General features: G+C 71.9%; 58 protein-coding genes and 1 tRNA gene (2 of these 59 only partly in view). 34 read left to right on the top strand and 25 right to left on the bottom strand.

Annotated features, from left to right (window positions below; translation table 11 throughout):
• Positions 1–666, bottom strand: partial view of a cell wall-binding repeat-containing protein gene (locus ARTHRO9V_RS02430; protein WP_159825294.1) — the start only. Its footprint begins 1,395 nt before the window's first position; the window shows 666 of its 2,061 coding nt (coding positions 1–666); the start codon lies at positions 664–666; its stop codon lies beyond the left edge, outside the window.
• Positions 667–918: 252 nt separating this feature from the next.
• Between ARTHRO9V_RS02430 and ARTHRO9V_RS02425 the strand changes: the two genes are divergently transcribed.
• Positions 919–2,169 carry an MFS transporter gene (locus ARTHRO9V_RS02425; RefSeq protein ID WP_236556851.1) on the top strand — a complete coding sequence of 417 codons (1,251 nt, stop codon included), beginning with the start codon at positions 919–921 and terminating at the stop codon, positions 2,167–2,169.
• A gap of 153 nt (positions 2,170–2,322) precedes the next feature.
• On the opposite strand, the gene ARTHRO9V_RS02420 is transcribed toward ARTHRO9V_RS02425, so the two are convergent.
• From ARTHRO9V_RS02420 to ARTHRO9V_RS02400, 5 genes are all read right to left on the bottom strand, one after another.
• Positions 2,323–3,000, bottom strand: coding sequence for a response regulator transcription factor (locus ARTHRO9V_RS02420; protein WP_043593728.1), 678 nt, complete (start codon positions 2,998–3,000; stop codon positions 2,323–2,325).
• 86 nt (positions 3,001–3,086) lie between these two features.
• The gene (locus ARTHRO9V_RS02415; protein ID WP_159825290.1) at positions 3,087–4,337 is read right to left on the bottom strand and encodes a hypothetical protein; all 1,251 of its coding nucleotides are present in this window, start codon (positions 4,335–4,337) and stop codon (positions 3,087–3,089) included.
• The gene (locus tag ARTHRO9V_RS02410) at positions 4,334–5,491 is read right to left on the bottom strand and encodes a sensor histidine kinase (RefSeq protein WP_056046025.1); all 1,158 of its coding nucleotides are present in this window, start codon (positions 5,489–5,491) and stop codon (positions 4,334–4,336) included. Before ARTHRO9V_RS02410 ends, ARTHRO9V_RS02415 begins: the two co-directional genes overlap by 4 nt.
• Positions 5,492–5,666: 175 nt before the next feature.
• Positions 5,667–6,866: a homoserine O-acetyltransferase gene (locus ARTHRO9V_RS02405; protein WP_159825288.1), complete on the bottom strand. Its 1,200-nt coding sequence runs from the start codon at positions 6,864–6,866 to the stop codon at positions 5,667–5,669.
• A 102-nt stretch (positions 6,867–6,968) separates the two neighbouring features.
• Complete coding sequence (locus ARTHRO9V_RS02400) at positions 6,969–8,300, bottom strand: bifunctional o-acetylhomoserine/o-acetylserine sulfhydrylase (protein ID WP_159825286.1); 1,332 nt, start codon at positions 8,298–8,300, stop codon at positions 6,969–6,971.
• A 184-nt stretch (positions 8,301–8,484) separates the two neighbouring features.
• Here ARTHRO9V_RS02400 and ARTHRO9V_RS02395 point away from each other — a divergent pair, with 184 nt between their 5' ends.
• Positions 8,485–9,261: an SDR family oxidoreductase gene (locus ARTHRO9V_RS02395; RefSeq protein ID WP_233568346.1), complete on the top strand. Its 777-nt coding sequence runs from the start codon at positions 8,485–8,487 to the stop codon at positions 9,259–9,261.
• Here the strand turns inward: ARTHRO9V_RS02395 and ARTHRO9V_RS02390 are convergent.
• On the bottom strand, positions 9,248–9,838 hold the full coding sequence (locus tag ARTHRO9V_RS02390) for a hypothetical protein (RefSeq protein WP_159825284.1): 591 nt from the start codon (positions 9,836–9,838) through the stop codon (positions 9,248–9,250). The two genes, ARTHRO9V_RS02395 and ARTHRO9V_RS02390, sit on opposite strands and share 14 nt — an antisense overlap.
• Positions 9,839–10,395: 557 nt before the next feature.
• On the opposite strand from ARTHRO9V_RS02390, the gene ARTHRO9V_RS02385 reads away from it, so the two are divergent.
• The 7 genes from ARTHRO9V_RS02385 to ARTHRO9V_RS02355 all read left to right on the top strand — a co-directional run bounded on the left by ARTHRO9V_RS02385 (position 10,396) and on the right by ARTHRO9V_RS02355 (position 16,141).
• The gene (locus ARTHRO9V_RS02385; RefSeq protein WP_159825282.1) at positions 10,396–11,388 is read left to right on the top strand and encodes a glycosyltransferase family 2 protein; all 993 of its coding nucleotides are present in this window, start codon (positions 10,396–10,398) and stop codon (positions 11,386–11,388) included.
• Between the two features lie 62 nt (positions 11,389–11,450).
• The gene (locus ARTHRO9V_RS02380; protein WP_159825280.1) at positions 11,451–12,647 is read left to right on the top strand and encodes an FAD-binding domain-containing protein; all 1,197 of its coding nucleotides are present in this window, start codon (positions 11,451–11,453) and stop codon (positions 12,645–12,647) included.
• Between the two features lie 79 nt (positions 12,648–12,726).
• Positions 12,727–13,491 carry a YqjF family protein gene (locus ARTHRO9V_RS02375; protein WP_236556849.1) on the top strand — a complete coding sequence of 255 codons (765 nt, stop codon included), beginning with the start codon at positions 12,727–12,729 and terminating at the stop codon, positions 13,489–13,491.
• A gap of 34 nt (positions 13,492–13,525) precedes the next feature.
• Entirely contained in the window at positions 13,526–14,074 is a 549-nt protein-coding gene (locus ARTHRO9V_RS02370) for a phosphoribosyltransferase (protein ID WP_056046006.1), read from the top strand.
• Positions 14,071–14,814: a Type 1 glutamine amidotransferase-like domain-containing protein gene (locus tag ARTHRO9V_RS02365; RefSeq protein ID WP_233568344.1), complete on the top strand. Its 744-nt coding sequence runs from the start codon at positions 14,071–14,073 to the stop codon at positions 14,812–14,814. Before ARTHRO9V_RS02370 ends, ARTHRO9V_RS02365 begins: the two co-directional genes overlap by 4 nt.
• Positions 14,811–15,515 carry a uracil-DNA glycosylase gene (locus ARTHRO9V_RS02360; RefSeq protein WP_159825278.1) on the top strand — a complete coding sequence of 235 codons (705 nt, stop codon included), beginning with the start codon at positions 14,811–14,813 and terminating at the stop codon, positions 15,513–15,515. The genes ARTHRO9V_RS02365 and ARTHRO9V_RS02360 overlap by 4 nt, the downstream gene beginning before the upstream one ends.
• Positions 15,516–15,547: 32 nt before the next feature.
• Positions 15,548–16,141 carry a GNAT family N-acetyltransferase gene (locus tag ARTHRO9V_RS02355; RefSeq protein WP_056045998.1) on the top strand — a complete coding sequence of 198 codons (594 nt, stop codon included), beginning with the start codon at positions 15,548–15,550 and terminating at the stop codon, positions 16,139–16,141.
• Positions 16,142–16,144: 3 nt separating this feature from the next.
• On the opposite strand, the gene ARTHRO9V_RS02350 is transcribed toward ARTHRO9V_RS02355, so the two are convergent.
• Together ARTHRO9V_RS02350 and ARTHRO9V_RS02345 are read right to left on the bottom strand one after the other, a co-directional pair.
• Positions 16,145–16,741, bottom strand: coding sequence for a TetR/AcrR family transcriptional regulator (locus ARTHRO9V_RS02350; RefSeq protein WP_159825276.1), 597 nt, complete (start codon positions 16,739–16,741; stop codon positions 16,145–16,147).
• Between the two features lie 4 nt (positions 16,742–16,745).
• Complete coding sequence (locus tag ARTHRO9V_RS02345; protein ID WP_056045992.1) at positions 16,746–17,084, bottom strand: multidrug efflux SMR transporter; 339 nt, start codon at positions 17,082–17,084, stop codon at positions 16,746–16,748.
• 121 nt (positions 17,085–17,205) lie between these two features.
• On the opposite strand from ARTHRO9V_RS02345, the gene ARTHRO9V_RS02340 reads away from it, so the two are divergent.
• Positions 17,206–18,630, top strand: coding sequence for an amidase (locus ARTHRO9V_RS02340; RefSeq protein WP_159825274.1), 1,425 nt, complete (start codon positions 17,206–17,208; stop codon positions 18,628–18,630).
• Positions 18,631–18,660: 30 nt separating this feature from the next.
• Here the strand turns inward: ARTHRO9V_RS02340 and ARTHRO9V_RS02335 are convergent, their stop codons facing one another.
• Genes ARTHRO9V_RS02335 through ARTHRO9V_RS02315 form a run of 5 tightly spaced genes read right to left on the bottom strand, consistent with a single transcriptional unit; the run spans position 18,661 to position 23,639 of the window.
• Positions 18,661–19,467 carry an ABC transporter ATP-binding protein gene (locus tag ARTHRO9V_RS02335; RefSeq protein ID WP_201298902.1) on the bottom strand — a complete coding sequence of 269 codons (807 nt, stop codon included), beginning with the start codon at positions 19,465–19,467 and terminating at the stop codon, positions 18,661–18,663.
• On the bottom strand, positions 19,464–20,243 hold the full coding sequence (locus ARTHRO9V_RS02330; RefSeq protein WP_159825272.1) for an ABC transporter ATP-binding protein: 780 nt from the start codon (positions 20,241–20,243) through the stop codon (positions 19,464–19,466). The genes ARTHRO9V_RS02335 and ARTHRO9V_RS02330 overlap by 4 nt, the downstream gene beginning before the upstream one ends.
• Entirely contained in the window at positions 20,240–21,193 is a 954-nt protein-coding gene (locus tag ARTHRO9V_RS02325; RefSeq protein WP_159825270.1) for an ABC transporter permease, read from the bottom strand. Before ARTHRO9V_RS02325 ends, ARTHRO9V_RS02330 begins: the two co-directional genes overlap by 4 nt.
• Positions 21,190–22,143 carry an ABC transporter permease gene (locus tag ARTHRO9V_RS02320; RefSeq protein ID WP_159825268.1) on the bottom strand — a complete coding sequence of 318 codons (954 nt, stop codon included), beginning with the start codon at positions 22,141–22,143 and terminating at the stop codon, positions 21,190–21,192. Before ARTHRO9V_RS02320 ends, ARTHRO9V_RS02325 begins: the two co-directional genes overlap by 4 nt.
• Complete coding sequence (locus tag ARTHRO9V_RS02315; protein ID WP_236556848.1) at positions 22,140–23,639, bottom strand: ABC transporter substrate-binding protein; 1,500 nt, start codon at positions 23,637–23,639, stop codon at positions 22,140–22,142. The genes ARTHRO9V_RS02320 and ARTHRO9V_RS02315 overlap by 4 nt, the downstream gene beginning before the upstream one ends.
• A 285-nt stretch (positions 23,640–23,924) precedes the next feature.
• Here ARTHRO9V_RS02315 and ARTHRO9V_RS02310 point away from each other — a divergent pair, with 285 nt between their 5' ends.
• Entirely contained in the window at positions 23,925–24,353 is a 429-nt protein-coding gene (locus ARTHRO9V_RS02310; protein WP_123570261.1) for an SIP domain-containing protein, read from the top strand.
• A 12-nt stretch (positions 24,354–24,365) separates the two neighbouring features.
• Positions 24,366–25,322 (top strand): siderophore-interacting protein, encoded by a 957-nt coding sequence (locus ARTHRO9V_RS02305; protein ID WP_056045971.1) that lies wholly within the window; start codon positions 24,366–24,368, stop codon positions 25,320–25,322.
• A gap of 73 nt (positions 25,323–25,395) precedes the next feature.
• Here the strand turns inward: ARTHRO9V_RS02305 and ARTHRO9V_RS02300 are convergent, their stop codons facing one another.
• The 3 genes from ARTHRO9V_RS02300 to ARTHRO9V_RS02290 are packed head-to-tail and all read right to left on the bottom strand — an operon-like array spanning position 25,396 to position 27,967.
• Complete coding sequence (locus ARTHRO9V_RS02300; RefSeq protein ID WP_159825264.1) at positions 25,396–26,217, bottom strand: SDR family NAD(P)-dependent oxidoreductase; 822 nt, start codon at positions 26,215–26,217, stop codon at positions 25,396–25,398.
• Positions 26,214–26,570 carry a Fe-S oxidoreductase gene (locus tag ARTHRO9V_RS02295; protein ID WP_231567087.1) on the bottom strand — a complete coding sequence of 119 codons (357 nt, stop codon included), beginning with the start codon at positions 26,568–26,570 and terminating at the stop codon, positions 26,214–26,216. Before ARTHRO9V_RS02295 ends, ARTHRO9V_RS02300 begins: the two co-directional genes overlap by 4 nt.
• Positions 26,567–27,967, bottom strand: a complete 1,401-nt coding sequence (locus ARTHRO9V_RS02290; protein WP_159825262.1) for an NAD(P)/FAD-dependent oxidoreductase — start codon at positions 27,965–27,967, stop codon at positions 26,567–26,569. The genes ARTHRO9V_RS02295 and ARTHRO9V_RS02290 overlap by 4 nt, the downstream gene beginning before the upstream one ends.
• A 193-nt stretch (positions 27,968–28,160) precedes the next feature.
• On the opposite strand from ARTHRO9V_RS02290, the gene ARTHRO9V_RS02285 reads away from it, so the two are divergent.
• On the top strand, positions 28,161–28,331 hold the full coding sequence (locus ARTHRO9V_RS02285; RefSeq protein ID WP_043595102.1) for a CsbD family protein: 171 nt from the start codon (positions 28,161–28,163) through the stop codon (positions 28,329–28,331).
• Positions 28,332–28,412: 81 nt separating this feature from the next.
• Here ARTHRO9V_RS02285 and ARTHRO9V_RS02280 read toward each other — a convergent pair whose 3' ends face one another.
• The 6 genes from ARTHRO9V_RS02280 to ARTHRO9V_RS02255 all read right to left on the bottom strand — a co-directional run bounded on the left by ARTHRO9V_RS02280 (position 28,413) and on the right by ARTHRO9V_RS02255 (position 34,424).
• Positions 28,413–29,249 carry a crotonase/enoyl-CoA hydratase family protein gene (locus tag ARTHRO9V_RS02280; protein ID WP_159825260.1) on the bottom strand — a complete coding sequence of 279 codons (837 nt, stop codon included), beginning with the start codon at positions 29,247–29,249 and terminating at the stop codon, positions 28,413–28,415.
• The gene (locus ARTHRO9V_RS02275) at positions 29,246–30,073 is read right to left on the bottom strand and encodes an arginase family protein (protein WP_307785086.1); all 828 of its coding nucleotides are present in this window, start codon (positions 30,071–30,073) and stop codon (positions 29,246–29,248) included. The genes ARTHRO9V_RS02280 and ARTHRO9V_RS02275 overlap by 4 nt, the downstream gene beginning before the upstream one ends.
• A gap of 13 nt (positions 30,074–30,086) precedes the next feature.
• Positions 30,087–31,226, bottom strand: a complete 1,140-nt coding sequence (locus ARTHRO9V_RS02270; protein WP_159825258.1) for a DUF418 domain-containing protein — start codon at positions 31,224–31,226, stop codon at positions 30,087–30,089.
• The gene (locus ARTHRO9V_RS02265; RefSeq protein WP_056045949.1) at positions 31,223–31,945 is read right to left on the bottom strand and encodes a PspA/IM30 family protein; all 723 of its coding nucleotides are present in this window, start codon (positions 31,943–31,945) and stop codon (positions 31,223–31,225) included. Before ARTHRO9V_RS02265 ends, ARTHRO9V_RS02270 begins: the two co-directional genes overlap by 4 nt.
• 129 nt (positions 31,946–32,074) lie before the next feature.
• Positions 32,075–33,910 carry a TPM domain-containing protein gene (locus tag ARTHRO9V_RS02260; RefSeq protein WP_159825256.1) on the bottom strand — a complete coding sequence of 612 codons (1,836 nt, stop codon included), beginning with the start codon at positions 33,908–33,910 and terminating at the stop codon, positions 32,075–32,077.
• Positions 33,911–34,016: 106 nt separating this feature from the next.
• Positions 34,017–34,424, bottom strand: coding sequence for a hypothetical protein (locus ARTHRO9V_RS02255; protein ID WP_043596924.1), 408 nt, complete (start codon positions 34,422–34,424; stop codon positions 34,017–34,019).
• 50 nt (positions 34,425–34,474) lie between these two features.
• On the opposite strand from ARTHRO9V_RS02255, the gene ARTHRO9V_RS02250 reads away from it, so the two are divergent.
• From ARTHRO9V_RS02250 to ARTHRO9V_RS02240, 3 genes are all read left to right on the top strand, one after another.
• Positions 34,475–35,365 (top strand): DMT family transporter, encoded by an 891-nt coding sequence (locus tag ARTHRO9V_RS02250; RefSeq protein WP_159825254.1) that lies wholly within the window; start codon positions 34,475–34,477, stop codon positions 35,363–35,365.
• A gap of 141 nt (positions 35,366–35,506) precedes the next feature.
• Entirely contained in the window at positions 35,507–35,722 is a 216-nt protein-coding gene (locus ARTHRO9V_RS02245) for a hypothetical protein (RefSeq protein WP_148053617.1), read from the top strand.
• A gap of 105 nt (positions 35,723–35,827) precedes the next feature.
• Positions 35,828–36,412: a recombinase family protein gene (locus ARTHRO9V_RS02240; protein ID WP_159825252.1), complete on the top strand. Its 585-nt coding sequence runs from the start codon at positions 35,828–35,830 to the stop codon at positions 36,410–36,412.
• Between the two features lie 67 nt (positions 36,413–36,479).
• On the opposite strand, the gene ARTHRO9V_RS02235 is transcribed toward ARTHRO9V_RS02240, so the two are convergent.
• Positions 36,480–36,554, bottom strand: a tRNA-Arg gene (locus ARTHRO9V_RS02235).
• Between the two features lie 77 nt (positions 36,555–36,631).
• On the opposite strand from ARTHRO9V_RS02235, the gene ARTHRO9V_RS02230 reads away from it, so the two are divergent.
• Positions 36,632–37,351 (top strand): pyridoxal 5'-phosphate synthase, encoded by a 720-nt coding sequence (locus ARTHRO9V_RS02230; RefSeq protein WP_159825250.1) that lies wholly within the window; start codon positions 36,632–36,634, stop codon positions 37,349–37,351.
• 101 nt (positions 37,352–37,452) lie between these two features.
• Complete coding sequence (locus ARTHRO9V_RS02225; protein ID WP_236556842.1) at positions 37,453–38,280, top strand: gamma-glutamyl-gamma-aminobutyrate hydrolase family protein; 828 nt, start codon at positions 37,453–37,455, stop codon at positions 38,278–38,280.
• 39 nt (positions 38,281–38,319) lie between these two features.
• Here the strand turns inward: ARTHRO9V_RS02225 and ARTHRO9V_RS02220 are convergent, their stop codons facing one another.
• On the bottom strand, positions 38,320–38,946 hold the full coding sequence (locus ARTHRO9V_RS02220; RefSeq protein ID WP_159825248.1) for a hypothetical protein: 627 nt from the start codon (positions 38,944–38,946) through the stop codon (positions 38,320–38,322).
• Between the two features lie 64 nt (positions 38,947–39,010).
• Between ARTHRO9V_RS02220 and argS the strand changes: the two genes are divergently transcribed.
• The 16 genes from argS to ARTHRO9V_RS02140 all read left to right on the top strand — a co-directional run.
• A complete protein-coding gene (gene argS / locus ARTHRO9V_RS02215) occupies positions 39,011–40,672 on the top strand; it encodes an arginine--tRNA ligase (RefSeq protein WP_123570246.1) in 1,662 nt (553 codons plus the stop codon).
• Positions 40,673–40,755: 83 nt separating this feature from the next.
• Positions 40,756–41,535, top strand: a complete 780-nt coding sequence (locus ARTHRO9V_RS02210; RefSeq protein WP_123570245.1) for a DUF2993 domain-containing protein — start codon at positions 40,756–40,758, stop codon at positions 41,533–41,535.
• Positions 41,536–41,602: 67 nt separating this feature from the next.
• Positions 41,603–43,033, top strand: a complete 1,431-nt coding sequence (lysA, locus tag ARTHRO9V_RS02205; RefSeq protein WP_199859511.1) for a diaminopimelate decarboxylase — start codon at positions 41,603–41,605, stop codon at positions 43,031–43,033.
• Positions 43,034–43,102: 69 nt separating this feature from the next.
• Positions 43,103–44,434 carry a homoserine dehydrogenase gene (locus tag ARTHRO9V_RS02200; protein ID WP_159825246.1) on the top strand — a complete coding sequence of 444 codons (1,332 nt, stop codon included), beginning with the start codon at positions 43,103–43,105 and terminating at the stop codon, positions 44,432–44,434.
• Complete coding sequence (thrC, locus tag ARTHRO9V_RS02195) at positions 44,434–45,516, top strand: threonine synthase (protein WP_056045920.1); 1,083 nt, start codon at positions 44,434–44,436, stop codon at positions 45,514–45,516. The genes ARTHRO9V_RS02200 and thrC overlap by 1 nt, the downstream gene beginning before the upstream one ends.
• Positions 45,513–46,466, top strand: a complete 954-nt coding sequence (gene thrB / locus ARTHRO9V_RS02190; RefSeq protein ID WP_123570242.1) for a homoserine kinase — start codon at positions 45,513–45,515, stop codon at positions 46,464–46,466. The genes thrC and thrB overlap by 4 nt, the downstream gene beginning before the upstream one ends.
• Before the next feature lie 344 nt (positions 46,467–46,810).
• Positions 46,811–49,090: a transcription termination factor Rho gene (gene rho / locus ARTHRO9V_RS02185; RefSeq protein WP_236556880.1), complete on the top strand. Its 2,280-nt coding sequence runs from the start codon at positions 46,811–46,813 to the stop codon at positions 49,088–49,090.
• A 2-nt stretch (positions 49,091–49,092) separates the two neighbouring features.
• On the top strand, positions 49,093–50,175 hold the full coding sequence (prfA, locus tag ARTHRO9V_RS02180; protein ID WP_159825242.1) for a peptide chain release factor 1: 1,083 nt from the start codon (positions 49,093–49,095) through the stop codon (positions 50,173–50,175).
• Complete coding sequence (prmC, locus tag ARTHRO9V_RS02175) at positions 50,172–51,062, top strand: peptide chain release factor N(5)-glutamine methyltransferase (RefSeq protein WP_370516159.1); 891 nt, start codon at positions 50,172–50,174, stop codon at positions 51,060–51,062. Before prfA ends, prmC begins: the two co-directional genes overlap by 4 nt.
• A 39-nt stretch (positions 51,063–51,101) precedes the next feature.
• Entirely contained in the window at positions 51,102–51,779 is a 678-nt protein-coding gene (locus tag ARTHRO9V_RS02170) for an L-threonylcarbamoyladenylate synthase (protein ID WP_056045907.1), read from the top strand.
• Complete coding sequence (locus ARTHRO9V_RS02165; protein WP_123570237.1) at positions 51,776–53,056, top strand: MraY family glycosyltransferase; 1,281 nt, start codon at positions 51,776–51,778, stop codon at positions 53,054–53,056. The genes ARTHRO9V_RS02170 and ARTHRO9V_RS02165 overlap by 4 nt, the downstream gene beginning before the upstream one ends.
• Positions 53,053–53,478, top strand: a complete 426-nt coding sequence (locus ARTHRO9V_RS02160) for a hypothetical protein (protein WP_123570236.1) — start codon at positions 53,053–53,055, stop codon at positions 53,476–53,478. The genes ARTHRO9V_RS02165 and ARTHRO9V_RS02160 overlap by 4 nt, the downstream gene beginning before the upstream one ends.
• 182 nt (positions 53,479–53,660) lie before the next feature.
• Positions 53,661–54,467 carry a F0F1 ATP synthase subunit A gene (gene atpB / locus ARTHRO9V_RS02155; protein ID WP_043594504.1) on the top strand — a complete coding sequence of 269 codons (807 nt, stop codon included), beginning with the start codon at positions 53,661–53,663 and terminating at the stop codon, positions 54,465–54,467.
• 54 nt (positions 54,468–54,521) lie between these two features.
• Positions 54,522–54,755 carry an ATP synthase F0 subunit C gene (gene atpE / locus ARTHRO9V_RS02150; RefSeq protein WP_043594505.1) on the top strand — a complete coding sequence of 78 codons (234 nt, stop codon included), beginning with the start codon at positions 54,522–54,524 and terminating at the stop codon, positions 54,753–54,755.
• 20 nt (positions 54,756–54,775) lie between these two features.
• Complete coding sequence (locus ARTHRO9V_RS02145) at positions 54,776–55,336, top strand: F0F1 ATP synthase subunit B (RefSeq protein WP_056045898.1); 561 nt, start codon at positions 54,776–54,778, stop codon at positions 55,334–55,336.
• Positions 55,337–55,338: 2 nt separating this feature from the next.
• A protein-coding gene (locus ARTHRO9V_RS02140) for a F0F1 ATP synthase subunit delta (RefSeq protein ID WP_159825240.1) crosses the window boundary here: on the top strand, positions 55,339–55,828 show its 5' portion. Its footprint extends 305 nt past the window's final position; only the first 490 of its 795 coding nucleotides appear in the window; the start codon lies at positions 55,339–55,341; its stop codon lies off the right edge, out of view.

The following is a 55,828-nucleotide window of genomic DNA, read 5'->3' as shown; positions in this document are numbered from 1 at the left end:
GTCGGGTGAGGGCCTGACCGAGGCGCGGATGCGGTAGCGGCCGGGGTCGACCGCGACCGAGTAGGCGCCTCTCGAGTCGGTCAGGGCCGACGAATGGTCGCCGGTGTCGACGTTGACGACCGAGATGTCGGCGTTGCCGACGGCGGCGAAGTCGTCACGACCCCCGCCGAGCCACACACGCCCCGCCAGGGCCTCCTGGACGACCAGGCGGGCGTCGACGTCGGTGACGGTCTGGCCGTCGGCCACGTCGAACCAGCGGGCTCCGGTGAGATCGTGGGCTCCACCCCAGTACTGGCTCCGGCGCGTGTCGCCGTCCTCGAACAGCACCGTGTAGCGACCGGCGGTCACGACCTCGAGGGTGTAGGCGTCCGTGGTGCGGTCGACGAACTGGGTCGAGCCCACCTCGGCTCCGTCGGGGCGGATCAACCGTGCCTCGGCGATGAAGTCGCTGCGCGAGGGATCGGTCCCCGTCAGGTGCCCGGTCACGTACCCCGTCGTCGCTGCGTGCGCCGGAGGGGGAACCGCCAGGCCGACCAGCGTGGAGACCAACACGAGCGCGACGACCGTCAGGGCCCCGACGAGGGTCCGCGTGGGAGGCCGGATCGGGTCGCCGGAGCCCCCGAGCCCTCGGTGGGTGGCGGCGGGGGAGGAGCCGGGTGTGGACATGCGAGAACCCATCGGGAAGGAACGGAACGCTCGAATCTAGCGGCACGGAGCGGCTCGACGCCAGATCGCTGGATGCGGGTGTTTCGCCGGACGGGTCGGAGTCCCGGCGGACGGTTGGCAACCGCCGGTCGAATCGATACGATCAGGAGGGAGGCGCGACGTGTCGCTCCTCCGCAGATGCCCTGCTCGATGACGAGCGAAGGTCGTTCCTCCCTTCTCCTCTGGCTCTTCTCGATCCGCAAAGGCCCGCTCGTGACCCACCTCTCCCGCCGTCGTCGCACGGCCGCCTTGATCGCCCTCGCCCTCGGCGGGTTCGGAATCGGCTCGACCGAGTTCGTGGCCATGGGCCTCCTGCCGAACATGGCGGGCGACCTGCTGCCCGATCTCTACTCGCGGTCGGCCGACGCCGGCATCGCCCAGGCCGGCTGGTTGATCAGCGCCTACGCCCTCGGCGTCGTCGTCGGGGCCCCGACCATCGCCGCGATGTCGTCGCACTTCCCGAAGAAGAAGCTGCTCCTGGCGCTCCTCGCCGCCTTCACGGTCGGCACGATCGCGTCGGCCCTGCTGCCGTCGTTCGGCTGGGTGCTGGCCGCACGCTTCGCCGCGGGTCTGCCGCACGGCGCGTACTTCGGCATCGCCTCCATCGTCGCCGCGTCGATCATGGGGCCGGGCAACCGGGGCAAGGGCGTCGCGCTCGTCCTCAGCGGCCTGACGATCGCGAACGTCATCGGCGTGCCCTCGATCACCTGGCTCGGCCAGCAAGCCGGGTGGCGCGTCGCCTACCTCGCCGTGGCCCTCATCTTCGCCCTGACCTTCGCCGCCGTCGCCCTCGCCGTGCCCCACCAGGACGGCGACGCGTCCGCCTCGATGAAGCGCGAGCTGCGGGCGTTCAAGCAGCCCCAGGTGTGGCTCGTGATGGGCATCGGAGCCATCGGCTTCGGCGGGTTCTTCGCGGTCTACAGCTACATCGCCAACGCCGTCACCGAGGGCGCGGGCGTCTCCCAGGGCGTCGTGCCCTGGGTGCTCGTCACGGTCGGCGTCGGCATGACCATCGGGAACCTGCTCGGCGGTTGGCTGGCCGACCGGTCGCTCAAGCTCGCCATGTACCTCGGCTTCGTCGGCCTCATCGCCGCGCTCTCGGCCTACGCGCTCACGTCGAGCTCGATCGTCGGCATCTTCGTCAGCACGTTCTTCGTCGGCCTCGTCGGCTCGAGCGTCGGTCCCTCGGTGCAGTCCCGCCTGATGGAGGTCGCGGGCGAGAGCCAGGTCATCGGAGCCGCCCTGAACCACTCGGCCATGAACCTCGGCAACAGCTTCGGCGCGTACCTCGGCGGCGCGGTCATCGCGGCGGGCCTCGGCTTCTCGGCACCCGGGTGGGTCGGCGTCGTGCTCGCCCTGGCCGGGGTCGTCCTGACCATGATCAGCTTCGGCATGCAGCGAGTCGACGACCGGCGCGGAGCGGCACGCGTCACGGCCGCCGAACGCGAGTCGGTCTCGGCCTAGCCTCCCTCGCCCCGCCGATGCGGGACGACGGGTCCCGAGGAGGCGCGGGTCGGGCAGACGACGAACGGCCCGGTTCCGAGGAGGCGCGGGTCACGCAGACGACGAACGGCCCGGCCCCTGAGGGGGTCGGGCCGTTCTCCGCGTGGGGCCGGGTCAGAAGCTGGTCTGGGCCGGCGTGTCGGTCTGGAGGAGGATGCCGTCCTGGATGGCGCGCTTCCGGAGGGCGACCTTGGTGCCGACGTCGTAGCCGGCGACGCGGTACTTCTCGCGGATGCGCTTGAGGTAGCTCTTGGCCGTCTCTTCGCTGATGCCGAGCTGGTAGGCGACGGCCTTGACCGGCTCGCCACCGCCGTAGAGAGCCATGACCCGGCGTTCCTGCGCGCTGAGCTTCGGCACGCCACCCACCTCGGCGGCGTTGAGGGCCAGGTCGAGTTCGGCCGAGATGTACGACTCTCCCTTGGCGGCCGAGCGGATGGCCTCGACGATCATCTCGGCGTCCTCGCTCTTGACGAGGTACCCCAGGGCGCCGGCGGCGAGGGCCTCGCGCACCACGTTGGGCTCGGAGTAGGTGCTCATCAGCACGGTCTTGACGCCCGTCGTCTTGAGCGTGTTGATCTTGAGCGAGATCGGGATGTTGTCCTTCAGGTCGAGGTCGAGCAGGACGACGTCGACCGGGAACTCGGGGTGCGTGAGCAGCTCGGGCCAGGACGCGACGGCGGCGACCATCGAGATGTCGCTCGCGGCACCACGGATCCACTCGCTGAGGGCGCCCAGGAGCATCTTGTGGTCGTCTACGAGGGCGAGGCGGATGCGGTCGTCGTGGTCTGACACGTCGGGACCTTCTTTCAGGACGGAGTGGGGTTCATGCTACGGGCGGGGGTGGTGATGGGGCCGGGCCACGCGGGGTGCTCGGCGGGTCAGGCCTCGGCGGGGTTGTCGACGATGCAGTTGACCGAGATCTTGACGCTCGACTCGTGGGTCGAGACGACGTACTCACCGGCACGCTCGAGGGCGTTCCAGGTGGCGGGCGTGACGCGGTTGCGGCGGATGCCCGTGGTCGAGAGCACGACGGGCACGCAGACGCTGCGACCGGCGAAGGACTGCGACGCGGCGGTCACCGGGCCGAGGGTCAGCTGGATCGTCGTGCCCGGTGCGCGGCTCTTCGAGTCGCCGAGCAGCAACCAGACGCCCTGGAGCAGTCCGTCGCGCTGTGCCGGGGCGAGCAGGCCGGCGAGCGACGACGGGTCGACCAGCGCGACCGACCGGCCGAGGTACTCGGACTCGGTGACGGCGTGGTGCAGCCAGGTCTCGCGCCGGCCCTCGATGAGGTGCAGGCGCAGTTCGGTGGCGAGCGACGCGGCCTGCGACGCGACCTTGGGCGACAGGGGCAGGGGCACGTCGCCGTTCGCGACGCCGTCGAGCAGTTTCTCGGCCGCGAGGTCGAGTCGTGCCAGTTCGTCGCTGGCGAGCATGCCCACCGCGAATCGGGGCTGTGACACGTTGCTCTGCACGAGCACCCGGTCGAGTTCGACCTGCACCATGCGACGGAAGCGGTGCACGGCGAAGGTGGCGATGGCGCTCGGCAGGACGGCCAGGGCCACGACGGTGATCTGCTGCGGGCCCGAGTCGCTGGTCACGGGGGTCGAGAGGGCCACCATGACGACGAACGCCACGAAGAGCAGGGCGGTGGCCGTGACGACCTCTCGCACGGGCCTGAGGGTGACGATGGGCAGCAGGCCGAAGCCGACGGCGACGCTCGACGTGGCATAGGCGCCCACGTCGTGCAGCGGCCAAGTGGCGACGAAGTCCAGCGTGACGACGACGGCCAGGACCACCCCGATCACGGCGAACACGCCCGTGGTCAACCGCTCGCCCCGGACGGTCACGAGCACGGCCGTGCCGATGAAGGTCGCCACGTAGAGCAGCCATGAGATCAGGACGGGGGCGACGTCGGGATAGGCCGAGAGGTGGCTGAGGAAGAAGGCGAGACCGTACACGGCCTGGAGCGCGGCGACCACGGCCGCACCGACGCCCAGGTACCCGGTGCCGAGGGTGGCACCGGCCGCACGGGCCTGGCGCAGCGAACGCGCTCCGGTCGAACTGATCGGCAGGCCGCGAGCGGCTCGGCGGCCCCGGACGATCCCGAAGGTGTTCTCGTCGACGCTCATCGCGGTGCCTCCAGGACGACGGTGGTGCCCGACCCGGGCGACGAGAACAGACGGGCGCTGCCGCCGACCTCGTGCAGCCGGCCGACGACGGACTCCTTGAAGCCCAGGCGCTCTTCGCTGATGCCGGCGAGGTCGAACCCGACGCCCGCATCCGTGACCATGGCACGGACCATCGAGTCGTCGTGGATGATCGTGACGTGGGCCTCGGTCACGCCGGCGTGACGTCGCACGTTCTCGAGGCACTCCGCGAGGGCCAGCAGGAACGCGTCGAGCACGTGGGTGGGCAGCAGGACCTGGCCGGTGCCGTGCCAGCTCACCTCGAGGCCCATGCGGCCGAAGCGCTGCTTGACCGACTCGAGGGTCTGACCGAGCGGGGATTCCTCGACCGTCTCGAGGCTGTAGTCGCCCGACGCCTGCGGCTGCGGCGTGCCGCCGAGACGGAGGTGGCGCAGAAGGCGTGCGTCCTCGGCCGCCTGGTCCTGGAGCGCCTGGGGCGTGACGCCGAACCCCGAGTGGGCGAGCAGGGTCAGCGTGGCCAGCACGGTGTCGTGCAGCAGGCGGGCGCCCTGCCGCCGCTGGGCCTCGGTCTCGCTGGCCTGACGTTCGGCCCGGTGGGCGTTGCCGATGCTGTAGATGCGGCGTGCCGCCAGGGGCACGGCGCGTCCGAGCCAGAGGCCCGTGACGAAGCAGGACACCCAGCCGAGCAGCACGGCCGCGACCGGGAAGGTGAACGGCGAGCCGGTCGCCAGGGCCACCAGGGTCAGTTCGACGACGAAGGCCACGACCGCCGTGGTCAGCCGTGGGCGACTGGACGAGAGCATGAGGCTGAAGGCGGCGGTCGCGCCACCGGCCAGGGGGATGATCGCGGTGGCGAGCGGACCGTCGTCGGGGCCACCGGCGGGCAGCAGGGCCACCACGGTCGCCGCGATGCCCGAGGCCAGCCCGACCGGGACCCAGACGCGGGCGCGCGGCCCGGTGACGAAGAGCAGCGACACGACGAGCAGAGCGGCGAGCGGGGCGATCGCCGCGAGGTGCAGGGGGTCGGTCACGCCGGGGATCGCCAGGGCCACGACCGAGACCGCCGCGCAGGCGAGCCCCAGGGTGCGGGTCGTGCTGCTGAGCAGACGATCGCGCTCTTGGGCGAAGATGTCCATGATTCGTGAGTGGCTTCCGACGGTGGCGTCACGGCTGCCGGGTGGCTGGCGACTCCTCATGTTTTCACACCCAGCCCCCTCTCAGGGGGTCGTGCAGGGCCCGAAACGCCGATTGTCGGGGTAACGATCCGGTCGCGATGCGGAACTGTACCCCGTGGTGTCCACCGAACTGGGGTCAGTCGAGCAAGCGGCGCAGCTGGGCGCCCACCGCGTCGCCTTCGATGAGGAATCCGTCGTGCCCGTAGGGGCTCTCGACCACGGCCACGCCGTCGCCGTCCAGGCCGTGTCGCAGGTGTCGCGCGATGACCCGCTGGTCGGACACGGGGAAGAGTCGGTCGCTGTCGACGCCGAGCACCAGCGTCGGAGCCGTGATGCGGTTCAGCGCCGCCGCCACGCCGCCCCGGTCCCGCCCGACGTCGTGCGAGTTCATGGCACCGAGCAGGGTCACGTAGCTGCCCGCGTCGAAGCGGCGGGTGAACTTGTTGCCGTGGAAGTCGAGGTAGCTTTCGACCTGGAACCGTCCCGGACCGCCCAGCGGTGAGATCTCGCTCTGCCAGCTGCGACCGAAGCGGGCGTTCAGTTCGTCGGGCGAGCGGTAGTTGAGCAGGGCCATCCGCCGGGCGAGGGCGAGGCCGCGGTACGGGCCGTCGACGGCGTCGTAGTAGTCGCCGCCGTCGAAGGCGGCGTCCATCCGGATGGCCTCGTACTGCACCGTGTTCAGGGCGATCTGGTCGGCGCTCACGACCGGCGGCGCGGCCAGCACCGCGAGCCGGGCGACGCGCGAGGGGTGCGTGATCGCCCACTCGAGGGCGTGCATGCCGCCCATCGACCCGCCGACGACCGCGGCCCACCGCTCGATGCCGAGGCGGTCGGCCAACGCCGCCTGGGCGGCGACCTGGTCCCGGATCGTCAGGTGGGGGAACCTCGAACCCCACTCGACGGCGTCCGGAGCGAAGGACGAGGGGCCGGTGCTGCCCTGGCAGCCCCCGAGCACGTTCGGTGCGACGACGAACCAGCGGTCGGTGTCGATCGCGAGCCCCGGGCCGACGACGCCGTTCCACCAGCCTGCCGTGGGGTGGCCGGGGCCGGCCGCGCCGACGACGTGGCTGTCGCCGGTGAGGGCGTGCGAGACGAGCACGGCGTTGCTGCGTTCGGCGTCGAGTTCGCCCCAGGTCTCGACGGCGAGCCGCGGTCGGGGCAGCGTCACGCCGCTCTCGAGCACGAGGTCGTCCAGGGTCACGAACGACCGTCCGCCGGGGTCGTCGCCGTCGCGCCAGGCTCCGGTGACCGGCGGCCGGCCGAGCATCGCCAGGCGCGTGCGCTCGCTGATGACGCTCGACGGGACGGTGTCCTCGGGTGTGCTCTGCCAGTCCATGTGACGTCCATCCTGGACGAGCCGAGGAGGCGCGGTGCGTTTGTTACGCACACCGCGCCTCCTCGAGTCCACCGCGCAGGCCCCCACCGGCCGCCGCCCGTCCTAGCTGCTGCGGAGCGCCTCCCGGGTGACGGCGCGCGCCGCCGCGAAGCCCGCGTCGAGGTCGGCCTTCAGGTCGTCGACGTTCTCGAGGCCCACCGAGAGGCGGACGAGCCCCGGCGTGACGCCGGTCGTGAGCTGCTGCTCGGGGGTGAGCTGCGAGTGCGTCGTCGAGGCGGGGTGGATCACGAGGCTGCGCACGTCGCCGATGTTCGCGAGGTGGCTGAAGAGCTCGAGGGCGTCGACGAGCGCTCGGCCGGCGTCGACTCCTCCCTTGAGCTCGAAGGACAGCACGGCCCCGACGCCCTTGGGCGCGTACTTGTTCGCCGCCGCGTACCACGGGCTCGTCGGCAGGCCCGCGTAGTACACCGCGGCGACGTCGTCGCGGGCGTCGAGCCACTCCGCCACCTCTTGCGCGTTCTGGACGTGTCGCTCGATCCGCAGGCTGAGCGTCTCGATGCCCTGGATCAACGAGAAGGCCGTGTCGGGGCTGTTGGATGCCCCGAGGTCGCGCAGCAGCTGCACGCGCGCCTTGATGACGTAGGCGAGGGCGTCGCCGACGGCCTGCGTGTAGACGGCCCCGTGGTACGACGGGTCGGGCTGCGTCAGACCGGGGAAGCGCTCCGCGTGGGACGACCACGGGAAGGTCCCGCCGTCGACGATGAAGCCGCCGATGACGGTGCCGTGCCCGCCGAGGAACTTCGTCGCCGAGTGGACGACGATGTCGGCCCCGTGCTCGAGCGGCCGGATCAGGTACGGCGTCGCGATCGTGTTGTCCACGATCAGCGGGACGCCCTCGGCGTGCGCCACCCCGGACACCTTCTCGAGGTCGAGGATGTTGATCTTCGGGTTGCCGATCGTCTCGGCGAAGAACAGCTTCGTGTTGGGACGCACGGCGCGGCGCCACTCGTCGGCGTCGTCCTGGTTCTCGACGAACGTCGTCTCGATGCCGAGCTTCGCGAGCGTGTACTTGAAGAGGTTGTAGGTGCCGCCGTAGATCGACGACGACGACACGATGTGGTCGCCCGCCTCGGCGATGTTCAGCACGGCGAAGGTCGACGCGGCCTGGCCCGACGACACCAGCAGGGCACCCGTCCCGCCCTCGAGCGCGGCGATGCGCTTCTCCACGACGTCGTGGGTGGGGTTCATGATGCGCGAGTAGATGTTGCCGTTCTCGGCGAGGGCGAAGAGGTCCTGCGCGTGTTGCGCGTCCCGGAAGACGTACGACGTCGTCTTGTAGATCGGCGTGGCGCGGGCATGGGTCGTCGGGTCGGGCTGGGCCCCGGCGTGGATCTGCTGCGTCTCGAACTTCCAGGCGGGCTGGGCGTCGGTCATGGTGTGCTCCTGCGGTCGGGGTGCGTGGGCCGGGGTCGTCGGCGGGGGTCTGCGGTGACAGCCACGGTACGGACCGTGCCCCCGACCGTCCACGATGCCGGACACGGGACGTAACGGGGCCGCTAGCGTGGGGCGGTGCGCCCGCAGCGGGCGCCGACCACGAACGAGGCAACAGGAGGCAGACGTGGCGAAGCGGGTCGTGGTGACGGGAGCGAGCTCGGGCATCGGAGCGGCGACGGTGCGGTCGTTCCGCTCGCGCGGCTGGGAGGTCCTGGCCGTCGCGCGACGCGAGGACCGCCTCCGGGCGCTCGCCGACGAGACGGGGGCGGCCTGGTTCCGGGCCGACCTCACCAGCGACGACGACGTGGCCGCCCTGCGGGCCCACGTCGAGGAGACCGGACCGTTGCACGCCCTCGTCAACAACGCGGGTGGGGCGTTCGGACTCGACAGCGTCGAGAACGGCTCGATCGACGACTGGCAGCGCATGTTCGACGTCAACGTGCTGGGCACCAAGCGCGCGGTCACCGCCTTGCTGCCGTCGCTCCGCCGCGGAGCCGAGGAGGCGCGGGGTGCCGACATCGTGACCGTCACGTCGATCGCCGGTCACGTCGCCTACGAGAACGGCGGTGGCTACAACGCCTCGAAGTTCGCCGAGCACGCCCTCGTGGCCGTGCTGCGGCTCGAGCTGGCCGGGGAGCCGATCCGGGTGATCGAGATCGCGCCGGGCATGGTGCACACCGAGGAGTTCTCGCTCGTGCGCTTCGGCGGCGACCAGGACCGCGCCGACGCGGTCTACCGCGACGTCGAGTCGCCGTTGACGGCCGACGACGTGGCCGAGTCGATCGTGCACTCGGTCGAGCTGCCGGCCCACGTCAACCTCGACCTGGTGACCATCAAGCCCGTGGCCCAGGCGGCGACGTACAAGGTGGCCAAGGGCGAGCTCAGGGTCAAGAAGGACTGACCGAGCCGGCCCCGCCGTCCGAGCGGCTCTCGCGCAGCGCCGCGAGGTCGCCCTCGACGAGGTCGCGCAGGCGCTCGTGGCGCCCGTCGTCGTAGTCGTCGGCCGGGCGCGCGGCCCAGCCGAGCCGGTCGACGACCGTCTGCCCGACGTCGTCCCACGCCCGCGACCGGGCGTCCGCGACGACCTCGGCCACGAAGTCGTCGTCCTCCCGGCGGGCGGCGAGCGCCCGGGCCACGCCCTTCGACGCGGCCTCGCGGAGCTTCAGGGCGTCGGCGTCCTCGGGACGGTAGTCGAACTGGTGACGGGACTGACCGTACGACCGGCCGGTCATCCGACGCAGTCTGCGGACGCGCACCGCGGCCGACGTCTGCTCGGCCGTCAGGCGGTCGATCTCGTCGCGGGTGACCCGCGTCGCGACGTCCTCGTCGAACGGGAGGCGCTCCTGCAGGGCACGGCGGATGATCTGGTTCGTGACGGCCACCACCAGGGCCGCCCGGACGATCAACAGGCCTTCGTCGACCGCGCGCTCGAGCGCCGTGCGTTCCGCGCGACGGCGCGTTCCCGGTCCGTGGGGCACTGGTCGACGTCCTCTCGTGGTGGCGGGTCAGGCCCCGACCCTACCGGCGCGCGGGGGAGCGACGACCGGGTGGGCGGACCGCGCGACGGGTGGGCGGACGACGCGTCACACGGGTCACCAGCGGGTGGTTCCGGCGGGGGACGACCCGCTCGGCGACCGGGGGGACGTCGCCGACGGTGCCCGCGCCTCCTGCCGTCCGGGGCCCGGAGGGCCGCAGAACCGCGTGGGACGGCGAGCCTCACCCGGGGGGAGCCGACGCGGACCGGCCCCCACCCGGGCGCCACCCGGACGTCACCCGGACGAGGCCCCCTCGAACGGGGGACCCCCTCGTTCTTCGTCTTCCCAGGAGGGACCCGTACCGTTGTGGAGGTCAGGACGTCCCGAACCCGAATCCGGGACGTGCCTCTGCCGTGGTCGCCCGAATCGACCGTCGGCCGACGACGTCGGGCCACCCCTCCCGACGACGCCACCCGAACGCACCCTCCGACGAGGGTCGCCCCCCGAACGCGACGCCCTGCGGCGCGACGGCGACCGTCGACGAACCCAGAGGAACCCCCGTGACCCTCCGCGTCCGCACCTCCCTGCCTTCCGTCCCCCCGGCCCCCCGCGTCAGCGTCGTCGTCTGCGCCGACGAATCCACCCCCTTCGACGGCCTGACGGCCGCGCTCGACTCCGTCCTCCGCGACGGCGACGTGCACGACGTCCTCGTGGTCGTCGATCGGGCACCGCGACTCCGCGACCACCTGCGCCACCGGTACGACGACCTGCTCGTCGTCGACAACACCCGCACCCCGGGGCTCGCCGGCAGCCGCGACACCGGCATCGAGTCGGCACGCGGCGACGTCGTCGCGTTCCTCGACGCGGACTGCGTCGCCCACGCCGGCTGGGCCCGGGCGCTCGCCGCCCCGTTCGACCAGGTCGACGTCATCGCGGTCGTGGGACGGACCGAACCGACCTGGCCCGGTGCGGCCTCGTCCGCCCTGCCCGACGACCTGCTCTGGGCCGTCGACTGCACGCCCCGCACGCGACCCGACGGCCTCGTCGGCCTCGACGACGTGGCGGGAGCGACCGTGGCCTTCCGACGGTGGGACCTGCTGCAGGTCGGTGGCCTGGCCAGCGGTGTCGACGCCCGTGAGGGCGTGCCCCGCGGCGCCGAGTTCGTCGAGCTGTGCCTGCGCCTCGCCGCGGACGAGCCGGAGGCGCGGGTCGTGTCGACCTCGTCGGCCAGGGTCTCGCGCACCGTGCGTCCCTCGCGGACGCGCCGGAGCTCGGTCGTCGGTGCCGCCGTCGACCGCGGCGTCACCCAGGCCGCGCTGCGACGCTCCCTCGGCGGAGAAGCCGACACCGCCGTCGTCCCGGGCGTCACGGCCGCTCGCCTGGCCTCGGGCGCGTGGCGTTCGTTCGTCGGTCGTCGGCGCGGCACGGCGGTGCTGGCCGCCTCGGCCGTCGGTCTCGTGGCCGGTCGCCTGCTCGGGCTGCTGCGCGGAACGCACGTCGGTCTGCCGATCGACCAGCTCGAACCGCTGCGCTCGGCCACCGTCCGCCACTGACGTCTCCTGATCGCGACGGCGTTCCCCGGGCCCCCACTGGTCCGGGGTCGCAAGATGAACGTGTGATCGTCCCGACCAGAGTCGCCGGCCTCGAGGCCCTCGACGAGTTCCTGCCCCTCGCCGGCTCCGCCTACGCCCGTGACCGGAACCACGACCTCGGCGTCTCACGCCGCACCGTCTCGGGACTGTCGCCGTACCTCCGCCACCGTCTCGTGACGGAACGCGAGGTCGTCGGCGCGGTCCTCGAGCGTCACACGCTCGGTGCCGCGGAGAAGTTCGTGCAGGAGGTGTTCTGGCGCACCTACTGGAAGGGCTGGCTGGAGCAGAACCCCGAGGTGTGGCGGCGGTACCGACGGGACGTCGACCGCGCCGTCGACGCCGGCGTCCCCGCGGGGTACGACGAGGCGGTCGCCGGCCGCACCGGCATCGACGCGATGGACGCCTGGGTGCGCGAGCTCGTCGACACCGGGTACCTCCACAACCACGCGCGCATGTGGTTCGCCAGCATCTGGATCTTCACCCTCGGCCTTCCGTGGCACCTGGGCGCCGACTTCTTCCACCGCCACCTGCTCGACGGGGACGCGGCCTCGAACACCCTGTCCTGGCGCTGGGTGGCGGGCCTGCAGACCGCCGGCAAGACCTACCTCGCGACGGCCTCGAACATCTCGCGCTTCACCGACGGGCGCTTCTCGCCCGAGGGTCTCGCCACCACGGCCAGGGCCCTCGACGAGGAGCCGTTGCCGCCACGGACGCCCGTCGAGGCCGCCGACGTCGTCGGCTCCCCGGGTGGGCGGGTCGGGCTGCTGCTCCACGAGGAGGACCTCGAGCCCGAGAGCCTGCTCGCCGAACGCCCCGGTCTCGTCGCGCGGCTGTCGGCCGTGGCCGTCTCCGCCGACCCCGGAGGCCGGTCCCCACAGGGCGCCTCCGCCGCCGTCGTGGCCTTCACGACGGGCGCTCGGGACGACGCGGCGACACGGACGCGGGACGCCGACGCTCGGCCCGCCCGGACGCTCACCGACGCACGGCCCGCCGCCGTCGTCGAGTGGGCGCGGTCCGAGGGGCTCGACACGGTGGTGACGCCGTACGCCCCGGTCGGTCCCGTTCAGGAGCGCCTGACGTCCGTGCGCGGAGCCCTCTCTGCCGAGGGGATCGACCTCGTCACCGTCCGGCGGCGGTGGGACGGCGAGGCGTGGCCGTCCGCCTCCCGGGGCTTCTTCCCGTTCCGCGGTCGCATCCCCGAACTCGTCCGCCAGCTCTGAGGCGGCCCGGGGAGGGCCGGGGGCGGAATCTCGTCCGAGGCTGTGGACCGCCCAGGCGGTCGCCCGTACCGTGGGCCACATGGACCAGACCATGCCGGGGGCCGAAGCCGATCCGGTGTCCCGCACCGCGCCTCCGTTGCTCCGCCCTGCGTTCATCCGACAGCACTGGGGCGGCCTGGCCTTCGCGCACTGGCGGGTCGAGCCCGATCGCGTCGCCCCGCTGCTGCCGCCCGGCACGCGGCCCGACGTGTTCGACGGGTCGACCTGGGTCGGGCTCATCCCGTTCAAGCTGACGGGCAGCGCCTTCGGGCCGCTGCCCGCGGTGCCCTGGGCCGGGGACTTCCTCGAGACGAACGTGCGGCTGTACTCGGTCGACGCCCTGGGCCGACGCGGCGTGGTGTTCCGCACCCTCGAGGCGCAGCGCCTCGTCTCGGTGCTCGCGGCGAACGTGGGCCTCGGTCTGCCGTATCGCTGGGCGTCGATGCGCGAGTCCCGGGTCGACGGGGTCGTGACGTACCGCAGCACCCGGCTCGGGCCGGGGACGAACCCGTCGTCGCGGCTGTCCGTCCGTCCCACCGACGAGGTGGTCGACGGCGACCCGCTCGCCGAGTTCCTCACCGCCCGCTGGGGCATGCACGTCGCGCGCGGCGGGCGCACCCGGTACTGGCCGAACCGGCACGACACCTGGTCGCTGCGCCGGGCCGAGCTGGTCGACCTCGACGACGAGCTCGTCGCCGACGGCGGCCTGCCGGGCGTCACCGACCGCGAGCCCGACTCACTGCTGTGGTCCGACGGCGTCGACACGGTCTTCGCGCCTCCCGGGGGTGCCTGGGTCCCGGCGTGACGCGGGGAGCCCTGCGCGCGTTACGGTTGTCGGCATGGTCACCCCACCCGACGACAGCCAGGCCGCCCCCGCACGACCCGAGGTCGAGGCTCCCGAGCGGGAGGTGCTGGGCTGGCTCGAGTTCGGTGAGGCCGCTCGCCACCTGGCCTCCGACGTCGTCCAGGCGGGGTTCACGCCCGACGTGATCGTCGCCGTCGCCCGCGGGGGGCTCGTGCTCGCCGGTGCCGTGGCCTACGCGCTCGACACCAAGATGTGCGGTTCGATCAACGTCGAGTTCTACACGGGCGTCGACGAGCGGCTGCCCGAGCCCGTGCTGCTGCCCCCGACCCTCGACGCCCCGTCGCTCGAGGGCAAGAAGGTCCTCGTCGTCGACGACGTGTCCGACTCGGGGCGCACCCTCGTGCTCGTGCGCGACCTGCTCGCCGAGGTGGCCTCCGAGGTCCGCACGGTCTGCCTCTACAGCAAGCCCCGCACCGTGCTCGAACCCGACTTCGTCTGGAAGCGCACCGACCAGTGGATCACCTTCCCGTGGAGCGCACTGCCGCCCGTCACGCGTGAGGTCGGAGCGGGGGCGGGCGAGTGAGCATCCACCTGGTGGGCGGCGGCTGGTCGCCCGACGACACCGAGCTGTACGACCTCTTCGTCGCCGAGGCCGCCGTCCGCGGTGCCGCCGTCGGTCGGAGCGTGCCGCGCATCGCCGTGCTGATCGTCGTGGCCGACGACTCGCCGTCCGCCGAGTTCCGTGACGGCTACCCCGCCATGCTGGCCGCCGGGGGGCGCTGTGAGGCCCTCACGACCATCGTCTCCGCCGGGGACGAGTTCGACACCCGCGTGCTGAGCGACGTCGACGGCCTGCTCGTGGCGGGTGGGCTCACCCCCGCCTACCTCGACGCGGTCGCTCCGTTGATCGACCAGGTGCGCCTCCTGGTGGCCGACGGGCTGCCCTACCTCGGTTTCTCGGCCGGCGCCATGATCGCCGCGGACCGCGCCGTGCTCGGCGGCTGGTTGATCGGCGACGTCCCGGTCTGCCCCGAGGACGCGGCAGAAGACCTGGACGAGGTCACCCTCGCCGACGGCCTCGGCCTCGTCGACCTCGCCATCGACGTGCACGCCGCCCAGTGGGGCACCCTGACCAGGCTCATCGCCGCCACCGAGGCGGGACTCGTCCGTGGCGGCGTCGCCATCGACGAGAACACCGCCCTGGTCGTCGGCGAGGGCGCCCTCGCGGTGCTCGGCACCGGCAGCGTCTGGCGGGTCGAACCGCAGCTCGACGACGACGGCGAGATCGTCGGCGTCTCGGTCGGCACGCTCGGGGTCGAGTGACCGTCGAGGCGCACGACCACCGTCGACCGCTCTCGGAGCAGATCGACCCCTCGTGGGCGACCGTGCTCGAACCCGTGGCCGACCGCATCACCGACATGGGCGAGTACCTGCGAGCCGAGGTGCGCGCGGGGCGCGGTTACCTGCCCGCCGGCGAGGACGTGCTGCGCGCCTTCCGACAGCCGCTCGACGAGGTGCGCGTCCTGATCGTCGGTCAGGACCCCTACCCGACGCCCGGCCACCCGATCGGGCTGTCGTTCGCCGTCGACCCGCACGTGCGCCCGGTGCCGCGCAGCCTCGCGAACATCTATCGCGAGCTGCACGACGACCTCGGCGTCCCCGTCGTCGAGCACGGTGACCTGACCTCGTGGTCGCGCCACGGCGTGCTGCTGCTCAACCGGGTGCTCACGGTGCGTCCGGGCGAGACGGCGTCGCACCGCGGCAAGGGCTGGGAACCGGTCACGCAGCGCGCGATCGAGGTGCTCGCGGCGCGGGGAGGGCCCCTCGTGGCCATCCTGTGGGGCCGTGACGCGTCGGCGCTCAAGCCGATGCTCGGCGACGTCCCCTCGATCGAGTCGCCGCACCCGAGCCCGCTGTCGGCGTCACGCGGGTTCTTCGGCTCGCGGCCGTTCAGCCGGGCGAACGAGCTGCTCGTCGCCCAGGGTGGCGACCCCGTCGACTGGACGCTCCCGCCCGCCGCCTGACGGTCCCGCACCCGGCGTGGCAGAGTGATCCCGTGCTCGAAGAGGAATACCAGCCCCGGCGTCGGCTTCCCCGAGCCCTCCGGCCCCCGGCCCCGGTCGAGCCCGGCTTCACGTTCGAGATCCGACCCGCGACGCCCGCCGACCTGCCCTACGTCCAGGAGATCTACAACCACTACGTGGCGAACTCGTCCGTCACCTTCGACGAGGACGCGATGACCCTCGCCGAGTGGCGCCGCAAGTTCGCCTTCGTCACGACGCTCGGCATGCCGTTCCTCGTCGCGGTGAACCCGTCCGGCGAGGCCCTCGGCTATGCGCTCGCGACGCCGTGGGGCGGCAAGGCGGCCTACCGCTACACCGTCGAGAGCTCGATCTACCTGCGGGCCGCCTCGACCGGCAAGGGCCTCGGCCGTGCCCTGCTCGAGGCGCTCGTCGAGGCCTGCCGGGACGCGGGCATCCGCGAGATGATCGCCGTGATCGCCGACAAGAACGCCGAGGCGTCGATCGGCCTGCACGAGCGCCTCGGCTTCACCGAGGTCGGTCGCATGGGCCGGGTCGGCTTCAAGTTCGGCCGCTGGCTCGGCACGATCACGATGCAGAAGTCGCTCAAGAAGCGCCGCCGCGCCTGAACCTCAGGGCAGCGGGCCGACGATCTCCCGCAACATGCGTTCGGTCGCGTCGACGGTGCCGGGCTCGCCGCGCCAGAGCATGCGGACGATCAGGCCGTCGACGGCGAGGGCCACGACGTCGAGCCGCTCGCTCGGCACGCCGGTCCGCCTCAGCACGTGCTCGAGCGACGAGTACCAGAGGTCCGCGTCCTCGCGCAGCGACTCGTCCCGCATGGCGGTGAAGAGCAGCTCGTACTGCGCCCGGGCCGACCCGCGCTCGGTGATCGCGTACCGGACGAGCGTCTCGGCCAGGTCCGCCGAGGAGGCGCGCTCGAGTCGGTCGAAGGACCGCACCCAGTCCGTGGTCGCGTGGCGCAGCGCCGCCCGCAGCAGGTCGTCGCGTCCGGCGAAGTAGTACGTGGCCGCCGAGACCGGGACGCCGGCCGCGCGGGCCACCGCGCGGTGCGTCACGGCCGAGGGGCCGCCCGCCTCGAGGACGGCCAGGACGCCGTCGAGCAGCGCGCGCCTCCTGGTCTCGCCCTTCGGGGTCAGGACCTGGCCACCGGGGCCGACGGTCGAGCCGCCGGGGCCCCGGCCGTCACCCGACGTCGTGTCGGTCACGGGGTCAGGCCGCGGCCTCGTGGCGACCGCCGAGCTCGAGCATGGTGACGCCGCCGATGACGAGGACGATGCCGCCGAGCTGGACGAGGGTAAGGGGCTCCTTGAAGAAGATCCAGCTGATGAGGGCGACGAGGACGACGCCGACGCCGGCCCAGATCGCGTAGGCGATGCCGAGCGGCACGCCCTTGCTCAGCGACTGCGAGAGCATCGCGAACGCGAAGACGTAGCCGACCACGACCGCCGCGTACTGCCACCACTTGGCGTCGGGGCCGCTGGTGACCTTGAGGAAGCTCGTGGCGAAGACCTCGCCGACGATGGCGAGCGCGAGGAAGAGGTAACCCATGACGGCGTCCTGTCGAGACGTGCGACGGTCCAGGAGGCGACCTGCGGCCGGGGGAGCACGAATGGGACAAATGTACCAGAAAGCGAGATCCGTGGTCGGAGCCGCGGCCTAGGCTCGACGGGTGTTCGAACTCCACCACCTGAGCGCCCACGAGCAGTGGGACTGGCTGCGTCGCGGCGAGGTCTCGCCCCGTGAGCTGACCACCCACTACCTGGAGCGCATCGCCCGCCTCGACGGCGACGTCGGCGCGTTCGTGACGGTGACCGGCGAGGCCGCGCTCGCGCGGGCCGACGCCCTGGCCGCCGGAGGCCCCTCGGTCGCGCCGCTCTGGGGGCTGCCGCTGGCCGACAAGGACCTCAGCGACCGCGCGGGCGTGCCGACCTGGTCGGGCTCACGCCTCAGCAGGGGCCGGGTGCCCGAGACGTCGGCCGAGATCACCGAGGCGCTCGACGAGGCTGGCGCGATCAGCGTGGGCAAGACGGCCACGCCCGAGTACGGGTTGACCGCGTACACCGAGACGCTCGTGGGCCCTCCGACGCGCAACCCGTGGGCGCCCGAGACGGGCGCGGGCGGGTCGAGCGGCGGCGCCGCGGCCGCCGTCGCCGCGGGGTTGCTGCCGTTCGCGCCCGGGTCCGACGGCGGGGGCAGCATCCGCATCCCGGCCGCCGCCACGGGCCTCGTCGGGCTCAAGCCCTCCCGGGGACGCGTGCCGGCGCAGTCGGGTCTGACGAGCCTCGCGGGCCTGCCGGTCGGCGGGGCCCTGGCCCGGTCGGTGGCCGACGCCGCCCTGCTGCTCGACGCCATGGTGTCGCCCGACGGGCGCGAACCGCGGCACCACCAGGCCCTCTGGGCACCTCCGTCACCCGACGGCGCCTACCTCGGAACGGCCGTGCGGGGCGAGGGACGCTTCCAGGTCGCCGTCATGACGACGAGCCCGTGGGACGACGCGTTCGACGTCCGGGTCGACCCGCGCCTCCTGGGGGTCCTCGGCGAGACCGCCGACCTGCTCACGACGATGGGGCACGGCGTGGACGAGACCACCCTGCCGGCGTCCGACTATCCGGCGCTGTTCCGCACGATCTGGCAGGCGGGGGCGGCGGGCATCCCGGCCGAGACCGAGGCCGACCTGGCGCTGCTCGAGCCCGTCACCCGGTGGCTGGTCGAGCAGGGGCGACGCGTCACGGCACTCGAGCTGTCGGCGGCGCTCGTCGGGCTCGCGTCGTTCGAGCGCGCCGTCGTCGAGCGGTTCTCGGCCTTCGACGCCGTCCTGACGCCGACCCTGGCGATGCTGCCGCGCCCGCTCGGCTGGTACGACGCCGAGGACGCCGAGCGCAACTTCGAGCAGCAGTGCCTGTACTCGCCGTTCACGTCGTTCGTCAACGTGGCCGGGCTGCCCGCGATCAGCCTCCCGGTGGGCGAGGTCGACGGCGTCCCCGCGGGCGTGCAGCTGATCGGGCGACCGGGGCGCGAGGACGTCCTGCTCGCGCTCGGCGCCCAGCTCGAGCGGCGGCTGCGGTGGCAGCGTCGGCACCCGCCGATGTGGTGAGCCGCGTGGGCACCGCTGACGAGCCGAGGCTCAGTCGAGCGTCGGCACCGAGTCGACCAGCGTCCGCGTGTAGTCGTGCTGCGGCCTATTCAGCACGTCGTCGGTGGGGCCCTGCTCGACGATGTGACCGTCTCGCAGCACGGCGACCCGGTCGGCGAGGTGCTGCACGAGTCCGATGTCGTGCGACACGAGCAGCAGCGACAGCCCGCGTTCGTCGCGCAGCTCGCGCAGCAGCTCGAGGATCTGCGCCCGCACGGTGACGTCGAGCGCACTCATGGGCTCGTCGCCGATCAGCAGCCGCGGCCGGTGCACGAGGGCCCGGGCCAGGGCGATGCGCTGCCGTTGGCCCCCGCTGAACTCGTGGGGCCAGGCCTCGGCGTCGTGCGCCGAGAGGCCCACGCGTTCGAGCATCTCGGCCACCAGGCGGTCGTGGTCGCCCTCGACGCGCAGGGCGCGCAACGGCTCGGCCACGGTGTCGCCCACGCGCATGCGGGGGTCCAGCGAGGCGTAGGGGTCCTGCAGGACGATGCCCGTCTGGCGCCGTAGCCAGCGCAGGCGCGAGGCGCGGTCGGGGGCGACCGTGCGCCCGTCGAAGGTCACCGTGCCGGACGTCGCCCGGTCGAGGGCCAGCAGCAGGCGCACGAGCGTGGACTTGCCCGAGCCGGACTCGCCGATCAAGGCGACGCTCTCGCCGGCGGCGACCTCGAGGTCGGCGTCGACCAGGGCGTGGCGCACCGGGCCCGGTCGGAAGGGCGACCGGCGCGGCAGGGTGAAGGTGCGGGTGAGGCCCCGGGCGACGAGCAGAGGAGGCGCGGGTGCGGTGGTCGGGTCGCTCACGAGGCCCTCCAGGTCGTCGCCCTCGTGGCCTCGACGAGCCCGCGGGTGACCTCGTGCCCGGGGCGGTGCAGCAGCTGCTCGACGGGGCCCCGCTCGACGACGCGCCCGTGCGACAGCACCGCCGCCTGGTCGGTGATGAGCGAGAGCACGGCGAGGTCGTGCGTGACGAAGAGCAGCGACGTCCGCTGCTCGTCGACCAGGCGCTGGAAGAGCGCGAGCACCTCGGCCTGCGTGGTGACGTCCAGCGCGGTGGTCGGCTCGTCGGCGAGGACGAGCCCCGGCCGGTTGATCAGCGCCATGGCGATGCCGACCCGCTGCCGCTGACCACCCGAGAGCTGGTGCGGGTAGAGGTCCACGACGGTCTCGGGGTCGGGCAGGCCGACCTCGGCGGCCGCGGCCACCGCTCGCGAGCGGGCGTCCCGGCGACCGACACGGCCGTGCAGGCGGAGGGGCTCGGCGATCTGTCGCCCGACGGTCACGACGGGGTCGAGGGCCGTGCGGGGGTCCTGGAAGACCGTGCCGACGACGCGGCCGCGCAGGCCGGCCAGGTCGCGCTCGGACGCCCCGAGCAGTTCGCGTCCGTCGAGCCGGATGCTGCCCGTCGCGCGGGCGCCGTCGGGCAGGAGGCCGAGCACGGCCAGCGTCGTCATCGACTTGCCCGAACCTGATTCGCCGATCAGTCCGACCCTCGCACCGTCGGGCACGTCGAGCGAGAGGCCGTCGACGACCCGGCGGCCGCCGACGGTCACGGTGAGGTCGTCGATCACCAGGCTCACGAGACGACCCCCGGGGTGGTCGGGGTGCCTGCGGCGCCCGGGGCGGTGGCTCGCGGGGGAGTGGTGGACGGAACCGGCCTCGTGGGGGAGCCCGGGGTGCCATGTCCCGCCGGCCGGGACCGCAACCGGGGATCGGAGGCGTCGCGCACGGCGTCGCCCAGCAGGTTGAGCGCCAGGACGGTCAGCGTGATGGCGAGCCCGGGCCAGACGACCGACCCCGGATGCACGCCGATGAACTTCTGCAGGTCGCTCAGCAGACGCCCCCACGAGGCGGTGTCGGCCGGGGCGCCGTAGCCGAGGAACGACAGTCCGGCCTCGGCGAGCACGCTCGTGGCCATCGACAGCGAGAGCTGGACGACGAAGACGGGCGCGATGTTCGGCAGCACGTGGCGACGCAGCACGGCCCCGGTGCCGAGCCCGTTCGCCCGGGCGGCGAGCACGTAGTCGGTCCGCGCCACCTGACGGATCTCGGACCGGCTGACCCGGGCGATCGTCACGCCGTAGCCGACGCCCACGGCGACGACCACCACGGTGAGGGACCCGCCGAACGCCGCGGCGAGGGCCATGGCGATCAGGAGCGTCGGGAACGCCACGAGCACGTCGATCAGCACGGCGACCGACTCGCGCACCCAGCGGGACGTCAACGAGCCGAGGGCGGCCAGTCCCACCCCCACCACGGTGGCGACCACGCCCGAGGCGACGGCGACCACGACCGTCGTGCCGGTCGCCGCGACGACGTAGCTGAAGATGTCGCGCCCGATCGAGTCGGTGCCGAAGGGGTGACCGAGCGAGGGCGTCAGCCAGGCCGAGTAGGGGTCGGTGTCGAAGGGGTCGAGCGGGGTCCAGAACCGGCTGACCAGGGCGGACAGGACGATCAGGGTCAGCCAGCCGGCGCCGAACGCGCCCTGCGGTCGACGCAGCAGCTCGCGGACGAACGCGCCGCGCCTCATCGGTCGCCCTCGCGGAGGCGCGGGTCGAGCCGCCGGTGCACGACGTCGATCACGAGGCCGATGAACAGCACGAGCGTGGTCAGCGTCATCAGTTCACCCTGCACCTTGGTCAGGTCGCGGCGGCCGACGTCGGTCACCAGCATGCGGCCGAGCCCGGGCAGCGTGAACAGCTGCTCGACGACGACGGCCGACACGATCAGGCCGGCCACCTGCAGGCCGAGGATCGACACGATGCTGAGCATCACGTTGGGCAGCCCGTGTCGCACGAGGGCGCGCGACCGGGTCATGCCGTTGGCGGCGGCCGTCCGCACGTAGTCCTGGTCCAGGGCCCCGAGCGCCGCCGACCGGGTGAAGCGCAACAACACGGCCCCCTCGACGATGCCGATGGTGAGGGCCGGCAGCACGAGCGAGCGCAAGGCCCGCCCGGGCTCGCTCCACCCGTCGGCCGGGAACCCCTGCGTCGGCAGCAACCGCAGCGTCACGGCGAAGACGCCGATCAGCAGCATGCCCGCCCAGACGACCGGCACGGCCGCGAGCAGCTGGGCCCCGGTGCCGAGGACGACCCCGGAGGCGCGGCCACGGCGGAGCGCGCTCGTCACGCCGAGCGGGATGCCGATCAGCAATCCGAAGACCAGGGACAGCCCCGCGAGCGGCAGGGTGACGGCCAGCTTGTCGAGCACCTCGTCGACCACCGGCGTCCCCGTGACGAGCGATTCGCCCAGGTCGAGCCTCAGCAGCCTGCCGGCCCAGTCGAGGTACTGCACGACGACGGGACGATCGAGGCCGAGCTGCTGACGGAGGGCGGCGACCTGCTCGGGTGAGCCGGTCGTGCCGGCGATCGCCTGGGCGACGTCGCCCGGCAGCAACCGCAGCGTCGCGAAGATCAGCACGCTGGCGACGACCAGCCCCCCGACGAAGAGGAGCAGGCGGCCGGCGACGAAGCGGGTCACTCCGTCGTGGCCAGGTCAGCCAGGTCGAGGCGGGTCGTGGTCGAGCTCGTCGGGAACCCGGTGACGCCGTCGTGGATCGCCGTCAGCGTCGTGGCCGTGTAGAGCCATTCGGCCGGTGCGTCCTCCGAGACGATCGTCGCCGCCTCGGCGAGCTGCTCGTCGGCCACCTCCGGGTCGGTCGCCGCGATCGACTCGGCGTAGAGCTGCTGCACGGGGGCGCTGTCGTAGCCCCAGTAGTAGTCCGGGTTCGCCCAGTTCGCGAAGTCGTGCGTCTCGGCGTGGTTGACCATGCTGAGCTCGAAGTCCTTGTTCACGTAGACGTCGTCGAGCCAGGTGCTGAAGTCGACCTGCTGCACCGTCAACGTGACGCCGACCGCCTTGAGTTGCGTCGTCAGCACGTCGCCGATGGCGGCCGGGTAGACGTTGGGGTACTCGAGGGTGAGCGAGAGGTCACCGTCGTGACCGGCCTCGGCCAGCAGGCCCTTCGCCTCGTCGGGGTCGTAGGAGTCGACGCTCGTGAGGTCCTCGTAGCCGGGGTCGAGCTCGGGGATCGGGCCCCCCTGGTCCACCGCCGACCCGCCGACGGCGGCGATCAGGGCATCGTTGTCGATCGCGAGGCGCAGGGCCTTGCGGACCTTCGCGTCGGTGAAGGGGGCGACGGCGTTGTTGAACGCGAGGGTGTACTTGTCGGTCGTCTTGCCCTTCTCGAGGGTGATGCCGTCCACGCCGTCGAGCTGGGTCGACAGGGTCGCGTCGACCGCGGTCTGCACGTCGACGTCACCCGAGATCGAGGCGTTGATCGCCGCGGACGGGTCGGTCACGTAGCGGAAGGTCACGCCCGCGACCTTCGCCGGGGTGCCCCAGTAGTCGTCGAAGCGCCCGAGCTGCAGGTTGTCGCCCTGTCGCCAGCTCGTCAGCTCGAAGGGGCCGGTGCCGTTCGCCGTCGTCGAGAGGTCGTTCGTCGCGGACTGCTGGAGCACGAGGCCCGCGCGACCGGTGAGGTCGAACAGCAGGGACGAGTCGGGTCGCGAGAGCGTCAGCACGACGGTGTCGGCGGCGGGCGCCGTGATGGTCGAGACCGCGGCGAGGTCGGAATGGCTCGCGAGCGAGGCGTCGTCCTTGACCTGGGACAGCGACCAGACGACGTCGTCGGCCGTCATCGCGGCCCCGTCGTGGAAGGTCACGCCGTCGTGCAGCGTGAACGTGTAGGTCAGGCCGTCGTCGCTGACCGTGTGGCTCGCGGCCAACACGTCGCGGATCTCGTTGTCCTGCGTGCGGCCGACGAGGCCCTGGTAGACGTTGTCGATCAGCACCTGGTCGAGCGCGATGCCGGCCGTGGTGCGGATGTCGAGGTCGCTCGGCTCGAGCACGAGGCCGACCGTGACGGTCGCGTCGGGGTCGGGGGTGCCCGACCCGTCGGGGGATGAGGCGGACGAGCAACCCGTCGCGAGCAGCAACAGCGCGGCGACGGCGGCGGAGAGGGGGAGGGTGCGCACCTGGTGGGGCCTTCCGGGGATGGCCGTGGCGGATCGTCCACGGCGACGGGGGACCGGGGGCGCGGGAGAGCCCCTCGGTCGTTCGGCGGGGGAGTCCCGGTCGCTGCTGAACCGGTCCACGCGATCCGTCACCGTGTTGCTGTCGGACACGGCACGGCCCCTTGCGCCGGGCGTCGCTGACGGACTCCCGAACCCGTCAGAACTTACCATCACGGCAGCGAGGTCGCTGTCAATCGAGAGACCCGTGTGGCGGATGAGGCAAGCCTTACCTATATTGAAGGGGTCATGCTCCTCGTAGACCAGAACCCGCCCCTGCCGCACGACGCCCTGCGCGTCCTGTTCGCCGCCGACGCGACCTCGATCCCCGTCCTGCGAGAGATGCTCTCGGTCCTGCCGATCTGCGCGAGGGGCCAGGTGTTCGTCGAGGTCGAGAGCGCTGCCGACGTCGTGCCGCTCGCCTCGCCGGGTCGCGTCACGGTCACCTGGCTCGCGCGGGACCGCCGCTCGGGCGTGCCCGGCACCGGCACCGCCTGCGCCCCCGGCCAGGCCCTCGAGCGGGCGGTCCGTGCGTGGCTCGGCGAGATGTACGTCGAACCCGAGACCGTCGCGACGGGTGACCACGTCGTCTGGATCGGCGGCCCGCCCTCGTTCGCCTACGACCTGCGGCACGACCTGCACCAGCTCTTCCACGTCGGCACCCCCGCCGCGGCCTGACCGGCTCCCTCGATGACGATCACGTCCCCGGGCACGTCGACGTCCGCCGCCACCGTCGAACGACCGGCGAAGCCGGCCCACCGCCCCTACCGCGTCCGGGTCGCGGCCGTGCGTCGGCTCGCTCCGTCGTTCGTGCGCATCACGTTCACCGGTGACGACCTGGGCGACTTCGGCGTCGACGGCCTCGACCAGCGCATCAAGGTCGTCCTGCCCCTCGAGGCCACCGGCTACGACACGTTCCCGACCGACGACTGGTACGCCTCGTGGCGCGCCCTGCCGCCCGAGCAGCAGAACGCCTTCCGCACCTACACGGCCCGGGCCGCCCGCCCCGAGCGGCGCGAGGTCGACGTCGACTTCGTCTGCCACGGCGACACCGGCCCCGCCTCGGCCTGGGCCGGGCGCGCGCGCGTCGGTGACGAACTCATGCTGATCGGGCCGGACGCGACGAGCGGCGTCACCGGCAGCGGCGTCGAGTGGTCACCGGGTGACGCGCGCACCGTGCTGCTGGCCGGCGACGAGACGGCGGCCCCGGCCATCTGCTCCATCGTCGAGGCCCTGCCGGTCGACGCCCGGGGGTGCGTCTTCATCGAGATCCCGACCGCGGCCGACGAGCTCGACCTCGTCGCGCCTCCCGGGGTCGACGTCCACTGGCTGCCGAGGCGAGACGCCACGTCCGGTCACGGCGAGGCCCTGGTGGTCGCCGTCCGCCGCTGGACCGCCCGCTACGTGACCGCCTGGCACCACGGCGTCGAGGTGAGCGAGGTCGACATCGAGCACGACATCCTCTGGGACGTCCCGCAGGGCGACGATCCGCGCGGCACCGCCGTCAGCTCCGACCTGTACGCCTGGTTCGCCGGCGAGGCGGGGGCGATCAAGACGCTCCGACGCTTCCTCGTCAGCGAGGTCGGCATCGACCGGCGCCAGGTCGCCTTCATGGGCTACTGGCGGGTCGGCAAGTCCGAGTCCTGAGGCGAGGCCCTCGACGACGAAGGAGGCGCGACCACGTCGGTCGCGCCTCCTTCGTCTCGTAGCGTGGTCGCGCCTAGACCTCGGCGGGCACATCGACGAGCTCGGAGGTGCGCTCCCAGAGGGCCTCGGCGAGCAGGGGATCGGTGGCCTGGCGGTGCAGGCGACCGTGCGGCGACAGCTGGTCGAAGTAGGTGCCGCTCTCGACCGAGATCGTCGTGGGCCCGGCGAGCTGGATCAACGGCATGGCGCCGGCCGACGCCGAGATGCCGTAGTTGCCGTTGGTCAGGACGTTCGCGACCCGCATCGAGCGTGAATCCGAGCCGAAGCCGGTCATCACGATGCCCGGGTGGAACGAGAACGCGTCGAGGCCCGTGCGCTTCGCCAGTTCGCGGATGAACAGGACGGTCTCGATCTTGGTCGTGCCGTACTGACGCCAGCCCCCGGCCCATCGACGCTTCGACCAGTTGAGGTCGTCGAGTCGGACGTGCCCGATCAGGTTGGCCGCGCTGGCCGTCGACACGACCCGGCCACCGCTCTCGACGAGGCGGGGCAGGAGGAGCCTGGTCAGGAGGAATGGTGCGAGGTGGTTCGACTGGAGGGTGCGCTCGAACCCGTCCGCGGTCAGGCCTCGTTCGCTGACGAGACCTCCGGCGTTGTTGGCGAGGGCGTCGATGCGGGGATAGCGCTCCAGCAATCGGTCGGCCAACGACCGGACGTCGTCGAGCCGGTCGTAGTCGACCAGGAAGGCCGTCCCGCCCACCTCGTCGGCGACCGCCTGGGTGCGTTCCGGGTTGCGTCCGACGACGCCGATCTCGGCGCCGCCCTTCGCGAGCTCGCGGGCGGCCTCGCGGCCGATGCCGCTGCTCGCCCCGGTGATGATCACGGTGCGGGTCATCGATATCCGCCCTTCTCGAGGCCGGCCTCGATCTCGAATCTGTTCGACAGCGGGTCGCTGCCGGCCAGGAAGTACAGTACGGGCATCAGCATGCCGTACCTTCGCCACTGACGGACGTGCACGGCCTCGTGTTCGAGGACGCGTGGCCCGTCGTTGTCCCGGGTGAGGTAGACCCGACCGACACAGGTGCCTCCCCGCTTGAACGCCCAGCGGGGCAGGCCGCTGCACACGATCAGGTCGCCGACGACGCGGACCCGACCCACGCTGAGCGGCACCCCGACCGCGAGACCGACGGCCGTCGCCCAGGCGCAGCCGAGTCTCGAGATCGGGGAGTCGAGCAGGGGGTTCTTCACGGACGGCCGTAGGCGTCGAGCAGGCGCAGCCAGACTTCGCTCACCGTCGGGTACGACGGGACGGCGTGCCACAGCCGGTCGATCGGCACCTCGCCGACGACGGCGATCGTGGCGGCGTGCAGCAGGTCGCTGACGTCCGGGCCGACGAAGGTCGCGCCGACGATCACCCCGCGGGACTCGTCGACGACCAGCCGCGCCTGGCCCTTGTACTCGTCCGAGTGGATCGCCGAACCGGCGACCGCGGCGAGGTCGTAGTCCACGACCTTAACGTCGATGCCTCGCTTGCCGGCGGCGTCGGCCGTGAGGCCGACGCTCGCGACCTCGGGGTCGGTGAAGGTGACCTGCGGCACTGCTGCGTCGTCGGCGGTCGCGACGTGTGCACCCCACGGCTCGGCGTGCACGGGCTTTCCGAAGGCGCGCGCGGCGATGACCTCGCCGGCGGCGCGGGCCTGGTACTTGCCCTGGTGGGTGAGCAGGGCGCGGTGGTTGACGTCGCCGACGCCGTAGAGCCAGTCGGTGCCCTTGACGAGCATGGTGTCGTCGACGTCGAGCCAGTCGCCCGGGGTGAGTCCGACGTTCTCGAGGCCGAGGTCGGAGGTGCGGGGAACACGGCCGGTCGCGACGATGATCTCGTCGGCGACGACCGTGGAGTCGTCGTCGAGGGTGACCTCGACCGTGTCGTGCTCGGTGCGCAGCACGGTCGAGGGCGAGGCCCCGAGGCGCACGTCGACGCCGAGACCCCTCAGCGAGTCGGCCACGAGTTCGCCGGCGAAGGGCTCCTGGCCACCCAGCAGACCACTGCGGGCGATCAGGGTGACGGTCGAGCCGAGCTGCTGGTACGCCGTGGCCATCTCGGCGGCGACGACGCCACCGCCGACGATGACGACGCTCTGCGGCATCGACTCGACGCTCGTGGCCTCACGGCTGGTCCAGGGCTTCGCCTCGGCGAGGCCGGGGATGTCGGGCAGGAGCGCCGACGAACCGGTCACCGCGGCGACGGCGTACGTCGCGTGGTGCACCTCGCCGTTCACCGTCACCTCCTTGACGCCGGTGATGGTGGCGTGCCCGCGGATCAGGTCGATGCCGGCGCCCTCGACCCAGTCGGCCTGGCCCGAGTCGTCCCAGTTGCTGGTGAACGAGTCGCGGCGACGCAGCACGGCGGCGACGTCGACGTCACCGGTCACGGCCTGCTTGGCCCCGTCGAGCGACTTCGCCGCACGGACGACCGCGCTCGAGCGGAGCAGCGCCTTCGACGGCATGCAGGCCCAGTACGAACACTCGCCCCCGACGAGCTCGGCTTCCACGAGCCCCACCTTGAGCCCGTTGCGGGTGGCGTAGTCGGCCACGTTCTCGCCGACAGCGCCGGCTCCGATCACGATGAGGTCATAAGTCGTCATGGCCCCGACGCTAGTCGCCCGGGGCCCGGCGTTCTCAGGCGGGTCCCCGGGCGGGCGTGGCCGTTTCGTGAAACCCTGCTGGGTCTTTCCTGAACGGCACGAGCGAGATCCGGGAGGCACGGGTAGCGTCCCTCACATCAGCGCACCATCGCGATCGTTGCGGGGGAGCGCGTCAACCTACGAGGAGGCACACATGGGACTCGACGACAAGATCAAGAACGCCGCTCAGGACATCGCCGGCAAGGCGAAAGAAGCTCTCGGCGACCGCAAGGGCGACGACGAGCTGAAGGCCGAAGGTCAGAAGGACCAGGCCGGTGCCTCCGCCAAGAAGGTCGGCGAAGACGTCAAGGACGTCTTCAAGTAGGCCGATCCGCCTCGTTCTCGGGCCCGTCCACCCCTCGGGGTGGGCGGGCTCTTTCGTGTGCCCACGACCGAGGAGGCGCGGTCAGCGTCCCGTGAACTCGGCGGCGGTCCGCGAGACGAAGGCCTCGAACCCGATCCGGGCGTCGTCCGAGGCGAGCAGCCGCACGAGCTCGGGCTGCAGGCGGGCCTCGGCCGCGGCGTCGCCGTCACGGACCGCGAGCCGGGCGTTCGCCAGGGTGGCCTGCACGGCCAGGGGTGCCTGGGCGGCGATGCGACGGGCGAGGTCGAGGGTGTGGTCGAATGCCGACCCGACGTCCACCAGGTCCTGCACGAGTCCGATGCGCCGCGCCTCCTCGGCGTCGAGGAGGTCGCCGGTCAGCAGGTACCGCATGGCGTCGCCCCAACCGACCCGGCGGGGGAGGCGGATCGTCGCGCCACCGAAGGGGAGGATGGCGCGGCTCACCTCGATCTGACCGAAGCGGGCGTCCCGGCTCGCCACCACGACGTCGCTCGCCAGGGCGAGCTCGACCCCGAGGGTCAAGCAGGTGCCCTGCACGGCCATCACCACGGGCTTGCCCACCTGGCGACCGTGGACCTGCCACGGATCGAGGCCACCCTCGGGGACCACGTCGAGGCCCTCCACGGTGACCGCGGGCACGACGTCGCCGAGGTCGAGTCCCGCGGTGAAGTGGTCGCCGTGGGCGAAGAGCAGTCCCACCCGCAGGTCGGGGTCGCGGTCGAGTTCGCCGTAGGCCAGGGCCAGTTCGCGCAGCATCCGCAGGTCGGCCGCGTTGCGCTTCTCGGGCCGGTCGAGGCCGATCAGCAGCACGTGGCCGTCCCGCTCCACCGTGACGCGCGGACGGTCGGCGGCGGAGGCGGCGGGGTCGGCCGGGGCGGCGCTCGGGGGGCCCGCGCTCATCGGGACAGGGCTCCGAGGATGCGCAGGATCGGGCCCATGTCGTCGGAGGCGGCCTCGGCGTCGACCGGCGCGAACGAGCACAGGCCCGCGCCGACCAGGGAGAAGCGCTCTTTCAGGGCCGTGATCGTCTCGATCAACACCCCGAGCTCGAGACCGAACGGCTGGGGGTCGAGGAGGCCCTCGATCACCCCCGGGTCCAGCACGTCGAGGTCGACGTGGAGGTACACCTCGGTGGCGCCGGACGCCTCGACGGCGGCGACCACCTCGGCCGGGTCGAAGTCCAGCGACGACACCGTGGGGACGTGGCGGCTCTCGATGTAGCGGTCTTCCGCGTCGTCGTAGCTGCGAGCCCCGGCGAGCACGACCCGGGCGGGGTCGAGCGGTTCGGGCGTCGGACCGGGGCCGATGGTCGGGAGGTCCTCGGTGGCGTCACCGATCAGGGCCCGCAGCACCATGCCGCTGAAGGCACCGCTCTCGCTGCTGCGCGGGCTGTGGAGGTCGGGGTGCGCGTCGAACCAGACCACGGCGGTGCGGGGGGTGACCGCGTGGCGGACCGCGGCGAACTCGACGCCGCAGTCGCCGCCCACCACGATCGCGGGGGAGTCGTCGGCCCGCAGCTCGCGTCCGACCGACTCGGCGATGGTGAGCACCGACGAGAGCCGGTGCACCCGCGTGCCGAGCGAGTCGCCCGCACCCACCGGGACCTCGACCAGGGTGGTGGCCGTCGACGGCAGGTCTCCGAGGACGGCGTACGCACCCTCGGCGAGCCGCATGGCGCGCGACGACGGAGAACCCTGCCACTGTGGAACCACGACGAACCTCACGCGCGTCAGTCTGTCATGGGCGGGGGCCCGTGCTCCAGGCCCAGGGACGACTCAGCGCCCCGACGGCGCGCTCCAGCGGCCCGCGCCCGACGTACCGTTGCCAGAGGGTGGCGTAGACGAGCGTGAGGACGACGGCGACGACCAGGTGGCCCAGGGGCAGACCGTAGGCGGCGGCAGGGTCGGACAACCGGTACACGGTGAACAGCGGCGCGGTGATCAGCACGTGGGCCGTGTAGACGGTGAGCGGTTGCGCGCCCGTGGCCGCGAGGGGTCGGAGGACGGTGCGGACGACCGCAGCCGCGCCTCCTCGTCCGCGACCCTGGGGCGTCATGGGACGACGCGGGGTGGTGGCGAGCAGGAGCAGTCCGAGCACGGCGGCGGCGACGCCGCCCGAGCCGACGATCTCGGCAGGCATGCCTTCGTGGTCGGCCGGGTCGAACCAGGGGATCGAGGAGGCGCCGGGCAGGAAGCGCGCCGCGTACCCCACGATCGCGGCCGACGTCCCGGCGACGATCAGCGTGACCTGGGTCCGGGTGCGGATCAGGTCGGAACGAGCCGCGACGAGACCGACGAGCAGGAAGGGCGTCCAGACCAGCGCCGGGTAGGCGCCGACGAGCAGGGCCTGGGTCACCAGGCCGGCGGCGCCGGACACCGCGGTGTCGCCGTAGGCGTCGACGGGGACGGACGAGGCCAGCCACGGGGCCACGACGGCGAGCAGGGCGGCGGCCGCCAACAGTACGGCCCGGGGGGCGAAGAGCAGACCCAGTGCCAGGACGAACATCACGCCGTAGTAGGGCAGGATCACCAGGAGGTAGGGGTTCCAGGCCTGCAACGCGAGGCCCAGCACGACGAGGAGGCCCGCCCGGATGGCGATCCCGCCGACGACCCGCCCTCGACCGCCGCGGGGCGTCGGCCGGGCGCCTCCCGACATCAGACCGAGCGAGACGCCGGCGAGGGTCGCGAACAGGATCGCCGACCGCCCGTCGAAGACGCGCTCGTCGAGCAGCGGCCGAGGCCACATGTGGGCGGCGAACATGCCGAACACGGCGAGGCCGCGGGCGACGTCGACGCCCATCAGGCGGGGTGCCGCCCGGCGCGCCTGCACCGGCGGGACGTCCGCCGGCGCAGGCGTGACGGGCGGCGGCTGGCTCACTTGTCGAGCGCGCCGAGCTTGAGGGCGGCGAGGCGGGCGTCGACCTCGGTCTGCTCCCCGAGGTCGTCGAGGCCTTCGAACTGGGCGTCGAGGCTCGAGGCTGCGAGCTCTTGACGACCGAGCATCTTGGCCTCCTCGCGGCGGACCTTGTCCTCGAAGCGGCTGATCTCGCTCGTCGGGTCGAGGATGTCGATGCTCTGGACGGCGTCGGCGACCTTGGTCTGGGCCTCGACGGTCTTCGAGCGCGCGTTCAGTTCGTCGCGCTTGGCGGCGAGCTGGTCGAGCTTGGACCGCATGCCGCCCAGCCCCGTCTTGAGCTTGTCGACGACGTCCGTCTGGGAGGCGATCTGCGGCTCTGCCGTCTTCGCCTCCTTCTCGCTCTGCAGTTGCTTGCCGAGGGCCACGCGAGCGAGGGCGTCGAACTTGTCGGCGTCGACCGTGTTGCCCGACGAGCGCAGCTCGTCGGCCTTGTTGCTCGCTGCTAGGGCCTTGCGCTCCCAGTCCGCGGCGGCGGCGACGTCCTCGGCGTGGTCCTGCTCGAGGAGGCGCAGGTTGCCGATGGTGGTCGCGACGGCTTCCTCGGCCTCGGCAATGCTGTTGGTGTAGTCGCGGACCATCTGGTCCAGCATCTTGCTGGGGTCCTCGGCCTGGTCGAGCAGGCTGTTGATGTTCGCGCGGGTCAGTTGCGCGATGCGTCCGAAGATCGACTGCTTTGCCATGGTGCGTCCTTTCGAGAGGTGGTGCCGTGGGGTGGTGCTCGTCTTGTCGGTCGTGCTGCTGTCTCGGGGCTGAGGGGGCGGATGGAACGGCTGGGGCGGAACGGGGGCGTGGACCGTCACGGGCGGACCCTAGAACCGACCGCCGCCCGAGCTGCGGCCGCCTCCGCCGCCGAACGGGCTCGCCTGCTGGTAGGACGAGACCTCGGCCTCGGCACCGGCGGCTGCAGCCTGCGACAACTGGACGGCCTGGTGGGCCTCGAACAGGGCGGCGTCGCGGTCGGACGTCGCGAGCGACACCGCGGTGGCCAGGTGACGTTCGGCCTCGGACAACCGGGTGCGCGGCTGCGGGCCGATGCCGCCGCGACGGGTCTCGATGAAGTCGCGGGTGGCGCTGATCTGACTGCGTGCGGTCAGCAGCGCCTGGTCGAGGGCCGCCTGGGCCCGGCGCTGCTTCTCGGAGTCGTCGCGCACGGCCGCCAGCACCTGGTCGATGCGGTCGTTGGCAGCACCGAGCGAGGCGACGACGGCGAGCGGGTCGTCGGTCGTCGTCTCGGCCAGCGCGATGGAGGCCCGTGCAGCCGAGACGGAGCCGGCGACGTCGACGCCCTGCGGGGCCGAACCGTCGGGCAGCCCCTCGGCCGTCGCGATGTCCTGCCGCAGGTCGAGGGTCATGGCCGAGATGGTGCTGCCCGCCGTCCGCAGCGACTCGGCGGCCCCGTCGACCGCGCTGAGCAGCTGGTCGACCTGCGCCAGGGCCTGACGGGCCTCTCGGACGGCGATGACGGCCTCCGACGTGGAGGACGACGCCAGCGCGGTCGCCGCCGTACCGGCCCTCTCGTCGGCGAACTCGAGCAGACGGTCGGCCTGGTCGTCGTTCTGGTCGATCGACGCGACCGCCCGCGCCGAGTAGATCGTGGTCAGCTCGCCGATGAGGGTGCGGGCCGAGGCGAGCCGGGCTCGTCGGGTCGCGACCTCGCCGGGGAGGGCCGCCACGTCGCTCGGCGCCCGCCCCTCGGCCTCACGCAGCTCGTCGAACGCGGCGGACTGCTCGGCGAGCGACGCGTCGGCCGCCTCGCACAACTCGATGATGCGGGTGGTCCACTCGCGGCGTTGTTCGGAGGAGTCGGGGACGGAGTCGTCCAGCTTCTGCTGCAGGGCGAACGCCTCGCGGGCGTGCACCCGGGCCGCGTCGAGTGCTTCGGCGAACGGTCGGGCCGCGTCGTCGCCGAACTGTGCCGCCGCGAAACCGACCTCGTGAGCGCCCGCGGTCAACTCGTCGTCGAGGGCGACCAGCACCCGTGCGGCACGCTTGTCGAGTTCGTCCTGGCGGGCCTCCTGCGCGTCGGACTCGCTGCGTCGACGTCGTGCCCGGCGGACCACGACGACGACGGCGACGGCTGCCGCGACGAGGACCAGCACGAGCAGCGCCCAGAGCACCCAGCTGAGGTCGGGCCCGGCCTCGTCGCTGCGGATGCCGTCGGCCAGGGCGACGGCGGCACCGGCCCAGTCGCCGTCACGCAGCTCGGGCACGACGACGTCGGTCTGCAGCGCCTGCCGGTCCGATTCCGAGATCACGGACGTGTCGGCCGAGAGGTCGTAGAACTGGTCGTCGACCGCCACCGAGAGCAGCACGTCGTTCGCACCCAGTTGGTTCAGGGACGCCGTCGCCTCGCCCCAGGCCGTGCGGTCGGAAGGCGAGGAGAAGGAGTCGACGTAGACGACGAAGAGGTTGACGCCGGTGTCGGTCGCGAGCCGGTCGAGTGCGTCGGTCACCTCGGCCTCGTCCGCGCTCGACAGCACGTCGGCCTGGTCGACCACGTAGGCGCCCGAGAACTCGACCGGTTCGACGGCCTGGGCCGGGACCGCACCGAAGGCGATCGTGCCGACCACGGCCAGGACCGCCGCGGCGACGGCGGCCACCGTTCGTCTCGTCGGTCGTCGGCCGGTCGTGGATCTCGTGCTCACGACGCTCCCCTCGCTCGTTGCGGGGGAGTCTATCGACGGCCCCCGTCAGACCGCCCGGGGTGCCGTGCACGCTCAGGAGGTGACGTCGAACCGGCCGCCGGACGGGTCAGGAGACGAAGAGCAGGCCCACCGACGCGACGGCGCAGACCGCCCCGACGGCGTAGAGCACGACCCCCACGGTGCGGGGAGCCCGTCCGTCGTCGTGCGGGGGGTGGACGCGGGCCCGGTGGGGTCGGTCGGGGTCGTAGTGCACGGTGAGCTCGGTCTCGAGCGGCGTCGTCACCGGGACGTCGCCGAACTGCGTCTCGTGCAGCTGCCCGTCGACGTCCATCCATCGGGCGGTGGCGGCACGGGCCCAGTCGGGCGGCGGGATGACCACGCCGACGGTGCTCTCGAGGCGGGTCGCGCGGCGCCGGAGCACCCACCCGGCCAGGAGGAAGGGCGTGCCGACGATGAACCCGAACCAGCCGAAGAGCTCCACCACCGGCGAGATGACGGAGAAGGCGTCGCTCATGCCACGATCGTACTGTGCCGCCGCGCACCCCGTGACGAACCCGGAGCCCCGTGAACCCCAGCCCCCTCGGCCGTGTGCCGTCGCCCCTGCTCGCCGTCGCGGCGATCGTCTCGGTGCAGTTCGGGGCCGCCCTCGCCAAGACGTATTTCGAGGCCCTGGGACCGCTGGGCGCCGCCAGCCTGCGCCTCGCCTTCGGCGCGACGCTCCTTGTGCTCGTCTTCCGACCGCGCCCCTGGCGGTGGCCCCGCCGAACGTGGCTGGGCGTGGTCCTGCTGGGCCTCGCCCTCGCCGGGATGAACTCGCTCATCTACCTCGCGATCGACGTCGTGCCGCTCGGGGTCGCGGTCACCCTCGAGTTCCTCGGTCCGCTGGTCGTGGCACTCGTGCAGACGAGACGCTGGTGGGACGCGGCCTGGGCCCTGCTCGCCCTCGCCGGGGTCGTGTTGCTCGGCTCCGACTCGACCGGGGCGATCCCCGTCGTCGGCGTGCTGCTCGCCCTCGGCGCCGGGGCGTTCTGGGCCTGCTACATCCTCGCGAACGCCGCTCTGGGGCGAGGTCGTGACCCGATGGGAGCCCTCGCGACCGCGATGCTGGTCGCCGCCCTCGTGGTCGTCCCGTTCGGGGCGCACGACGCGACGGTGGCCGTCCGGGCCGACCCGCGCCTCCTGCTGGTGTTCCTCGTGGTGGCCGCCCTGACCTCCGCGATCCCGTACGCGCTCGAGTCGGTGGCGCTGCGGCGGCTGCCGACGCGCGTGTTCGGTGTCCTGTCGAGCCTGGGGCCGGCGGTGGCAGCCCTGGCCGGCCTCGTCGTGCTCGGCGAGGCGCTCGGGGTGCGCGAGGTCGTCGCCCTCGCCTGCGTCACGGCGGCGAGCGTCGGGGTCACGATCGCGGCCGGTCGCCGACGGCGTCGTGGGGCCCTGCCCGAGGCTCCGCCGGCCTGATCGGACGGCGAGGCCCCGCCTCTGTCCGAGGAACGAGTCAGAGGACCAGTCTGACAACTCCACGGGGACTTGTACCCCACCTGCGGGGTACGCTGCGATGACGGCCCGGTACGAGGGCCGGAGAACGAAGAAGGAGACATCATGGGTGCTGTCTTGGAGCGCACGTCCCGAGCGGAGGTCGTCCCCCTGGGTGACGGATTCCACCGCGTGTCGACGCCGACCGCCGGGGTGATCGGGTTCGTGCACGAGTCCGACGGGTTGTTCGAGGTGCTGCGGGGTCGCGTCCGCACCGCCGTCCGGCGTGAGGGTTCGTACCGCACGCTCGACGTCGCCGTGATCGCGCTCACCTACAGTTGAGCTCGACCCACCACTGACGCACGCCTCCGGGCGGACGTCCTCGAGGCCTCGCCGTCGGCGGGGCCTCACCTCTCTGTCCACCCTCGCCTCGCCGGAAGGCCCACCGTGACCGTCGTCGGGTACGCCCGCATCTCGCGAGACGACCCGTCGTCCGATCGCCAGGAGGAGCGCCTGCGGGCGGGCGGGTGCGAACGGGTCTTCGTCGACCACGCCACCGGCACCAGGCAGTCTCGCCCCGAGTTCGCCAAGGCGATCGGCAGCCTGCGAGAAGGTGACGTCTTCGTCGTGACGAACGTCGACCGGATCGGCCGCTCGGTGGCCGAGCTGGTGGGGGTGATGGCGACCCTCGACGCCCTTGGCGTCGCCTTCCGCTCGATCGACGAGCAGATCGACGAGCTCAACGCCTACGGCCGCTTCTTCTTCCGCGTCACCGCCGCCCTGGCCCGCTTCGACGAGCAGGTCGGCGGTGAGCTGCACCGTGCCGAGACCCGCAAACGGCAGGAGGCGCGGGTGGCGCAGACCCCGAAGCCCCCCGTCTCGAGACGCCGCCTCGACGCGGCCCGTCAGCTACGGGCCGGGGGAGCGAGCATGCGCGAGGCCGCCGAGCACGTCGCCGTCCCCGAACGCGTCCTGCGTCGCGAGCTCGACCGCGACGACGCCGACCGCGCCCGCCGCCAGCAGTCCGACTGACCTGCCGGGGCCGTTCGACCGCGGCACCGGAAGGCCTGTGCATCGAGAGGGGCTTCGAGAGAAGAAGTGGTGCCCCCAGGCAGATTCGAACTGCCGCCCCTGCCTCCGGAGGGCAGTGCTCTATCCCCTGAGCTATGGGGGCCCGGGAACGTCTTCCAGGTTAGCAGCGAATCGGTCCGGCCTGGGACGGCCCCGCCGCGGGAGGTGCATCGTGGGGGAGTGACCGACGACACCCGCACCGACCGAGCCGACTCCGGCACCCGTTCCGACCGCACCGACCCCGAGGGTCCGACGCTGCGCGAGCGTCTCCGCTCCGCCAAGGTCTTCCACCCCGAGTTGCCCACCTTCGACGTCGACGACGTGGCCGACGACGCGGTCGACCAGTTCGTCGCGTGGCTCGTCGAGGCCGTCGACCAGGACGTCGCCCAGCCGCACGCCATGGTGATCTCGACCTCGTCGTCCGACGGCGACGTCACGGCCCGCACCCTGCTCCTCAAGGACGTCGACGACGGTGCCCTCTGGTTCGCGACCTCGTCGATCAGCCCGAAGGGACGGCAGATCGCCGAGAACCCCCGGGTGGCGCTCACCCTGTACTGGCGCGAGCAGGGCCGCCAGGTCCGCGTGCTCGGCCGGGCGACGCCCGGTCCGCGCGACGTCAGCGAGAAGGACTTCACCGCTCGCCACCCCGACTCGCGCGCCGTCGCGATGACGCAGCCGCAGAGCAGCCCGATCACCGACGAGGCCGAGACGCGGCGTCGCCTCGCCGAGGCCAAGGCCACGATCGAGTCCGACGACACCTTCGTCCCCGACGACTGGACGGCCTGGCGGGTCGACCCCACCTCGATCGAGTTCTGGCAGGCCACCACGGGCCGCGACCAGGTGCGCCTGCGGTACAAACGCGACGGCGACGGCTGGACCCGCGCCTCCTTGTGGCCCTGACCACCCCTGAGGGAGCCGGCGGCGCGACCGCTGCCGCCGCAGCGGCGTAACGCGACGACACGCACCTGGCAGGGCGCCCGTCGCGACGGCAGCATGGAGGCATGACCTCGTACGCCGCCCCGTCGACCCGCCCGAGCGACCCCGCCGTCGCCTCGATGCGTCTCGCCGTGGTCGAGGTCACCCGGCATCGGCCGCACGCCCCCGAGTACCACGCCTACGTCGACGACATGAACTCCCGTGTCCGCGCGACCGCCGAGGCCGCGGGCTGGCAGGCGACGCGCTTCGCCGCGGGCGACCTCGGCACCGACGAGCTGTTGCGCGTGACCGCCGACGCCGATGCGATCGTCATCCTCGGTGGCGAGGATCTCTCTCCCCGTCTCTACGGAGGCGCGACCGGCTACCCGGGGGAGGGTCGCCACGACCCCGTGGCCGACGAGGCCCAGCTCGCCGTCGTGCGCCGCGCCGTCGCCCGCCGTACTCCGCTGCTGGGTATCTGCCGCGGCCACCAGCTGATCAACGTCGCCCTCGGCGGAGACCTCGTGCAACACCTGGACGACCACGACGGGGTGCACCGCACCCCCGACGCGCCGGTCGATCAGCTCATGCACCCGCACGCCGTCGGGCTCGAGCCCGGTAGTCGCCTCGCCCGGGCCCTCGGCGCCGAGCCCGTCGTCCAGAGCGCGCACCACCAGGCCGTCGGCCGCCTGGGCCAGGGCCTGTGCGTCGTCGGCCGCGCCTCCGACGGCACCGTCGAGGCCGTCGAGCACGACTCGGCCCCGGTCGTCGGCGTGCAGTGGCACCCCGAAGACAGAGGAGCCCCGGTCGGCCAGCTCGAGGCACTGTTGGCGTCCTTGGGCGCCTCCGTCGAGGCGGGGCGCCTCGCCGCGTCCGTCGCCTCGCGAACGGACCAGGAGGCGCTGGTCGCCTAGGCCGCGTTCCTCACCGGAGCGCGCCTCCCGCCCTCGGTCTCAGTCGACCTGCTTCAGCGCCGACAGCACGGCAGACACGACCGGCTCGGCGTCGCCGGGTTCGAGGAAGGTCGTCGAACGGGCGACGACGAACGCCGGCGACGAGAACGCCTCGGCCGTGCCGATCTCACCGGGGGTGTCGAAGTAGCCCTCGACGCCGAAGGTCGGCACCGAGTTGCTGGTCGCGACGAGGTCGTTGGCCAGCTCGTCGAGGCTGTCCGGGTCGAAGTGCGCGACACCGACCGTGACGGTGGCGCCGCTGGAGTCCTGCCACGTGCACGTCGTGCCGTCCGCGTCGGCGACCTGCTGCAGGGCCTCGCCGTCGCGGCTCGCGTCGCCGCTCGCCTCGTCGTCGGCGACGGCCGTCAACCCCGGGTACCAGGAGGCGAGCGAGCCGGGATCGAGCAGCTCGCCGCAGTCGACGTCGAACGGGGTGCTCACGAGCTCGGGCGTGGCCGCCGCCGTCGGCGTCCCGACGGGGGTGGAGGACGACTCCTCGCCCGTGGTCGGGGTCGCGCTCGGCGCGGCCTGCGACGGTGCCGTGCAGGCGGTCAGAGTCAGGGCGAGGGCACCCGTCACGACGAGGGTGCGCAGGACGACGGGGGAGCGGGTCGAGGCGGGGCTCATCCCTCCATCATCACCGACGTCGGGCTCGCCGTCGTCTCCGTGCCTCCCGGTAAGATCGACCCTCGTGACTCCCGCCGAACTCTCCACGTCCCTGCTCGCCGTCGTCCAGGGCGTCCTCGAACGCCGAGGCACCGTCGACGTGGCGGTGACCGAGGGCGACGTGGCGCTCGAGCGTCCGAAGAACCGCGAGCACGGCGACTGGGCGTCGAACGTGGCCATGAAGTTCGCCAAGCGCGTCGGCACGAACCCCCGTGAGCTCGCCACCGACATCGCGGCCGACCTGGCCGAGGTCGACGGGGTCGCCGACGTCGACGTCGCGGGCCCCGGGTTCATCAACATCCGCCTCGACGCCGCGGCCGCGGGCCTCCTCGCGCGCTCGATCGTCGAGCAGGGCGAGTCCTACGGTCGCGGCGACTACTACCGGGGCGTCACCATCGACCTCGAGTTCGTCTCGGCGAACCCCACCGGCCCGATCCACCTCGGCGGCGTGCGCTGGGCAGCGGTCGGCGACAGCCTCGCCCGCGTGTTCCAGGCGCAGGGCGCGCTCGTCACCCGCGAGTACTACTTCAACGACCACGGTGGGCAGATCGACCGTTTCGCCCGTAGCCTCCTGGCCAGCGCACTCGGCGAACCCACCCCCGACGACGGCTACGGCGGGCAGTACATCGGCGACATCGTCGAGCGCGTCGTGGCCTCGACCGGCGTCGACGCCGCCGCCCTGCCGCGTGACGAGGCGCAAGAGGTCTTCCGCGCCGCCGGCGTCGACTTCATGTTCGCCGACATCAAGTCGTCCCTGCACGACTTCGGCGTCGACTTCGACGTGTACTTCCACGAGAACGAGCTGCACGAATCCCAGGCCGTCGAGCGCGCCATCGCCCGGCTCCGCGAGCTCGGGCACGTCTACGAGTCCGAGGGCGCCACCTGGCTGCGCACCACCGACTTCGGCGACGACCGCGACCGCGTCATCGTCAAGAGCGACGGCGAGGCCGCCTACATCGCCGGCGACCTGGCCTACTACCTCGACAAGCGCGAACGTGGCTTCGAACGCAACCTCATCATGCTCGGCGCCGACCACCACGGCTACGTCGGTCGAATGATGGCGATGTGCGCGGCGTTCGGCGACGAGCCGGGCGTCAACCTCGAGATCCTCATCGGCCAGATGGTCAACCTGCTGCGCGACGGCGAACCGATGCGCATGTCCAAGCGTGCGGGCACCGTCGTCACGATGGAGGACCTCGTGGACGCCGTCGGCGTCGACGCCGGCAGGTACTCGCTGGTCCGCAGCCCGGTGAACAGCTCGATCGACATCGACCTCGACCTGCTCACGAAGCGCAGCAACGACAACCCCGTCTTCTACGTCCAGTACGCCCACGCGCGCACCCGTGCGGTCGGGCGCAACGCCGAGGCGGCCGGCGTGACGCGGGACGCGTTCGACGCGTCGCTGCTCACGCACGAGACCGAGAGCGCCCTGCTCGGCGCCCTGTCCGAGCTGCCCCGCGTCGTCGTCCAGGCCGCCGAGTTGCGCGAGCCGCACCGCGTCGCCCGCTACGTCGAAGAACTCGCCGGCACCTACCACCGCTGGTACGACACGTGCCGCGTCACACCGCTCGGCGACGACGAGGTCACCGACCTGCACCGCACCCGTCTGTGGCTCAACGACGCGGCGGGCCAGGTCATCCGCAACGGCCTCGGACTGCTGGGCGTCTCGGCACCCGACCGCATGTGACCTCGCGCGCCGCGCCTCCTCGGTCTCGACCGCAGGAGGCGCGGCGTGAGCGTCCCTCGCCACCCGGCTGACAAGATGGCCCGATGAGCGACATCGACTCCGACTTCTTCGAGGCCAAGCCCGTCGCCCGTCGCCGAGGCCGGGGCTTCGGCATCGTCGTCTTCGTCCTGCTCGGGATCGTGGTCGTCCTGGGGATCCTGGCCGTGGTCGCCGACCTCGTCGTGCGGACGGTCGCCGAGGACCAGGCCGAGAAGCAGATCTCGCAGCAACTCGGCGACGCGGCCGGTCCCGTCGACGTGCAGATCGGCGGCTTCTCGATGCTCTGGCAGCTGGTGCAGGGCACCATCGAGCAGGCCACCATCTCGTCCGCCGGGTCCTCGGGTGGTCTGTCGTTCGACTTCGACGTCCGAGACGTGCCGACCGACCTGAGCGGATCGACCGGGGCCATCACCGGCACGGTCACCGCCGACTCGGCGACCGTCAACGGGCTCGCGGCCGTGCAGGAGAGCGGCGGAGCGATCTCCTTCGGCGACGGAGAGGTCACCTACGCCCGCGACTTCACGATCCCGCTGGTGAACACGGTCGTGCCCGTGGACGTCGTCGCGACCCCCTCGATCACGAGCGAGGGCCGGGTCATCTCGCTCACCCCGACCACGGCGTCGCTGCGGGACACGTCGGTGTCGCTCGACCTCGCCCCCTTCATCGGCGGCTACGCCTTCGACGTGTGCGCCGCGCAGTACCTGCCCCAGGGCACCACCCTCACCGCCGTGGACGTCACGCCGTCGGCGGCGACCCTCGACGTCACGTCGCCCGGCCTGCCGATCTCGTCGAGCGGCATCGGCACCAAGGGGTCCTGCTCCTGACCTCCGGTGTGGCGACCATGTCGCCACGACCCTGGCCGTCACGCACCTCGGCGGTCGGTAGGCTCTGATGTCGTTCCCCGTCCTTCGAACCCCCGAGGTCCGCGTGTCCCCGAACCCCCTGGCTCCCGCCTGGCTCCACGAGCCGACCGACGCCGACGCCCTCGACCCGGCCGTCTGGTCGGCCACGGCCCAGCGGTCCTCCGACGGCGAACTCGTGCTCGGCGGCGTCACCGTCTCCGACCTCGTGGCGTCGTACGGCACGCCGCTCTACGTCCTCGACGAGGACGACGCCCGTGCCCGCGCGGTCGAGGCCGTCCGCTCGTTCGAGCGCGAGGCGGCCCGCATCGGCACGACGGCGACGGTCTACTACGCGGCCAAGGCGTTCCTCTCCGCCGAGGTCGCCCGCTGGGTGGCCGAGGCGGGCATGGCCGTCGACGTCTGCACCGGCGGCGAGTTCGCCGTGGCCCGGGCCGCCGGAGTCGACCCCGCCCGCATGGGGTTCCACGGCAACAACAAGTCGCTCGCCGAGATCGACCGCACGGTCGAGGCCGGCATCGGCACCGTCGTGCTCGACAACGCCGCCGAGGTCGGACGGGTCGCCGCGGCGGCCGAACGGCACGGACGCGTCCAGCGGGTGCGCCTGCGGGTCAACTCGGGGGTCCACGCCTCCACGCACGAGTACCTCGCCACCGCCCGCGAAGACCAGAAGTTCGGCGTCCCGCTCTCCGAGACCGCCGACATCGTCGACTCGATCCGCCGGCAGCCGTCGCTCGAGTTCGTCGGCCTGCACTCGCACATCGGCTCGCAGATCTTCGGCTCGGACGGCTTCGCGGAGGCCGCCCGCCGCCTGCTCGCCGTGCACGCCGACCTGCTGGCGTCCGGCCCGGTGCCCGAGCTCAACCTCGGCGGGGGCTTCGGCATCGCGTACACGAGCGCCGACGACGCCCGCCCGCTCGACGACCTCGCCGTCGCCCTGGCCGACATCGTCCAGGCGGAGTGCCTCCGCCTCGGCGTCGACGTGCCGCTCCTCGCGGTCGAGCCCGGACGCGTCATCGTCGGTCCGGCCGGCACGACGCTCTACGAGGTCGGCACGATCAAGGACGTCTCGGTCGCGATCGACGAGGGCAGCGCGGTGCGCCGCTACGTCAGCGTCGACGGCGGGATGAGCGACAACGCGAGGACGGCCCTCTACGCGGCGGACTACTCCGTGCGCATCGCGAACCGCACCTCCTCGGCCCCGCCCGCCCTCGTGCGGGTCGCCGGGAAGCACTGCGAGAGCGGCGACCTCGTCGTGCTCGCCGACTACCTCCCCGGCGACGTCGTCCCCGGCGACCTGCTCGCGGTGCCCGCCACCGGGGCCTACTGCCACAGCCTCGCCAGCAACTACAACCATGTCGGGCGTCCGCCCGTCGTGGCCGTGCGCGACGGCCGGGCACGCGTGATCGTGCGGGGCGAGAGCGAAGCCGACCTGCTGGCCCGCGACGCCGGCCTCGACTGAGCGATCCGCGCCTCCTCACCTCGTGCGAGCACCGCACCCCGCCGACGAAGCACCCGAGAACGGACTGACATGATCGAATACCGCAACGTGAGGGTCGCCCTGCTGGGCGCCGGCTCCGTGGGGTCGCAGGTGGCGCGGTTGCTGCTCGAGCAGGGCGACGACTTCGCCGGGCGCGCAGGTGCCGGGCTCGAGCTGGTCGGCATCGGGGTGCGCGACGTCGACGCGCCGCGCGACGTCGACCTGCCGCGCGAGCTGTTCACGACCGACGTCGAGTCGCTGATCGTCGGCGCCGACATCGTCGTCGAGTTGATCGGCGGACTCGAGCCGGCCCGCAGCTACGTGCTACAGGCCCTCAACTCGGGGGCCGACGTCATCACGGGCAACAAGGCCCTGCTCGCGAGCCACGGTCCCGAGCTGTTCGACGCCGCCGAGCAGGTGGGCGCGCAGGTGTACTACGAGGCCGCCGTGGCCGGTGCCATCCCGATCATTCGCCCGTTGCGCGACAGCCTCGCCGGCGACCGCGTCCAACGCATCATGGGCATCGTCAACGGCACGACGAACTTCATCCTCGACCGCATGGACACCGACGGCTCGAGCCTCGAGGACGCCCTGGCGACGGCCACGGCCCTGGGTTACGCCGAGGCGGACCCCACGGCCGACATCGAGGGCTACGACGCGGCGCAGAAGGCGGCCATCCTGGCCGGCCTCGCCTTCCACACGGCCGTGCCCCTCTCCGCCGTGCACCGCGAAGGCATCACGTGCGTCACGCACGACCAGGTGGTCGCGGCTCGCAAGGCCGGGTACGTCGTGAAGATCCTGGCGATCTGCGAGCGCCTGGTCGACGACGACGGCGTCGAGGGCGTCAGCGCACGCGTCTACCCGGCGCTCGTTCCGCTGAGCCACCCGCTCGCGGCCGTGCACGGAGCGAAGAACGCCGTCTTCGTCGAGGCCGAGTCGGCCGGAGACCTCATGTTCTACGGCGCCGGAGCCGGGGGAGTCGAGACGGCGTCCGCCGTGTTGGGCGACCTCGTCTCGGCCGCGCGACGCCACGTCATCGGCGGCCCCGGCGTCGCCGAGTCCACCCACGCGAACCTGCCCGTCATGCCGATCGGTCGCGTGTCCACGCGGTACCAGATCACGCTCGACGTGGCGGACCAGCCGGGCGTCCTCGCCGAGGTCGCCGGGGTGCTCAGCGACCACGGCGTGAGCGTGCACAACGTCGAACAGACGTCGGGTGCGACGCCGGGCGTCACGGGCGAGGGCGACGCCGTGGCCACCGCTACGCTGATCATCGGCACCCACCGGGCGCGCGAGTCCGACCTCGCCGCCACGGTGACCGCCCTGAAGAACGCCACGGTCGTGAACTCCGTCACGAGCGTGCTGAGAGTCGAAGGAGCCTGATGGCCCACCAGTGGCAGGGTGTCCTGCGCGAATACGCCGACCGTCTCGACGTCACCGACGCCACCCCGATCGTCACCCTCGGCGAGGGCGGAACGCCGCTCATCCCGGCTCCGGCCCTGTCGAACCGCACGGGCGCGAAGGTCTACGTCAAGTACGAGGGCATGAACCCGACCGGTTCCTTCAAGGACCGCGGCATGACGATGGCGATCTCGAAGGCCGTCGAACACGGGGCCAAGGCCGTCATCTGTGCGTCGACCGGCAACACGTCCGCCTCGGCCGCCGCCTACGCCGCCCACGCCGGCATCACGGCCGCCGTGCTCGTCCCCGAGGGCAAGATCGCCATGGGCAAGCTGAGCCAGGCCGTCGCGCACGACGGTCAGCTGCTGCAGATCCAGGGCAACTTCGACGACTGCCTCGACATCGCACGCGACCTCGCCGCCAATTACCCGGTGCACCTCGTCAACTCGGTCAACAACGACCGCATCGAGGGCCAGAAGACCGGGGCGTTCGAGGTCGTCGACGTGCTCGGCGACGCCCCCGACTTCCACTTCATCCCGGTCGGCAACGCTGGCAACTACACGGCCTACACGCGCGGCTACCGTGAAGACCTCGAGATCGGCCGCGCCACCAAGCTGCCGCGCATGTTCGGGTTCCAGGCCGCCGGCTCGGCACCGATCGTCGCCGGTGAGGTCGTCAAGGCCCCCGAGACCATCGCCAGCGCGATCCGCATCGGCAACCCCGCCTCGTGGCAGCTCGCCCTCGAGGCGCGTGACCTCACCGACGGCTGGTTCGGGGCCATCACCGACGAAGCCATCCTCGCCGCGCAGAAGATCCTCTCGGCCGAGGTCGGCATCTTCGTCGAGCCCGCGTCGGCCATCAGCGTGGCGGGTCTGCTCGAGCGGGCGGACGCCGGGGTCATCCCCGCCGGGGCCACGGTCGTCCTCACCGTCACGGGCCACGGCCTGAAGGACCCCCAATGGGCCCTGCGGCGCGCCGACGGCAGCGACGTGCAACCGACCGTGGTCGCGAGCGACACGGCCCGGGTGGCCGAGGTGCTCGGTCTCGCACCGGCCTCTGCATGACCCCCGGGGTCGTCGGGCGTTCGGTGCTGGTCAAGGTCCCCGCGACCTCGGCCAACCTCGGTCCCGGCTTCGACACGCTGGGGCTCGCGCTGTCGCTCTACGACGAGCTCGAGGTCACGGCGACCGGTGAGCCCGGGGTCTCGGTCGAGGTCACGGGCGTCGGGGCCGGCCAGGTGCCCACCGACGGGTCGAACCTCGTCGTCCAGGCCGTCGCCGCGGCCTTCGCGTCGGTCGACGTCCCTCTGCCGGGGCTTCGGCTCCGGGCCCGCAACGCGATCCCGCACGGCCGGGGACTCGGGTCGTCCGCAGCCGCGATCGTCTCGGGCATCATGGCCGCCAAGGGACTGCTCGAGGGCACGGTCGAACTCGATTCCGCGGCTCTGCTCGCCCTGGCGACCGAGATGGAGGGTCACCCCGACAACGTGGCACCCGCGCTGTTCGGCGGCCTCACGATCGCCTGGATGAACTCACACGGTCCGTCCCACAAGCGACTGCTCGTGCACCGAGGCGTGTCGCCCGTCGTGTTCGTGCCCGAATCGACGCTCTCGACGAAGCTGGCGCGGAGCCTGCAGCCCGCCTCCGTTCCGCACGAGGACGCCACGTTCAACGTGTCGCGGTCCGCTCTCCTGGTGGCGGCCCTCGTGCAGAGTCCCGAGTTGTTGCTCGCGGCGACCGAGGACCGCCTGCACCAGAGCTATCGCGCCAGTGCCATGCCCGAGACCGACGCCCTGATCCGCATGCTGCGCGACGCCGGTCTCGCGGCCGTCGTCTCGGGGGCTGGCCCCTCCCTCCTGGTCCTCGGCAGCGACCCGGCACAGCGCTTGTTCGCCGCCGAACTGGTGCGCGAACACGCCGTCTCGGCGTGGCGTCCGTTGATGCTGGCCGTCGATCTCAAAGGTGCTACAGTGGTGCCGCACCCGGTAGAAAACTCAGATTTCCTGGGCATCTAGCTTCGTCCCCGCAGTTCTTCGCAGGGGCTACCGCGTGGGGTCACAAGTCTTCGAGTCCCCGGGTCGCACATCCCGTAGTGCACATCTAGCAGTGTTCGTCTGCCGATCTGGTCGGCGCGCACCGCACCTCCCAGGCCTCCTGCTCATCCCGGGCAGCTGCTCGTTCAGGGCAGAGCCGGCACAGGGTCGCCCCCTCGGGGCGAACCCGTTCAGTGCAGGTGAGAGGCCACGAGGTGTGACCAGCTCTGCCCCGCCGATCAACGCGGGGGAGCGAAAGGAACCCATCACTCGTGACTGACGTCCAGAACGGCGCCGCTGCGCCGTCCACGCCCGAACTCACCGCCATGCGCCTGCCCCAGCTGCAGGCCCTCGCCTCGTCGCTGGGCATCAGCGGCATCTCCAAGCTGCGCAAGGGCGACCTCGTGGCCGCCATCGCGGCGAAGCAGGGTGAGGGGGCGGCCAGCGAGGTCGCGCCCCAGCCGACGCTCGACGGAGTCGTCGACGCCGGTGTCCAGGCCTCCGTCGAGACCGCCGTCGCCGAGGGTGCCGAGGCCCCCGTCGCCGAGACGGGCACCGAGCCGACCGAGGCACCGACCCGTGCCCGCCGGGGCTCGCGCCGGGCCACGTCGGCCGCCGGGGCTCCCGAGTCCCGGGCCGCCGGCGCCCACGTCAACGCCGGCGAGACCGGTGTCACTCCTCTCGTCGAGGTGCCCGCCACCGAGGCCGTGGCCGTCGAGGCCGCCGGGGCCGCCGACGCCGAGCAGGGTTCGACCGAGCAGGCTCCGACCGAGAAGGCCGCCTCCGAGCGCCCGTCGCGTCGTCGCGGCTCGCGCCGCGCCTCCGACGCGTCCGTCGCCGCCGACGCGGCGCAGCCCGGTGCGTCGGTCGAGTCCCCGGCCGCCGACGGCTCGGCTTCCCTCGAGACCTCCCCGTCCGCGCCCTCCGACGAGGCTGGTTCCGAAGCGCAGGGCCAGTCCGACCAGGGCCAGTCCGACCAGGGCCAGTCCGACCAGCAGGGCCAGTCCGACCAGCAGGGCGGCGACCAGCAGAACGGTGGCCAGCAGGGTGGGGGCCGCCGGAGCCGCAACCGCAACCGCGGCAAGGGCGGTCAGCAGCAGACCCAGGCCGACCAGAACGGTGGCCAGCAGAACGGCAACCAGCAGAACGGTGGCCAGAAGGCCGACGCTCCGCAGAACGGCGGCCAGAAGGCCGATGCCCCCCAGAACGGCCAGCAGCAGCGCGGCGACCAGCAGCGCGCGGACCAGAGGGCCGAGCAGCAGGCCCAGCGCGAAGCCGGCGAGAAGAACGACGCCGCCCGCGGCGAGCAGTCCGGCAACGGCCCCCAGTCCGGCGGTCAGAACGACGAGGGCGGCCGACAGGGCCGTGGTCGTCAGAGGGACCGCAAGCGCGGTCGTGGGGCTCAGAACGACGACGTCGAGCCCGAGATCGGCGAGGACGACGTCCTCATCCCCGTCGCGGGCATCCTCGACGTGCTCGAGAACTACGCCTTCGTGCGCACCACGGGCTACCTGCCCGGCGCCAGCGACGTCTACGTCTCGCTCGGTCAGGTCAAGAAGTACCACCTGCGCAAGGGCGACGCGGTCGTCGGCGCCATCCGTCAGCCCCGCGAGGGCGACCAGGGCCAGGGGCGCCAGAAGTACAACGCGATCGTCAGGATCGACTCGATCAACGGTCAGCCCGTCGACGAGGCCGCCAAGCGCGTCGAGTTCAGCAAGCTGACCCCGCTCTACCCGCAGGAGCGCCTCCGTCTCGAGACCGAGCCCCAGAAGCTCTCGACCCGGATCATCGACCTCGTGTCGCCGATCGGCAAGGGGCAGCGTGGTCTGATCGTCTCGCCGCCGAAGGCGGGCAAGACGCTCGTGCTGCAGTCGATCGCCAACGCCATCGCGATCAACAACCCCGAGGTCCACCTCATGGTCGTGCTCGTCGACGAGCGCCCCGAAGAGGTCACCGACATGCAGCGGACGGTCAAGGGCGAGGTCATCGCCTCGACGTTCGACCGTCCGGCGGAGGACCACACCACCGTCGCCGAGCTGGCCATCGAGCGCGCCAAGCGCCTCGTCGAGCTGGGCCACGACGTCGTCGTGCTGCTCGACTCGATCACGCGTCTCGGCCGTGCGTACAACCTGGCCGCACCCGCGTCGGGCCGCATCCTCTCGGGTGGCGTCGACTCGTCGGCCCTGTACCCGCCCAAGCGCTTCTTCGGTGCCGCGCGCAACATCGAGAACGGTGGCTCGCTCACCATCCTCGCGACCGCCCTCGTCGAGACCGGTTCGAAGATGGACGAGGTCATCTTCGAGGAGTTCAAGGGCACCGGCAACATGGAGCTCCGCCTGTCGCGCCACCTGGCCGACAAGCGCATCTTCCCCGCGGTCGACGTCAACGCCTCGGGCACGCGACGTGAAGAGATGCTGCTCAGCCCCGACGAGGTCAAGATCACCTGGCGTCTGCGCCGCGCCCTGGCCGGGCTCGACCAGCAGCAGGCCCTCGAGATCGTCCTGCGCAACCTGCGCGAGACGCAGTCGAACGTCGAGTTCCTCGTCCAGGTCCAGAAGTCGGTCCCCGCGTCGAACGGACACGACTCCGGCCACAAGGAGCACTGAGCGTGTTCGAGTCGGTGGCCGTGCTGCTGGCCGAGCACGACGATCTGCAGACGCAGCTCAGCGATCCGGCGGTCCACGCCGACGCCGCACGCGCCAAGAAGATCAACCGCCGCTACGCCGAGCTCAGCCGCATCGTGGCTGCCCACTCGGCGTGGCAGCAGGCGGCTGAAGACCTCGAGGCCGCGCGCGAACTCGCGAAGGAGGACGAGGCGTTCGCCGACGAGGTGCCCGCCCTCGAGCAGGCGCTCGACGAGTCCCAGGAGCGCTTGCGGCGCCTCCTGATCCCGCGCGACCCGGACGACGGGCGCGACGTCATCATGGAGATCAAGGGCGGCGAGGGCGGGGCCGAGAGCGCCTTGTTCGCGGCCGACCTGCTGCGCATGTACCTGCACTACGCCGAGTCGAAGGGCTGGAAGTCCGAGATGATCGCGAGCGACGACTCCGACCTCGGTGGCTACAAGAACGTGCAGGTCGCGCTCAAGTCGAACGCGTCCGACCCCTCGCAGGGCGTCTGGGCGCACCTCAAGTACGAGGGTGGCGTCCACCGCGTGCAGCGGGTGCCGGCGACCGAGTCGCAGGGCCGCATCCACACCTCGACCACGGGCGTGCTCGTGTTCCCCGAGGTCGACGAGCCCGAAGAGGTCGACATCAACCAGAACGACCTCAAGATCGACGTCTACCGGTCGAGCGGCCCCGGCGGCCAGTCGGTCAACACGACCGACTCCGCCGTCCGCATCACCCACCTGCCCACGGGCATCGTGGTCGCGATGCAGAACGAGAAGAGCCAGCTGCAGAACCGCGAGGCGGGCATGCGCGTCCTGCGGGCCCGCATCCTGGCCCGTCAGCAAGAAGAGCAGGCGGCCATCGCGTCGGACGCCCGCAAGAGCCAGATCCGGGGCATGGACCGGTCGGAGCGCATCCGCACCTACAACTTCCCCGAGAACCGCATCGCCGACCACCGCACCGGCTACAAGGCGTACAACCTCGACGCCGTCATGGACGGTGCGCTCGACGCGGTCGTCGAGTCGTGCATCCAGGCCGACGAAGAGGCACGTCTCGCCGAGATCGGTGACACCGCGTCGTGACCGATGCGATCGCCACGGCCTTCGACGGCGTGACGACGGTCGACGTGGCCCTCCGGGTCGCGTCGACCGTCCTCGTCGACGCCGGGGTACCGTCGCCCGACGTCGACGCCGAACTCCTGCTCGGCCACGTCACGGGCCTGACCAGGGGAGCCGTGCGGGCGAGGGCCGTCACGGCCGCGTCGTTGACACCGGACGAGCAGGAGGCGCTGGTCGCCGCGATCACGCGCCGCGCCTCCCGCGAGCCCCTGCAGCACATCACGGGGCGGGCGTCGTTCCGCCACCTCGAGTTGCGCGTGGGGCCGGGTGTCTTCGTCCCGCGACCCGAGACCGAAGGCGTCGCCCAGTTGGCGATCGACGCCCTGCGCTCCAGGGCGGACGCGTCACCCGTCGCCGTCGACCTCGGGACCGGGAGCGGCGCCCTGGCCCTGGCGATGGCCTCCGAGGTGCCGACGGCCACGGTCGTCGCCGTCGAGCTGTCTCCCGAGGCGGCCGTCTGGACCCGTCGCAACATCGACGCTGTGGGGGTCGACAACGTGCGCCTCGTCGAGGGCGACCTCGCCGACGCCCTGCCCGAACTCGACGGCACGGTCTCGGTCGTGGTGTCGAACCCGCCGTACGTGCCCGTCGGCATGGTCCCGCGCGACCCCGAGGTGAGACTCCACGATCCTGCGCTCGCCCTCTACGGCGGTGAGGACGGCCTCGACCTGGTCCGCGCACTGTCCCTCACGGCCCGGCGGCTGCTACGCCCGGGCGGAGCGCTCGTCATCGAGCACGGCGAGCTCCAAGGAGGCGCCATCCGCGACCTCCTGACGGCCGACGGTTGGCGCTCCCCGGCCACGCATCCCGACCTCACCGGCCGCGACCGGGCCACGACGGCGGTGCGCTGACCGGGTTCTCCCGGTCCGTCGCACTATCATCGTCAGGTCATGGCCACTTTTCACGACTGCTCCGTCGACTCCGAACTCCTCGCCGGCATGCGCATGGCGCGCGGTGCCATCGGTCGAGGCGAGCTCGTCGTCCTGCCGACCGACACGGTGTACGGCGTCGCGGCCGACGCGTTCGACCCGACCGCCGTGCAGCGCCTGCTCGACGCCAAGGGTCGTGGTCGCCAGTCCCCGCCTCCGGTGCTGATCAAGGGTCAAGAGACCCTCGCCGCTCTCACCGACCGCGTGCCCGAGGTCGTCCGTCCGTTGCTCGACGAGTTCTGGCCCGGCCCGCTCACGGTCATCTTCCGTGCGCAGGCGTCGCTCAGTTGGGATCTCGGCGAGACGCGCGGCACCGTCGCCCTGCGCGTGCCGAGCCACCGCATCGCCCTCGAGCTGCTCGAAGAGACCGGCCCGCTCGCGGTGTCGAGCGCCAACCTCACGGGCCAGCCCGCGGCCGAGACGGCAGGCGACGCCCGCCGCATGCTCGGCGACTCCGTGTCGGTGTACCTCGACGACGGCCCCGCGGGGGCCACGTACGAACACCGGGCCGGCGCCAACACGGGGTCGACGATCGTCGACGCGACGGGCGGCGCCGACGGGGTGTTGCGCATCGTGCGCCACGGCGTCCTGTCCGACGCCGAGATCATCCGCGTCGTCGGGGTCGACGCCCTCGCGTGAGGTACTACCTCCTCGCGCTGGCGATCTCGGCGGGGGTCAGCTTCGTGTTGTCCGTCGTCGTCTGGCGGGTGGGCCTCAAGTACCGCCTCTATCCCCAGATCCGCGAGCGGGACGTCCACCAGACGCCCACGCCGCGTCTCGGGGGAATCGCGATGTGGGCCGGCATCGTGGTCGCGCTGCTCGCGGCGTGGTTCGTCTTCCCCTTGATCTCGGGTGTCGACTACTTCCGTCTCGTCTTCGCCGACGCGGGGCCTCCTCTGGCCATCATCGGCGCCGCCACGATCATCGTCGTCATCGGAGTCGTCGACGACCTGTACGACCTCGACTGGATGACCAAGCTGGCGGGCCAGATCGTCGCCGCGGGAGTCCTCGCGTGGCAGGGCGTCCAACTCGTCTCGTTGCCCATCGGGGGCAGCCTGGCCATCGGCTCGCCCTACATGTCGCTCGTCCTCACGGTCCTCACGATCGTCCTCGTCATGAACGCCGTGAACTTCATCGACGGACTCGACGGTCTCGTGGCCGGGGTCGCGATCATCGCGAACGGCGTCTTCTTCGTCTACAGCTTCGTGATCTCGATCACCATCGGCCAGACCGAGTACTTCAACCTCGCCGCCCTCCTCTCCGCCGTGTTGATCGGGGCCTGCCTCGGCTTCCTTCCGCTGAACTGGCACCCGGCCAAGCTCTTCATGGGCGACGCGGGTGCGCTCCTCACCGGACTCGTCATGGCGACGAGTGCGATCTCGGTCACCGGGCAGATCGACCCGGCCGGGATCTCCCGGACGGCACTCCTGCCGGCGTTCATCCCGATCGTCCTGCCCTTCGCGATCCTCGTCGTGCCGCTGCTCGACTTCGGCCTGGCCGTCCTCCGCCGACTCAGTGCCGGGAAGTCCCCCTTCACCGCCGACCGCAAGCACCTGCACCACCGCCTGCTCGACATGGGACACTCGCACTTCCAGGCCGTCCTGATCTTCTACGCCTGGACGATCGTGGCGGCCGTCGGGGGCCTGATGTTCCTCTTCGTGAAGCCGACCTACCTGGTCGCCGTCTTCCTCGGCGTCGGCCTGGTCGCTTGCACCGCCGCCACGTTGTCTCCGCTCAGCCGTCGCAAGAAGGTCGAGATCGCCGTCCAGACGACCCGCACGGGTGACCTGTCGACGACGGAGTCCGACCGGTTCGACCCGCTCGACGCCGCCGCGGACGTCCTCGACCCGCACGACACCGACACCGCGGCCAAGGCCGAGGTGCCCGAACTGACGAACCCGAAGGACCACCCATGAACGCCAGCTCGATCTTCACCCAGATCCTCAAGTACACGGGCGCACTCGCCCTCGTCATCGCCGTGGTCGGAGGAGGGCTCGGCTACCTCTTCGCCGGCACCGACGGCCTGTGGAGCGCCCTCGTGGGGGTGGGGCTCGCGATCCTGTTCGCGGCGATCACGGCCGCGAGCATGCTCGTGGCGATCCGCTTCACCCTCGGTGCGTTCTTCGGCATCGTGATGGGTGCCTGGCTCCTCAAGCTGGTCATCTTCATCGTCTTGCTCGTCCTGCTGCGCGACCAACCGTTCGTGGACGACGTCGTGTTGTTCCTGGCCCTCGTGGTCTCGATCATCGGCACGCTGGCAGTCGACGCCCTCGTGGTCGTCCGGGGGCGCCTGTCGTACGTGAGCGATGCCACGCTTCCCCCTGCTCCGCAGGACTGACGACCATGCGTGCACACGGTGAAAATACCTCGACCGATTCGTGGAAGCAACCATTACCTTGATAGGGTTGACGACGTTCCCCGGCCGCGTCTCCAGCGTGCACGGATGACAAACCCCACCAATCGTCGCGACACTTCAGGGTGCTCGCCCCGACACAGGAGATAGCGCTGATAGCGAACGCTGTGAACCTGCTCTCCGCTGCCGAAGCCGGCCACGGGGACGGGGGATTCCATGCCCCGACTCTTGACGAGTTCTTCCCTCCCGCCATCTTCTTCGAGGGCACCCCCTTCGAGCTGAACCGCATCATGCTGGTCCGCCTCTTCGCGATCGCCGTCATGTTGCTGCTGTTCTGGCTGGCCCTGCGCAAGGGGCGGCTCATCCCGTCCCGCGGGCAGAGCATCGCCGAGCTGGGCCTCGACTTCGTCCGCATCCAGATCGTCGAGGAGATCCTCGGCGAGAAGCTCGGACGCAAATACCTGCCGTTGCTGGCCGCCATGTTCTTCGGCATCTTCGCCATGAACATCACGGGAATCATCCCCGGCCTCAACATCGCAGGCACGTCGGTCATCGCCATGCCCCTGCTGCTGGCGGTCGTGGCCTACATCATGTTCATCTACGCGGGCTTCCGCGAGGCCGGTGGCGCGACGTTCCTGCGCAACGCCCTCTTCCCGCCCGGTGTGCCGTGGGTCATGTACATCCTGCTGACGCCCATCGAGTTCATCAACATCTTCATCGTGCGGCCGATCTCCCTGGCCCTCCGACTCCTGTTGAACATGATGGTCGGCCACCTCTTGCTGGTGCTCTGCTTCGCGGCGACGCACTTCTTCTTCTTCAGCATGAGCGGGGGCTTCATGGCCTTCGGTGCTCTCACCCTCATCGGTGGCTTCGTGATGACCATCGTCGAGATGGCCGTCGCCGTGCTGCAGGCCTACGTCTTCACGCTCCTCGCCTCGGTCTACATCCAACAGGCCGCGGCGAAAGAACACTAAATACAGACGACGCACGTCATCCGACGTGCATCGCCCAACCGGAAGGAAACACAAGTGGACACCACCACGATCCTCGCTGAGATCAACGGCAACATCGCGACCGTCGGCTACGGCCTCGCTGCGATCGGCCCCGGCATCGGTATCGGCATCGTCGCGGGCAAGACCGTCGAGGCCATGGCCCGCCAGCCCGAGCTGGCCGGCCGCCTGCAGGTCACGATGTTCCTCGGCATCGCGTTCACCGAGCTGCTGGGCTTCATCGGCCTCGCCGCCGGCTTCATCTTCTCCTGATCAGTTAGGACGACACACCGATGATCGAGACGATCCTCGCGGCCGAGGGTGGTGCGCCCGAAGGCGCCGCCATCTTCTTCCCCGCTGGTTACGACATCCTCTGGTCCTTGGTCGTCTTCGTGGTCATCGCCGCGTTCTTCGGGCTCTTCGCGATCCCCAAGTTCCGCAGGATCCTCGACGAGCGTGCCGAGCGCATCGAAGGCGGCATCAAGCACGCCGAGGCCGCGCAGGCCGAGGCTGCCAAGGCCCTCGACGAATACAAGAAGCAGCTGGCCGACGCTCGTGCCGAGGCCGCTCGCATCCGTGAGGCTGCGCGCGCCGAGGGCAACGAGATCATCGCCGAGCTCAAGCAGCAGGCGCAGGCCGAGGCCGACCGCATCACCGCCTCCGCCCACGCGCAGATCGAGGCCGAGCGTCAGGCCGCCGTGGCCTCGCTCCGGTCCGAAGTCGGATCGCTGGCCATCGACCTCGCCTCCGGCGTCATCGGAGAGTCGCTGAGTGACGACGCGAAGGCGTCGGCCGTGGTCGACCGCTTCCTGGCCGACCTCGAGGCGGACGAGAACGCTAAGGCGGGCAACTGACGATGGGTTCCATGTCCCGAGAAGCACTCGGTTCGGCGCGGTCGGTCTTGTCCGACCTCGGCGGGTCGGTCGACCTGACGACCGGCGAGCAGTTGCTCGACGCCGGTCGGGTCATCGGCGGCTCCGTTCAGCTGCAGTCGTATCTCGCCGACCCCGCTGTCGACGTGGCGACGAAGAAGCAGTTGCTCGACCGGCTCTTCGGGTCGTTCTCCGATTCGACGCGAGCGGTGCTCGTATCGGTCGTCGGCAGCCGCTGGTCGTCGTCCGACGATCTGCTCGCCGGCATCGAAGAGGTCGCCTTCCGAGCGATCGCGACGACCACGCCGGCCGACAGCAGCATCGAGAACGAGCTCTTCGCCTTCGATGCCGCCGTCCGCACGGATTCGCAGCTCGAATTGGCCCTCGGCTCCAAGCTGGGCGATCCCGCCGCCAAGGCGGACCTCGTCGAGCGCCTGCTCGGAGGGAAGGCCAGTCGTCAGACGGTCGCCATCG

It is taken from the genome of Frigoribacterium sp. 9N (genome assembly GCF_902506305.1).
Classification (GTDB): domain Bacteria; phylum Actinomycetota; class Actinomycetes; order Actinomycetales; family Microbacteriaceae; genus Frigoribacterium.
Note: the sequence above shows the minus strand (reverse complement) of the source record. Positions and strands in the feature narration are given on the sequence as shown.

Coding starts and splice junctions, on each gene's coding strand:
- ARTHRO9V_RS02290 (WP_159825262.1), bottom strand. CDS start 27,967: ATGACGACTTATGACCTCATCGTGATCGGAGCCGGCGCTGTCGGCGAG.
- ARTHRO9V_RS02305 (WP_056045971.1), top strand. CDS start 24,366: ATGACGATCACGTCCCCGGGCACGTCGACGTCCGCCGCCACCGTCGAA.
- ARTHRO9V_RS02145 (WP_056045898.1), top strand. CDS start 54,776: ATGATCGAGACGATCCTCGCGGCCGAGGGTGGTGCGCCCGAAGGCGCC.
- thrC (WP_056045920.1), top strand. CDS start 44,434: ATGGCCCACCAGTGGCAGGGTGTCCTGCGCGAATACGCCGACCGTCTC.
- ARTHRO9V_RS02405 (WP_159825288.1), bottom strand. CDS start 6,866: ATGGACTGGCAGAGCACACCCGAGGACACCGTCCCGTCGAGCGTCATC.
- lysA (WP_199859511.1), top strand. CDS start 41,603: ATGTCGTTCCCCGTCCTTCGAACCCCCGAGGTCCGCGTGTCCCCGAAC.
- ARTHRO9V_RS02265 (WP_056045949.1), bottom strand. CDS start 31,945: ATGGCAAAGCAGTCGATCTTCGGACGCATCGCGCAACTGACCCGCGCG.
- ARTHRO9V_RS02375 (WP_236556849.1), top strand. CDS start 12,727: ATGGACCAGACCATGCCGGGGGCCGAAGCCGATCCGGTGTCCCGCACC.
- thrB (WP_123570242.1), top strand. CDS start 45,513: ATGACCCCCGGGGTCGTCGGGCGTTCGGTGCTGGTCAAGGTCCCCGCG.
- ARTHRO9V_RS02400 (WP_159825286.1), bottom strand. CDS start 8,300: ATGACCGACGCCCAGCCCGCCTGGAAGTTCGAGACGCAGCAGATCCAC.
- ARTHRO9V_RS02410 (WP_056046025.1), bottom strand. CDS start 5,491: ATGGACATCTTCGCCCAAGAGCGCGATCGTCTGCTCAGCAGCACGACC.
- rho (WP_236556880.1), top strand. CDS start 46,811: ATGCGCCTGCCCCAGCTGCAGGCCCTCGCCTCGTCGCTGGGCATCAGC.
- ARTHRO9V_RS02370 (WP_056046006.1), top strand. CDS start 13,526: ATGGTCACCCCACCCGACGACAGCCAGGCCGCCCCCGCACGACCCGAG.
- ARTHRO9V_RS02245 (WP_148053617.1), top strand. CDS start 35,507: ATGGGTGCTGTCTTGGAGCGCACGTCCCGAGCGGAGGTCGTCCCCCTG.
- ARTHRO9V_RS02280 (WP_159825260.1), bottom strand. CDS start 29,249: ATGAGCGCGGGCCCCCCGAGCGCCGCCCCGGCCGACCCCGCCGCCTCC.
- ARTHRO9V_RS02225 (WP_236556842.1), top strand. CDS start 37,453: ATGACCTCGTACGCCGCCCCGTCGACCCGCCCGAGCGACCCCGCCGTC.
- ARTHRO9V_RS02325 (WP_159825270.1), bottom strand. CDS start 21,193: ATGAGGCGCGGCGCGTTCGTCCGCGAGCTGCTGCGTCGACCGCAGGGC.
- ARTHRO9V_RS02170 (WP_056045907.1), top strand. CDS start 51,102: ATGGCCACTTTTCACGACTGCTCCGTCGACTCCGAACTCCTCGCCGGC.
- ARTHRO9V_RS02200 (WP_159825246.1), top strand. CDS start 43,103: ATGATCGAATACCGCAACGTGAGGGTCGCCCTGCTGGGCGCCGGCTCC.
- ARTHRO9V_RS02285 (WP_043595102.1), top strand. CDS start 28,161: ATGGGACTCGACGACAAGATCAAGAACGCCGCTCAGGACATCGCCGGC.
- ARTHRO9V_RS02255 (WP_043596924.1), bottom strand. CDS start 34,424: ATGAGCGACGCCTTCTCCGTCATCTCGCCGGTGGTGGAGCTCTTCGGC.
- ARTHRO9V_RS02160 (WP_123570236.1), top strand. CDS start 53,053: ATGAACGCCAGCTCGATCTTCACCCAGATCCTCAAGTACACGGGCGCA.
- ARTHRO9V_RS02310 (WP_123570261.1), top strand. CDS start 23,925: ATGCTCCTCGTAGACCAGAACCCGCCCCTGCCGCACGACGCCCTGCGC.
- ARTHRO9V_RS02345 (WP_056045992.1), bottom strand. CDS start 17,084: ATGGGTTACCTCTTCCTCGCGCTCGCCATCGTCGGCGAGGTCTTCGCC.
- ARTHRO9V_RS02415 (WP_159825290.1), bottom strand. CDS start 4,337: ATGAGCGTCGACGAGAACACCTTCGGGATCGTCCGGGGCCGCCGAGCC.
- ARTHRO9V_RS02220 (WP_159825248.1), bottom strand. CDS start 38,946: ATGAGCCCCGCCTCGACCCGCTCCCCCGTCGTCCTGCGCACCCTCGTC.
- ARTHRO9V_RS02210 (WP_123570245.1), top strand. CDS start 40,756: ATGAGCGACATCGACTCCGACTTCTTCGAGGCCAAGCCCGTCGCCCGT.
- ARTHRO9V_RS02300 (WP_159825264.1), bottom strand. CDS start 26,217: ATGACCCGCACCGTGATCATCACCGGGGCGAGCAGCGGCATCGGCCGC.